The organism is Frankia torreyi, from assembly GCF_000948395.1.
GTDB lineage: Bacteria > Actinomycetota > Actinomycetes > Frankiales > Frankiaceae > Frankia > Frankia torreyi.
Genome location: NZ_JYFN01000044.1, coordinates 1 through 57,671 on the forward strand (window position 1 = coordinate 1; position 57,671 = coordinate 57,671).

Genomic DNA, 57,671 nt, shown 5'->3' on the forward strand with positions numbered 1-57,671 from the left:
GAACCCGGCGAACTCTGACGTCGGAACCGGTGGATGGACACGACGTCGACGCACCACCCGATCATGAATGATCGGTCGCCGAGATGGCGGACTTCGCCAACACAACAGTGCCGCCACTCCTATTCCGGTGATGCCGCCGCGGCGGCGCCGACCACCCGCGGTCCGAACATGTGGCGCGCCGCACAAAGCGCTCCTCCGGCGCGGCCGGGGACGGCACTAAGGTGCCATATCAGTCTTTACTGACGCCCGTACGCGCGGAGTCCGACTGGCGCGGTACTCCGGTCCGTAGTCGTCGGACCAGTGGTCACGGCCCAGGCGACCGGGGTCTCCTCGACGTCGGGTGTCGTAGGGAAAGAAGTGGGTCTCCGTCGATCGACGCATCTCACGCTGCGTGAAATGCCGAGGAGATGCCGCATCCGCTGTCTCCCCTGCCACGGCTCCAGTTGTTCTCGGCATTCACCATCTCCGGGACCGGCGGCCATGGCCGAGTCGCCGGTGAACCCACCTGATACGGTGCCGCANTGCTTTCGCCGACGTGCCGGCCCGCCAGATGGCGGCCTCCGGGAGTCGTATGACCGGCGATCGGCGGGTTGCTAAATCCTTCGTCGTGAGTGAATACTTTTGGACATGCTGCTGGTGCGCCGGTCCTGGTACTGCGATCGGAGGGGTGCCGGGTATGGTCCACATGGCGCACCCCGAGGCGCTGGCTGGGAAGCGGCCGGCGTGCTGACGGGTGATTGCGTCCTGTAGACATGTCGCGCCTGGGGGGAATAAGTCGGATCCACCGTGCCCCTGCGTTACCGCCGGGGCTCGGCCGCCAGGCAGCGGCTACGGGTATCGCCGGCTCCGGTCGGAGCGAAGGCGGTGGGGCCTGGGTATGCCCGCCGAAAGGGAGACGTCGGCGGTGGGTGTGCGGAAAGAATGATCCCGGCTCGGAGGTGGTTTCTCATGAGTCTTCACCAGTGTGATTGTCCGCCCTTCTTCGTGCTGGCGGGGATAGACTACGCAGGCAAGTCATCAGCTATGCTCGAGCTGCGGGGGATGGTGCCGGAGCTACGGCTCCTCTCGATCGACAGAAGTTTTCTGGAGCCTCGGCACGCGCTGATCACGAAGCTTCGCGAGCAGCTCGTGAACGACGCCGCGGCGCCAGGCGGCGCGTATTCGGTGGACTTCCTCGCCGCCATGATGCAGACCGGCGTCGTCTTCCTCCGCGACCGTCTTCTCGAGCTGCCCTCCAGACCGCCGGTTCTGATGGACTCCTATTACTACAAGATTCTGGCGAAGTGTCGGCTCGCCGGACTCTCGGACCATCCGATGTTCGGCTGGTGGCGGGCGTTCCCCCGACCCCGGGGGGTCATCCTCCTCGACACGCCCGTCGCGGAGGCCTGGCGGCGCAGCGCCGCGGACCGGGCCCCCAATCCGCTGGAGTACCACGGTGACCGGCCGGACCGGGCGGCCTTCGTCGCCTACCAGGAGGACCTGCGGCGACTGCTGCTGGAGGAGGTCGGCGGTCTGCCGCTGCGCATGGTGACCGAGCACGTCGACCCGCGCAGTACCGCCGAGGCGGTCAGGAAGGAGTTGCTGAGTCTTGACGACCGATGAGTCTGACCAGGCGGGACCGGTCGCATCGGCGGAACCGGTGGAACGGGGGGAATCAGCCGGGCGGGATCACGGGCGCGCCTACCGGACCAGGGTGCTCGCCGAGCGCGACCGCCTGCGCGCCGCGCTGCCCGCGGCGGCCGAGCACCAGCGGATGGTGCTCGACGATCTCGTCGACCGTAACGCCGGCACCGCTTTCGGCCGGCGCCACGGTCTGGCCGCCGTCCGCACGCTCGACGACCTGCGCGCCGCGGTGCCCGTCCAGACCTTCGCCGACCACGCGCCATGGATCGAGCGGATGGCCGCGGGGGAACGGCGGGTGCTGACCGCGCGGGACCCGGTCGTCTACTTCACCAGCAGCGGGAGCACCGGCGAGCGCAAGAAGATCCCGATCACGGCCGACTTCATGCGGACCTCGTTCTTTCCCTTCTTCTATGCGGCCTGGGCTCCGATCGTCGAGCACTTCCCGGACACCCTGGCCCGCCCGGAGTACTTCCTGAACCTCAAGCACGACGTGGTCGCGGCACCCACCGTGACGGCGTCCGGGCGGCCGCACCTCGGCGCGAGCCAGGTGGACTTCGGCGCGGCCTTCGGTGAGCCGCTGTCGGCCGAACCCGGCACCCGCGCCCCGTGGATGAGGCTCCCGGTCGCCGTCGACGACGCCGATCACGAGCGCAGGATGTATCTGCGGCTCAGAATGGCGGTCGAGGCGGACGTACGGGCCGTGATCGGCATCAACCCGGCGATGGTGGCCGTGCTGCCCCACCAGCTCGCCCGGTGGTGGCCGGACATCGTCCGGGAGGTACGCGACGGCACGCTCGGCGGTGTGCGTTGCCTGGAGCCGAACCCTCGCCGGGCCCGCGAGCTCGACGCGCTCGACACCTACGCCGGCACGATCCGCCCCGCCCAGGTCTGGCCCCGGATGCGGGTGTTGTTCTGCTGGACCACCGGCATCGCCTCCCTCTACCTGCCGGGGCTGCGTGCGGAGTTCGGCGCCGACGTGGCGGTGCTGCCGGCGCCGGTCGCGGCGTCGGAGGGGCCGGTGGCTGTCGCGCTGGACCGGCACGGTACCGCTGGCAGCCTGCTGGTGACGGCCGCCGTCCACGAGTTCCTCGACGCGGACGACGACGTCACGCCCGACTCCGACACCCTCCGATGGGAGGAACTGGAGGCGGGCCGCGAGTATCACGTGATCTTCACGCATGTGGGCGGCTTCTACCGCTACGCGGTGGGGGATGTGGTCCGGGTCGTCGACCGCGTCGCGGGGGTGCCCCGGGTGGAATACGCCGGCCGGGGCACCCGGTCGGACGCCGCCGGCGAGCGGCTGCGCGAGTCGCAGGTGACCAGAGCGGTGGCGGCCGCGGCCCGCGCTGGCGGTCTGGAGGTCCGCAACGTCGCCTGCCGGGTCCGCACCGCCGGGCCCGCGGCCTACGAGTTCGCGCTGGCGTCCACCTCCCCCTGGAGCCCGACGGAGATCGAGGCCGCGGCCGCGCGCCTCGACGAGGCACTGGGCGCCGAGTCCCCCGGGTACCGCACCGCCCGTGCCGCCGGCCACCTCGGTCCGCCGACGGTGCGCCAGCTCGGCACCGACGCGTTCGCCCGCGACTGGCAGGCCCGCGTGGCCGAGGGCGTGCGCCCGACACAGGTCAAGGACCGCATGTTCCGCCAGGACGCGGCCATGTGGGACCGGCTTGTCGCCGAGCCTTTCAGCGAGGCCCGCAGGGCACCCGACGCCACGGGCCAGCAGGAACCGGCCGCCGCAGCCGTCGCGGCCCTCGAGCCGTGACGTCTCGAGGGCGAAGCGGCCAGGAGCACCTCACGACGTGTGAAAGGACAGACCATGGCTGATCTTGCGGCGGTGGAACGGACCGCCCTTCTCACGGCGGCACTGCGGGCCGCCGAGACCCGCCGGCCCGACCGGCTCTACGAGGACCCCTACGCGGCCGCGTTCGCCGGCGAGGTGGGACCCGGTCTGCTCGCCGAGGTCCGCGCGGTGACCTTCCCGGCCGGCGCGCAGCGGACGGTGCCCAGCACGCCGGACTACAACGCGATCCGCACCCGCTTCTTCGACGAGTACCTGCTCGCGGCGGCGGCGCGCCCGGACATCGAGCAGATCGTGCTCGCTCCCGCGGGAATGGACTCCCGGGCCTTCCGGCTGCGCTGGCCGCGCGACCTGCCGGTGTACGAGATCGACCGTCCCGCCGTGCTCGCCGTCAAGGCCGAGGTCCTGGCCGGGCGCTCACCCGGCGTGGACCGGCGCCCCGTCGCCGTCGACCTGGAGACGGACACCTGGACCGACGACCTGCTCGCGGCCGGGTACGACCCCGCGCGGCGCTCCGCGTGGCTGCTGGAGGGACTGCTCTACTACATCCCCGAGCCCGCCGTGCACCGGGTGCTGGCCGCCGTGCGCGCGGTGACCGTACCCGGCAGCCTGGTCGCGGCCGACGTCGTCAACGCCGCCGCGCTGACCCTGCCGAACATGGCGCCGCTGCTGGGGGTCTTCGCCGGCTGGGGATGCCCGTGGGTCTTCGGCACCGACGAGCCGGAGGCGCTGCTCGCCGCGCACGGCATCGAGGCGACGGCGGTCCAGCCGGGGGAGGCCGGTGCCGACTTCGGACGCTGGCCCGACCCTGTGCCGCCGCGCGCCGAGACGGAGGTGAGGCGGGTCTTCTTCGTGCACGGACAGCGCCGCGAGGACCTGGCACGCGAGGACCTGGCACGCGAGGATCTGGCACGCGGGGACCTGGCAGCAGCCCCCGGGCAGGTCGCGCACCCCGACGGGCGCTCCTGTTGACCGGCGTCGAGGCGGCGCTCATGTCGGCCGCCGTGATCGTCGGTGCCAGCGTCGCGGGGCTCGCCACCGCCCTGGCGCTCGCCCAGCACGGGCGCCGGGTCCTCATCCTGGAGCGCGCATCTCCGCCACCGCTGGGCCCCGTCGCCGAGGCGGCCGGGCGGTGGCGGCGCGGCGCCGTCCCGCAGGCTGACCACTCCCACATCCTGACCTCGCGGGGCGTGGGCACGCTGCGCGACCGTGCCCCCGACCTTCTCGGCATGCTGGACAGCGCCGGCGGACGGCTGCTGGACCTCACCACGGCGCTGCCCCCGACGGCGGCGGGTCCCCGGCGGGAGCCGCCCGACGCCGAACTCGTGGCACTGGCCTGCCGCCGCTCGCTGCTGGAGCTGGTGCTCTACCGGTACGTCACGGGCCTCGCCGGGGTACGCGTCGAGCATGGCGTGACCGTCACCGGGGTGGAGCGGGGCGTCGGCGGGCGGCTGACGGGCGTCACCACCGCGTCCGGCCGGTTCGGCGCGCAGATCGTGGTGGACGCCTCGGGTCGTGCCGGCGCCGCCCGGGGCTGGATCACGACGGCCGGCCTGCCCGTGCCGCCCGACCAGGTCCGGCCCGCCGGACTGCGGACCTTCAGCCGCTTCTACCAACGCGGGGACGGCCAGCTCGGCCCGCTCAACCGCGGCAACGCGGCCGGGCTGGTGTCCGGTCACTACGCGGGCGTGCTGCACCCGGCGGACGGGAACATCTTCTCGATCGCGCTGGGCTCGCTGCCCGAGGACCGCGCGCTGCGCGCACTGCACGACCCGCCGTCCTTCACCGCCGTCGCCCGCAGCACCCCCTGGGTCCGCGACTGGCTGGCCGACGGGAGCGTGACCCCGCTCACCCCGATCCGGGCGGCGACCGGTCCCGACAACGTGCTGCGCGGTGTGGCAGTCGCGTCGCAGTCGCCACTGGCCGGCCTGTTCCCCGTCGGTGACGCCGCCTGCACCACGAACCCGCTGTACGGACGGGGGATGTCGCTGGCGCTGGCGCACGCGTTCGCGCTGGCCGACGTGCTGGCGGGTGCGCCGGGCGCGGACCTGCGCGGCGCGGGGGCCGCGGGCCTCGCCGACGCGCTCTACCGCCCGTGGTTCGAGCAGTCCGCCATCGACGACGCCGAGCGCGTCGCCGGTTGGCGGGCGGCCGCCGGGCTGCCCGCCACCCCGGCGGCACCGACGGTCCCGGCACGCCCGGCGGGGCGGCCCGCCCTGGCCGAGATCGGCGCGGCCGCAGCGTCCGACGCGGCCGTCTGGCGTGGGTTCACCCGGGTGATGATGGGGCTGCGGTCTCCCACCGACGTGTTCGACGACCCGGATTTTCGCCGGCGGGTCCGCGACGCACAGCCTGCCCCTGCCGCCCGGCCGCCGGGCCCGCGCCGTGGCGACCTGCTGGCGGCACTCGCGCAGGCCGCCGCGTGAGGAGTCCCGCCCCCGCCTCCGCCAGCGTCTCCACCCGCGCCCTCGCCGGTGCCGTCGCACCGGGTACCGACATCCGCGTCCCGCCGGCCGACATCCGCGTCCCGCTGGCCGACGCCCGCGCGCCGCTGGCCGTCGCCGTCCCGCCCAGGCGCCCTCGGGTCCTGCTCGCTCCGGTCACGGTCACCCCGACCAAACCGCTGACTCCCAGCCATCTCAAGGGACTGCTGTGGACGGACGTGATGTACCGCGCGACGACGGAGGTCGCCGACGTCACATTTCGGGCCAGCCCCACCGCCTACCACCTCACGGAGCAGGTGCTGGGCTTCTGGGAGTACCTGGACCGGGTCCACGGCGACATCGACTACGCCGAGCGCGACGACAGCGAGATCGGCCAGCTCTACGTCGATTTCCGTGCCGGCGGCGGCCCCGTCGCGGCGGACGCCGTACGCCCCTATGCGCAGGCGGCCGACGAGGTGGGCTGGGTCCACCCCGCGAGCGCGCGGCTGCTGGAGCTGTGGCGCGGCCAGTACGCGCGCATGGGCCTGCACGACCCGGGTCTGACCCGCCATCAGCCGCCCGGCTACCGGCTCGAGGAGGCGCTCGACCGGCTTGCCGCCCGCGGCCTGTGCCTGGACCTTCGCACCGACGGGGGTCCGGTGTACCTCGACGCGACCCGGTTCGGCATGCCGCTGCGGCCGATCGTCTCTCGCGACGGCCGCCCGAACTATCTCGCCTGCGCCCTGCGCGACCTGCTTCCGCTCGTCGGTTCCTTCGACGAGGTCGTCCTGCTGCACGATCCCGAACTCGACGCCGACTATCGCCTGCTGCAGCGGGTGCTGTCCGCGGCGGGCCGCGACGACGGCCCGGTCATCCGGCGGGTCGCGGTCGGGCGGGTACCGCTGGAGGGCCGGATCCGGTCGGCGCGCCACGGCGACTGGGCCGGGCGCAGCGGATCGGCGCTGCTGGACTCGTTCGCCGACGTGGACAGCGCCGCGCTGCGGCTGGGGCTGCGGCTCTACTTCATCGCCGTCCTCGGGCCGGGTGACCGCCAGTCGTTCCGGCCGGACCTGCTCGCCTCCACGGTCGCCCGGGCGGCCAGGCTGGGCTCCCCCGGGCCGCGACCGGCGCCGGCCTCGGCGGACCAGGCCGATCCGGCCTCCTCGGATGCCTCGGCGCGACGGGGGCCCGACGACGCCAGCGACATCGCGGAGTTCGTCGGGCACTTCCGCGGCATCGGCCACCTGCACGTCGATCCCTACCGGCTCACCACCCGCCTGCTGGCCCGACGCCGGCCGGCCGTGCCGGCCGGGCTGCTGCGGGCGGTGTTCCAGTGAGGCTCTCCCAGACGGTCCTGCGCGCCGAGTTGGAGCTGCGGGTCCGCGCGCTGCGTCCAGACCTGGCCCCGTCCCCGACGGCGCCGTGCCAGGCAGGGGAGGTGTGGTCGTCTGCGCTGGGCAGCCAGCCCCCGCCGGACGCGCGCACGTCGGCCGTCGTCGTCCTGCGCTCGTTCGACCTGCCCACGTGGATCCGCGAGACGTGCGTGTTCGCCGCCCGGGCCAGCCCCGAGCGGGCCGCGGACTGGCTGCGCTCGTTCACCCGAACCGTCTTCCTCGCCGGCAATCCCGACAACCTGCGTGGACGATTCCGTCTCGACCACGTGGCGCCCGACGGCAACGTGGCCTGGGTAGGCCCCGGGCCCGACGAGGAGACCGCGACGCTGCGGCGGCTGTTGCGGACCTTCGATGGCGAGCGGGTCCTGGGGGCCGGCCCCGCGTTGACGGTCGACCTGCCTCGCCTGGCACCCGGCCCGCCGCCGCCCGCGGGCGCCGCGGCGCACGGCGGCCCGACCGGCGCGCCCGGACACCGCCGCGATCTGTACCTGGCGGTCGCGGGGACGACGGTGGCCCGCGCCCTGGTCACGATCAACCATCTGCTGGTGGAGGCCGTGCTCCACGACGAGCTGACCGGCCCCTGCCGGTTGCGGATCCACCGGGTGCCCCGTCTCGTCGGCCTGCGGGCCGCGCCGGCCGCGCTGCGGGTCGGCGCGGACCAGTCCAATCCCGACCGCCTGCAGGCGCTCGCCTGCCTCACCACGGAGGTTCACGATGGCCAGTCCGCACCCACACGCTGACGGGCGGCGGCCCGCGATCCGGCTCGGCTATCACGGATCGACCCTCGTGGTGGATCGCGTCGTCGCGACGGTTGGCTGGGACCGCGCCGAGGTCGTCCTGACCGAGTACGACGTCGCGAACCCGTTCGCGCCGATCCGCGCGGGCGACGCCGACGTGATGATCACCAAGTTCGCGCTGGACGAGCCGGACCTCGTGCCGGGCAGGGTGCTGTTCAGCGAGCAGCGGGCGGTCGTGGTCGGTGCCGCCCACCCGCTGGCGGACCGCGCCGAGGTGTCCATCGAGGAGCTCGCCGCGTTCGAGGCGTTCGCGCCGCCAGGGCGGATGCCGGACTACCTCTGGGAGCACATCGTCCCGGGCCGGACGCCCGCGGGCCTGTCGATCCGGCGGGTCCACCGGGTCGCCACCGTTCCCGAGATGATGGAACGGGTCACCCGCACCGATGCCATCCACATCACGGTCGCGTCGCTGGCCGACCTCGCGCCGCCGTCGATCAGAATCATCCCCATCATCGATCTGGCCCCGGCCCCCGTGATGCTCACCTGGCGCCGTGGCCGCCACGTGGACCACGTCCAGGCGTTCATCAACGATGTCGAGCGGGCGGTGGCGCTCTGAACCCCGCCGCTCGCAGCACCGCCGCGGACGGACCGCGGTCCACGGCCCAGCGCGAACGGGGACGATCCAGCCAGGAGAGGCCGATCATGACTCGGCCGTCGCGCGGTGATCGGACCCTGGCCGCGGGCAGGGACGAGGTGGCGCGTGTGATCGCGTACTTCGACGCCCTGAGCGCCGCCGGAGCGGGCGTGAGTGCCCTGGTGCGGGCGACCGCGATCCTCGTCGGCTGCCCCGCCGGGCTTCGCGCACCCGGGATCGGTGAGGTGCTGTTCGATCCCGACGGGGCCCGCGCCGCGGCGCCCGCGGGAACCGGGCGCCCGCCGCGCGACGCGACGCGGACCGCGGCCTCGAGTCGACTGAACCTGGGCGAGGGAAGGGAGGTCTGGCTTGCGCGGCCTGGTCCGCCCGCTGTGCTCGACGAGCTCGTCCTCGAGCGGATGGCGGCGGTGGCGAAGACCGCACTGAACGTCCAGGGGCACCACCCGCCGGAGCCCACGGACCCGGCTCTCGTCGAACTGGCGCTGTCCGCCCGCGAGTCCCTGCAGGACCGGGCCCGCGCGCTGCGCCTGCTGGACCTGGTGCCCGAGGTGCCGGTGCGGGTGGCCGCGGTGCGGGTGGCCGCGGCGCGGACCGCGGCCGACGCCGGCCTCACCGCCTGGGCGCTTGCCCTGTTCGCCGGGAGCCGGGACCGTGAGGAGCGCCCGGTGCGGGTGGCCAGGGTTGGCCGGTTCGTCGCCGTGCTCTGTCAGCAGGAGACGGAACCGCGCGACATGGTGGATGAGCTTCGCGCGGCCATCGTCGCCCTCGGCGTACCTTCGGGGGCGCGCGAGCGTGGCGCCGAGGCCTCGCCGAGCGCCGTGCGGTCGCGAGGACGACGGGCGGCGGTGTCGCTGGCGGCTGTGGACACGGCGTCGGCCGCGTCGCGGCGGCGCGGCCGAACGATGGCGCCCGCGCCGGACCCGAGCGCGCAGCCCCTGGTGGGGCTCGGCGGCGTGGTCGACGGGCTTGACGCCGGACTGTCCTGGCGGCAGGCACAGCTGGCACTGCGCTTCGCGGTGACCGGCCCCGCGCAGGACCGTGTGGTCGACTACGACGGGCTCGGTTCGCTCACCCTCCTGGCGGCCGTGCCGCCCGATCGGCTGCGCGCCAACGCCGACGTGCGGGCGCTGGACGACCTCGCCGCCACCGCGACGGGCGAGTGCGCCATCGCCATACTCGACGCCTTCTGCCGGGCGGGCTCACACCGCCAGGCAGCCACCGAACTGCATCTGCACCACAGCTCGGTGTCGGCCCGCATCGCCCAACTCGACAGCGTGCTCGGCTGGGATCTCGACCGCCCGGAGGGGCGCTACCGGGCGTACCTGGCACTGCTGGCCCGCCGGCTGGCCCGGCGACCCGAGAGCCCTGCCGGCATCGAGACGGAGGAGTAGACCGGCGGACTCCCTCCGTCACCGACGACCTGGCGGCGAGGCCTGCTAGAGGGAAAATGAGGTGACCGGTCAGCGCGGGGTGCCCACGCGTGGCGCCCGCGCTGGAACCGCCGCCTGTGAGGGGGTGGCCACGCTGGAATGGCCAGGATCAGGTGGTGACCACGCTGGGACAGGGGCCGTCGCGTCGGGACCACGCCGCGTCACCCGCTGCCCGGGCCCGGGCAGCGGGTGACGCTCTGTCCAGGTTCTTGTCAGGCAGCCCTCGCGGGGCTGGTAGGCGGTGTCGGCCGTTTGGTGAAGACCACGTCGTAGCCGAGCGAGTTCATCTGGGCGGCCAGCCGCTGGGCGTGACGGTCGGGGTCCCGGCGGCGGGCGAAGTAGTCAGCGCCGAGGTCCTGGTAGGGCTCGCCGCGGCTGAGCATGTGCCAGACGGCGACGAGGATCGAGTGGTCGACGGCGACCCGGGCCTTGGAAGCGCCCCTGTTGGCCTTGATCCGCCTGTACTGGGCGCAGAGGTAGGTGCCCTTGGTCCTGGAGGCGGCGCGGGCGGCCTCGTGCAGGTGCAGCCGCAGCCACGTCGAGCCCTTGCGGGTCTTACCGCCCTTGGACCTGCCGGCGGACTCGTGCTGGCCGGGGCAGCGGCCGGCCCAGGAAGCCAGGTGCCCGGCGGTCGGGAAGACCGACATGTCCGGGCCGATCTCGGCGAGTAGGCATTCGGCGGTGCGGCGGTCAACCCCGGGGATCGTGTCCAACAGAGCGACCTTCGCCTCGAAAGGGGCGATCACCCGGTCGATCTCGGTCGAGAGCCGGTCGATCGCCTCGTCGAGGTAGTCCAGTTTCGCGAGGATCTCCCCGATGATCAGGCCGTGGTGGCCGGTGAAGAACCCGTTCAGCGCCTCCCGCAACGCCGGGATCTTGGCACGCAGCCGCCCGCGGGCGAGTTCCGAGAGCACCTCCGGGTCGGTCGTGCCTGCGATCATCGACTCGAGGATCGCCCGACCGGACACCGTCAGGATCGACGACGACACCGACGACAGCTTGATCCCCGCGTCCTGCAGGAACTTGTCCAGCCGCTGGACCTCGCGGGTCCGCTCCTCGATCTGCGCCTTGCGGTAGCGGGTCAGGTCCCGCAGCTCCCGGATCGGCTGCGGCGGCACGAACGAAGGGCGAACCAGGCCGTACTCGACGAGCTCGGCGATCCACTGGGCGTCGGCCGCGTCCGTCTTGCGGCCGGGGACGTTGTGCATGTGCCGGGCGTTGAGCAGCCAGCACTCGCCGATCACGTCCTCGAGGATATGGAAGACCGGCCGCCAGTACACGCCGGTCGACTCCATCCCGACCCGGGTCACCCCCAGGCCGGTCAGCCAGTCCCGCAGCGCCAGCAACTCCCGGGTCGTCGCCCCGAACGTGTGCAGCTGCACCTGGACCGGCCCACCCGGCGCCTCGGCCATCCGCACGCAGGCAACGATCTCGTCCTTGTGCACGTCCAAGCCCGCGCACCGCGCGACCTGCGCTTCCATACGACCCCCTCCAGGCCATCCCGACAGAAAAAGGTGGCACCCGGAGGGGATCCAGTAATCACAGAGTCTAGAGGTCGCGCTCAAGGCGGCAGTCCTACGTGCCTGCAGATCCCCACGTCACACTAGTAGACGGGCTTGCCCTTCGGCACCAAGGAGGCCCGACGTCGATCCGGGTGACCACGGACATTTTCCATCGCCCCATGTGGCCGGCCGACGCCGACCTGAACCACTATTGCGGCGTAAACAAATGCTCGTTCCAGTGCCACTGTTAGGCTAGAAAAAGTGTGGGTAAATTGGGCACATGATCCTAACTGATAGTCAACGCGATATTCTCGAGTCCTTGGTTGGAGGCGGTGGGTACGACAGGTCTGCGGCTGCCCGCGCCCGTATGGTGCTATGGCGGGACGAAGGATTCTCGGTGCGGGAAATAGCCGAGAAGGCGGGCGCGTCGAAGCCTACCGTGCGGCTGTGGCTGTCGCGCTATGACGAGGAGGGGCCGGACGGCTTGGTGAGCCGGGTGTCCCCGGGGCGGCCACGGGAGGTCCCGGGGCGGGTACGGGCGCGGATCCTGGCGTTGACCAGGACCACCCCTCCACCGGAGACCGGACTGAGCCACTGGACGAGCGCCGAGATGGCGCGGTACCTGAAACGCCGCGAGGGAGTGTCGGTCTCGCACACCTTCGTGGCCCGGCTGTGGCGGGAGAACAATCTCCAGCCGCACCGGCACCGAGTCTTCAAGCTCTCGGCGGACCCGGATTTCGAGGCCAAGGTGGAGGACGTCGTCGGCCTCTACCTCGATCCCCCCGAGGGCGCCGAGGTGCTGTCGATCGACGAAAAGCCTGGGGTGCAGGCACTCGACCGGACGCAGCCACCGCGGCCGGTCGCCTCCGGCCGGGTCGCCACCCGCACGCACGACTACCAGCGGAAGGGCACGACCGACCTGTTCGCCGCCCTCGACGTCGGGACAGGGCGGGTCACCGCCAGGTGCTTCCCCAGCCACACCAGGGCCGATTTCCTCACGTTCATGGACCAGGTCATCGCGGAATACGGCGGTGCGGAGCTCCACGTCGTGGTCGACAACCTGGCCACCCACTGCGGCCCCGGCGTCGACACATGGCTGCACAGGCACAAGAACGTCACGTTCCATTTTACCCCGTCCGGCAGTTCGTGGCTCAACCAGGTCGAGAACTGGTTCGGTATTCTCACCCGGCACGCACTCCAGCACGGGGCGTTCGTCTCGGTCCAGGACCTCGTCAACACCATCAACAACTATGTCGAGAACTGGAACTGGGACGCCCAGCCGTTCGAGTGGACAGCCACCGCAGAAGAGATCGTAGCCAAGGTGGAGGTACTCCACCGGGAATTCAGGAAACTGCTCGCCAACAACTTGTGACGACATTTGGTTATGTATCATCGGAAAGAATTTTGGTTTACAGTCTACTAGTAGGGCTTTGTTGTGCGCCAAGCGCCGCATAACACTCGACTTTCGCACTTTTCCTTGATCGCCGGTGGCTGCCGGTGAAGGTGTGCTGATTGCGTTCATCGAGCTGGGGTGGATGTTTCCGCCAGTGGCACGGCTCGGTGTGGCGTGCGGGGAAACAGGAAGCTCGGGAGGCTGGTGGCGGGAGCATCGGCGCTTCCTAATACCGGCTCGAAAGCTGGACGCCGATGCTCCCGGATGTCACGATACCCGTCTCGCTGGCGGTGCTGCTGGAGGGTTTCCGGCCGTGTTTCACCGCGCCGACGTTCCAGACCTTCCGCGCGCTGGTCGCCGGGATGCTGTCGGCGACGGGCCGCCGCACGGTGTGCGGGATGCTGGTCGGGGCGGGGCTGTCGAGGCTGTGGCCGCATGACCGGGCGCACCGGTTCTTCGCCGCCGCCCGCTGGGACCCGGCCCAGCTCGGCGCCGTCCTCGCCCGCCTCGTCGTGCGGCTGCTCATCGTGGACGGGGCGCCGGTGCTGGTGGCGGTCGACGACACCCTGTTCCACCGCGCCGGCAAGAAGGTGTGGGCCGCCGGCTGGTTCCACGACGGCTCCGCGCGCGACGCCCGCCAGGTCGGCTTCGGGAACAACTGGGTGATCGTAGGGATCGTCGTGACGCTGCCGATGCTGGACCGGCCGGTCTGCCTGCCGGTGCTCGCCCGCCTCGTGCGTAAGGACACCACCTCGGCCTCCCGGCTGTGGCTGGCCGCCCGCGCCGTCGAACAGCTGGCCACCGCCCTGCCCGGCCGCCGCTTGCACGTCGTCGCCGACGCCGCCTACGCCGGCGACGAGCTACGCACCCTGCCCGCCCAGGTCACCTGGACCACCCGGCTCCGCAAGGACGCGGCCCTGTTCGCACCGGCCCCACCACGGACCGGGAAACGCGGCCGGCCCCGGCTCAAAGGCGACCGGCTGGGATCGTTGGCCCAGCTCGCCACCGGCGCCGTGTTCACCCCGACCACGGTGACCCGCTACGGCCAGACCACCATCGTCCAGGCCACAGCCCCGCGCTGCCTGTGGTACGGCGTGTTCGGCGCCCGACCTGTCACCGTGATCCTCATCCGCGAGCAGACCGGCCGCGCCGGCACCTACGACCTGGCGCTGGTCACCACCGACACCCTGGCCAGGCCCGCCCAGATCATCGAACGGTACGCCGCGAGATGGTCCATGGAAGTCGCGGTCGAGGACGCCAAGCAGATCTTCCGGGTCGGTCAGGCCCACAACCGCGTCGCCCGCGCGGTCGAACGCACCGTCCCGTTCGGACTGGCCTGCCAGACACTGGCCACCTGCTGGTACGCCACCACCGGCCACCACCCCGACGACGTCACCGACCGCCGCGACCGCACCCCCTGGTACACCACCAAGACCCACCCCTCCACCGCCGACATGGCCGCCAAGCTCCGCCGCGTCCTGATCACCACCAAATATCAGCTCACACACCCCGAACAGCCGACACCAGCAGAAATCCACACCCTCCGGCTGGCGTGGGAGACCGACGCTGCATAACTACGAAAGTCGAGGTAACAGCGACATCCGGATAATGGGCACAGCACAGTTGTACGCCGGCGAGCGTGGGGTCATACTGGTGCCAGCCGGCGTAGTCGTCCCGGGTGAACAGGCCGTGCCAGCCGGTGAGGACGCCGGTGGCGTCGATCGCCTCGGACGACCGGGAGCTGATCGCCGCGTACCAGACCAGCCCGGGCGTCGGGGTGCGCACGACCAGCAGGTGCGGGGTGCCCGACAGGACAGCGCCGGTGGCCTCGTCACGATCCTTGCGTAGCACGTTGACCGGCGACTCGTCGCCGCACAGCACCGGCTCGCCGCGCAGCGCGGCCTTCATCGCCTCGTCGAACCCGGCGGCCTGAAGATCCCCAGCGAGGCGTTCGTTCGCGCGGGCGACGAACCCGGCCGAGACCGGCACTCCGAGGAGCGCGTCGATGACCGTCGCGGCCCGTTCGACCGGCACGTTCGCCTCCGAGGCGAGCAGTACCGCCGCGCCGTGCAGCCGGTGCCCATAGGCCACGCCGCCCGCCGCCGCGTGCCGCACCCCCGCAACAGCCGCGGTGGTGACCTTCCGGCAGCACGCGCAGCGCCGCCGCGGCAGCACCCACTCGACCTTCTCCAGCACCGGTTCGAGCAGGTCCCAGACCTGCGCCCACCCGTCCGCCAGCACCACCGCGTCGGACAGATCCGCCTGGCACGACGCACATTCCGACGGCGGGTCCGCCGATAACGACCGGTCCGGCTCCGCCTCCCGCGTAAGCCCCGAGCCCGGATGGCCCGGCTGCCCACCAGGCTTCTTCTCCTTCCACCGGACCCGCTCCGACGACGCCCGCCGCTTAGCCTTCCGCTTCTCCCTCGCGCTGATCGGCTCCTTCGACGGCGGCACAGAGGAGTTCGTGCTGTCCATCGACAACCGCCGCCGCAGCTCGGCGACCTCCAGCTCCAGCTCGGCGACCCGCCTGTTCGCCCGGTCCCGCTCAGCCCGCGCCGCGCCCAGCTCCACCTCATGCCGCTCAGCCCCGTCCGCGATAACCCGCCGCAGCCGCGTGTTCATCGCCACGACCTCGGCCTGACCCGCGGCGAGCTCCTCGATCCGCGCCTCGGCCGCCACCAGACGCGGCTCCCACGACCCGGACGGCTCAGACACAACCCCGATCATCCACACCCAACCACGCCGATCAAGCAACACCAGCGACGTGTCCAGCCAACACAAACCCCAAGGTCAGCGACCTACGGCCACCCACCCCTGAATGGACACCGGTCACGGTGTCGCGCCACAGATCCTGAGCGATCGGACGCAAGTCGAGGCCGGGGATTCCGGCGGAGGATCCGGCCGCCGGGGCGCCGCAGGTCGTGTGATCCGCTGGTGCAGACTTGGAGCGTAAAAGCCCAGGCAGTGGACTGATCGGAGCGCGTTAACCGCCCGAGCGGCGCCGCCGGATGAGACGTGCTGAACAAGAACATCGGCGGACCGTTGCGCAGGCATTTCCCGAAGGTGCCCGGGTTCGTCGTTGCGGCCCCAGGAGGGCCTTGGTATAGTGACCGCGTAACCAAACGGAAGGCCACGGCAGACTGCGGACTGACTGAAACCCGTCGAGGTCTTCGATGCCTTGCTGGTAGGCAGGGCTGGCACAGTAGGTGCCGTTTTAATCGCCGGATAATGGTATGCTTCTCGGGATCCTGTTTCTCCAGGGAGCCGCTCAACGCACGGTATATGCCGAAAACCTTCGACTGGGTAAGATTTCGCGGGACGCTTCAGCGCGGTCCTGCGCGGAGTCTATCGGAGGATGTGACAACCATGACCCGTAGTCGTCATTCCGCGCTCGCACTGGCGACGATCTCCGCCGCTCAGCTGATAATCGTCCTTGATGCCACCATCGTCTTCGTCGCGCTGCCGGCGATACACCGGGGGCTGCATTTCAGCACCGCCAATCTCGTCTGGGTCACCGTGGCATACGCGTTGACCTTCGGGGGCCTCCTGCCGCTGGGCGGCCGGGCCGGTGACCTCTTCGGCCGGCGGCGGATGTTCATGACCGGCACCGCTGTCTTCGCCCTGGCGTCCCTCGTCGGCGGCTTCGCCCAGAACGACGTCTGTCTCATCGTCACCCGCGCCGCGCAGGGGGCCGGGGGCGCGCTTACCTCGCCAGCCGCGCTCTCCCTCATCGCGACCAACTTCGCGGAGGGCCCCGCGCGCAACCGGGCGATGGGCGTCTACGCGGGGATCTCCGGCGCCGGAACCGCCATCGGACTGCTCGTGGGTGGGCTGCTGACCGAGCTGGTGTCCTGGCGCGCGGTGCTGTTCGTGAACGTGCCGATCGCCCTCGTCGTGCTGCTCCTGGCCCCACGCGTGCTGGCAGAGTCCGAGGGCCAGGCCGGCGGCCGGCTGGACGTGCCGGGAGCCGTCACCGTCACCTCGGGGATGGTCCTGCTCGTCTACGGCCTGACCAACGCCTCGAACCATGGCTGGACCAGCCCCGGCACGGTCGGCTGCCTCGTCGCTGCCGCCGCGTTGCTCGCCGTCTTCGTCGTCATCGAGACCCGCGCCCGCAGGCCGCTCATGCCGCTGGACATCTTCACCAGCCGGAACCGCTGCGCGGCCTATGGAATGATGCTCTGCTTCGGCGCGGCGATGTTCGCCTCGCTGTACTTCATGACCCAGTACCTGCAGGACGTCCTCGGCTACAGCTCGATCATGGCCGGGCTCGGTTTCCTGCCGATGTCCGCCACGATTGTGATCATGTCCCAGGTCGCCGCGCGGCTGGTGGGACGGATCGGAATCCGGGCCGCGCTGTTGATCGGTCCGGTCTGCGCGGCCGGTGGCCTGCTGTGGCTGTCGCGGCTCACCCCCGGCAGCGGGTATGGCGGCACGCTCCCGGCCCTGCTGTTGATGGCCGCCGGGCTCGGCTTCTCGTTCGTCCCGCTGACCCTCACCGCTGTGGCGGGGGTGCGCCCCGGAGAGTCGGGGTTGGCCGCGGCCCTGCTCAACACCTGCCAGCAGATCGGTGGCTCGACCGGGCTCGCCCTCCTGTCCACGGTGGCCGCGCACGTGTCGCACAGCCGCGCCCGGCAGCTCGCCGACGACCACCACGGCCAGCTCACCGTTGCGCTGCAACACGCCGCGGTCGTCCACGGCTATGACCGCTCATTCCTCATCGCCACCGGCCTGGTCGGACTGACCGTGCTCATCTCGGTCGCCGTCGTGCGCCCGCTGCGGGCGCAGGCCGCGGTCCCCGAGCCGTTGCGCGAGGTCGCCGCTTGAGCCAGACGCTCGCCGCCGCGGCCGGCGGCCTCGGGTCTGGTCCGCGTGTTCGACACCGTCAACCGGGTGGCCCGATCTGACCGCTCGGGAGATATCCGCGGGCCGCCGAGTCGATCTGGCGTCCACAACCCATAGGGAGGTTTCGCTGTGCCGGAGTTTGAGCTGCTGCCCGTCACCGCCGCCGGAACGCGGTTCGTGGAACTGGCCGAGAAGCACGCCGCCGACTTCGCGCCACGGGTGCCTGAGGCGGACCGCACCGCCACGTTCCAGACGCAGAACCTCGACGAGATGAAGGCAAGCGGTTTCACCAGCGCGCCGGTCCCCGTGGAGTTCGGCGGCCTCGGCGTTCGCTCGGTCCACGACCTGGCGCTGGGAATGAACCGGCTCGGCCGGACCGATCCGTCGACGGCCATCGCCATCAACATGCACCTCTCGATCGTCTGGGCCGCGGACTTCCTGCACCGCCTGGCAAAGGGGACCGACAACGCGGCCCAGACGGAGGCCATGGCAGGGCTCCTGCAGCAGATGGCCAGTGGTCTCATCGCCGCCGCGAGCAACACCGAGCCCGGGACGACCATGGGCTGGCCGATGACCGAGGCCACCAAGGTCGACGAGGGGTGGTCGCTCAGTGGTCGCAAGACCTTCGGCACTCTCTCCCCTGCGGCCGACCTGGTGCTGGTCTCGTGCCGCACGGCCCGCGGTGACGGCACCTACGAGTCGGGCTTCGCCATCGTGCCCGGCGGCGCTCCAGGAATGACGTTCCTCGACGACTGGGACACCCTCGGGATGCGCTCGTCGGGCAGCAACGGGGCCGTGTACGATGGCTGCCTGCTGCCGGAGTCGTCGATGATGTCCGGCGCCAGCTGGGGGGACAGCGGTGGCGTCATGGGCGTCTCGCTTGGCGCCGTCACCAACCTCGGGCTGATCGCGGCCTTCGTCGGCATCGCGGAGGCGGCCCGGGACCTGGCCATCGACCTGGCTAGGACGCGCACGAAGCAGCCGAGCGGCGCCCCCGTCGCCCACCGGTACGGCATCCAGCACGCGGTGGCGGAGATGGAGGCCGACTTGGCCACCTGCCGCGCGCACCTGTCCTGGGCCGGGCGGCTGCTGGACGAGCGGGTCGCGAACGTCGCGCCTCAGGATCTCAACATCCAGGACCTCTACGCGATCCAGGGCCAGTTCCAGTGCTCCAAGCTCGTGGTGAATCGCAAGGCCATCGATGTGGTGGACAAGGCGCTCCAGATCTCGGGCGGCAGCGGGTACTTCAGCTCCAGCCCGCTGTCTCGGATGTATCGCGATGTGCGCGCGGGGCCGTTCATGCAGCCGTACTCGCCGAACGAGGTCTACGAGTACATCGGCCAAGTCGCCCTCGGTCTGCCGCCCGCCATCCAGACCTGAGCCGGTCCGCGCCGCGGTCCCGCGCGCTCGGCTGACCGGCGGAGCCCCTGCTCGCAGGCTCGAAGGTGAACGACGTCATCCGGGGGCCGCTCAGAAGGGATGCTGCCGCCTGTGGAGATCCGAACCCGCGTGACCCCACCGGCCGGGGGGCAGGGCTCCGGCGCGCTGAAGTGGGAGGAGGCCGGGGCCGGCGCCATCGGGGCGGGCACCGCGGAGATGGACGTCGGCACGGCCCCGCCGGTCCTGGAGGCGCTGCGGCGGGCGGTCACGGACGGGCTGGTGGGATACCTGCCGGCGGCCCTCGACGCGCGGCTGCGGGAAGCCTGCGCCGGCTGGCTGTGGTCCAGCCAGGGCTGGGCGGTCGACCCGGCGCTCATCCAGCCGGTGCCCAGCGTGCTGCACGGCCTGCGGGTGACGATCGAGCGGTACACCCCACCCGGATCCGCCGTGATCGTGCCGGTCCCCGCGTACCCGCCGTTCCTGGCCGTGCCGGGCCTCCTCGGCCGCCAGGTGCTTCCCGTTCCACTCGTCGACGTGAACGGGCGTCCCGAGCTCGACCTCGACGGGATCGACGGCGCGTTCCGGCGGGGCGGCGGCCTAGTGGTGCTGTGCAATCCCCACAACCCGGTGGGCCGGGTGTTCACGCCGGCCGAGCTGCTGGCGCTGTCCGCCGTCGTCAACGCCCGCGGTGGCCGAGTCTTCGCCGACGAGATACATGCCCCATTCGTCTATCCGGGACGGCGGCATCAGCCCTACGCCGCCCTCTCGCCGCTGACCGCCAGCCACACCCTGACGGCCACCTCCGCGTCTAAGGGGTGGAACATCGCTGGGCTGCGCTGTGCCCTGCTCATCACCAGCCATGACGACGACCTGGCGCAGTGGCGAGGCCTCGGGCGGTTCGATCGGGAGACGCCCTCCGTGCTCGGCGCGATCGCCAGCACGGCCGCGTTCCGCGACGGCGTTCCCTGGCTGCGCCGCGTCCTGGCCGGCCTCGCGACCAACCGTCGGGCGTTCGGCGACCTGCTCGCCGAATTCCTGCCGGAGGTGACGTACCGGCCGCCGGAAGCGACCTACCTCGCCTGGCTCGACTGCCGCAGGCTCACGTTGGGCGGGACCGAGCCCGCCGCCTTCTTCTCCGCGCTGGCCGGGGTGTCGCTCCTCGAAGGGTCGGACTGCGGCTCCCCTGGACGCGGGTTCGCGCGCTTCAACTTCGCGACCGAGCCGTGGGTCCTCGTCGAGGCGCTCCGCCGCATGGCCACCGCCGTCGCCGACGCCGGATAGCGTCCCCGGCCCGGCGGCTCGCGGTCAGGCCGGCCGCGCGATTACCAGGCCGTGGGCGCTCGCGTACAGGTGCGCCGGCTGGCCGCAGTTCGCGAGGTGGTAGTCCCGGAAGGCGGCGAACTGCTCGCGGGTAAGCGTCTCGACGGACGGGGCAAAGAACCCGGCGACCCCGTCGGTTCCCACATGGTCGACCACCGTCAGGCCGCAGGACCGCAGCTCCGCCTCGACGGTGTCCGGGACGGCGAAGTGCGTTATGTTGAAAAACTCGTCCGGGTAGTCGGTCCGCATGTCGTCGGGATCGACGATCGACCGGTACTGCGCCGGCGACAGGGGCCGCCCGCTGCGCAGCAGGAAGTCGACCGCCAGCACCCGGTTGATGTACGACACCGCCACGAATCCCGCGGCGTCGGCCACCCGGCGGCACTCCTCCAGACAGTTGCGGCGCCGCTCCCAGGTGCGCAGGTGGTAATAGGGCCCGAGGCAGAGCACCGCCTGGTAGCTGGCCGTCGGAAAGCCGGCAAGGGAGCTGGCGTCGACCTGCTCGACGCGGATCGACGGACGGCCGTGGCGCTCGGCCTTTTCGGCCATGGCCCGCACGTTGTCCGCCAGCAGGTCGGTGGCCGTCACCCGATGGCCCATCCGGTCCAGGAGGAACGAGTACGCGCCGTGGCCGGCGCCCAGCTCCAGCACGGTGGCGGTCGGCGGCAGCCAGCGGTGCAGCGTCCGGACTGTGGTCTGGAACTCCAGCCGACGCAACCGCGACGCCCGCAGTCGGGGACCTTCGCTGAAGGTCTCGTAGTGCCGGCTCACGAGCGTGGCCTTGCTCATCCGTAACCTCCGACCTGGGAATCCTTAGGCGTCTCGGGATCATCACCCGCGGCTGAGCCGCGTTCGCGGCGCGCGCATCGTGAAGCGGCGCTGGCCGAACTCGCCGCCGTCGACGACTGAGCTGGGGCTGGGCACGGGTGGCTGGCACTCTACGACAACCACGCGGCGAGAGCGGCGGCGCCTCCCCGCCAGGGGCCCGACCCGAAGCAGAGATTCCATCAAACGGGCCCGGACCATCAGACGACCGTGGCGCCTGGTGCCAGGGCATCGGCCGCACCTACTGTCAACAACGGTCAAGCAACGACGATCCCGACGCCAATCATCGCCTCGTCGCGGGGGGCATGCAAGGGCCTTGGCTCACCGTTCGGAAAATTGGCCGGCATCGATGAGGCGAGGGTTGGCCACGGCGGTCGGCCAGGTCAGAGCGCGATGAGGCAGTCGCCTACCCATGGTCTGGCGCACTCCGATGATCTTTCGGGGCGCCACTGACCGCTGCGCGGACTCATCCGCACCTCATCCGGTTGACAGTGATCTGGGTAACACTCGGTTTCGCGGGGTAGGCGCGCGTTCGGATACTCACCGGAACCTTGCGGCATGAACGTTCTCCGCGCCGCGCCCGGATTTGGCTTCCCGGCGACCCCGGTCTCCCCAGCTCAGCAGCGCTCTGCTATCTATGACGCCCCGCTAACGATCTTCCATGGGAAAGGCGAACAAATCGCCGAAAGGTGACGCTAAGTAATCTGGGGGCGGTGTATGGTCGCGCGACCAGGGTCGATCGAATACCTTGACGGATGTCAGTCGATAACATAGTCTGCAGGTGCTTCGGTTTTCGGCCTAATGTTACAGCGGTGCTTCTCGCCGCATCAACGGCGACCTGCCGAAAGAGCGCCGAGCCGGACTGGCGATCAGTCAATAATTCCAGGTCGGCCCGCTGATACATAGGTTGATCGCGGCAGTCGCGACTGTGCTACTGAACGCGGAGGTGGGTGAACCATGCGAAAAACTGGCGAAGTCTTCGTGTCGCGCTCAACCCTGACGAGAAGAATCACGCGGTACTCTGCGCCGTGCCCTCAGCGAAACGCGGCGGGCGTTCACCCTCAGATCGCCGCCGAGACCGACTTCTTTCCTGTCATTTCTGTCGAGTGGCCGTCTTCGTGGCTGCGTTCTTTTGATACCCAACGCCGGGCCTATTCTACGTATCGGCGTCGCTCCACCGTGTTCAGGTTGGCGTCCGATCTGAGAACGCGGTCGATATGACGTGCCCCGGGTCGGTTCTCCTCGTCCCACGGCCCTCTCCGTGCCTGAGAGCCGTCTGGCACCGAGAGGCGGTCGCGGGGCGGCCCTCCCAGCCCGGACCACGAGGGCCCGGCGCGGTCGAGGCAGCGCGAGCCAGGGCCAGAAATAGTCCGAAACAATCCGAGACGAGCAACACGACCGGTCCGAGTAGCGGCGCGAGACTGATTGGTGATGAATGGTCCAGCAGAGCAGCCGACTGACGTATGACCCCGCCCTTATCCGCGAGCAGCTCGACGCGATCATGGTCGAGGCGGTGCCGATCCATCCCTTCGAGCGGCCCCTCGACCGCCAGGTTCTCGAGCGCCTGCTGCCGGAGTACCTGGCCATGTCGATCGCGTTTCCCTATCTCCAGGCGGCGGCCCAGCGCGACCTTGCCCTGCACCACATCCACGCGGGGATGGACTTCACCGAGGCGGAAGAGATCACCCTGGTCGTGGGATCCTTCCTGGTCGCCGACGAGACCGCGGTAAACAGCACCCTGATGGCGTCGGGGCCGCGGGGTCTGCCGGACATCCTCCAGACGCGGCGGCGGTTCCATTCGGCGCTGTTGCGCCAGGACATCCAGCGTCTACTCGGCGAGGCGACCGACCCGAGGTTCTCCGACGACACCAAGTTCTACCTGCACCGGCTGCTGGACGGCCTGTCGAGCATGGACATGGTGACGCGGGTGGCGACCATGGTGAGCTTCGAGGCACACGCGGAGCGCATGATCAACGGCCTCTGGGAGCGCCTCGCCGAGGTCTTCACGGTTGACCGGAGCGAGCTGGCCTACTTCCATGCCCACGTCGGCGGGGACGACCCCGCGGAGCAGTACCACGTGGCCATGACCGGCTCCATGATCACTCGGACGCTGGAGGTCACGGACCTTCCGGAGCTGTGCCGCGCAGTCGTCGATGCGTATCACCTGCACAGCGACTGGTGCGGAGCCATCGCCGGGATTCCTGCCCAGCAGGGCGCGAGCTCGCTCTAGGGGGTCCGTGGGCTCGTCAGACGGCGTGCCGCGCAACCCACGCGGGCGAGAAACGGCCGCGGACGGTCAGGTCGCGCGGTTCGCCGGCCCCGGGGATGAAGCCACACGTGCACCAACGCCCGGACCAACGGGCCCCGACCGATCTGACGGACGGGGCCCCGCCGACGGGATCAACCAGTCTCTCGCCGCCTACCGCCAGTGCATGAGCGGCTCAGGAAACGCGGAGCGGGCGGCGCGAATCGCCTCGCGATGGCGCTGACGGTAGAGGAGAACAGATGACGCAGAAAGTGCTGGTGCTGGGCGGCGGAACTGCGGGCCTCCTCTCCGGGATAGCTCTCCTCCAGCTGGCTCCCGGCGCCGAGGTGACCGTCGTCCGATCCAGCGCGCTCTCGCACATCATGGTCGGCGAGGGCACCTTCGCCGACACTCCCCGGATGCTGCACGGCCCGCTCGGAGTGCCTCGCGACGAGTTCCTGGCCTCGACCAACCCGACGGTGAAGCTGGGCATCCGCTTCGAGTGGGGGCCGCGGCCCTACTTTGACTATCCCTTCGAGGAGGATTTCGACAACCAGATCCTGCCGGGCCCGGACAAGCCCTGGGGCTACTACCACCTGACCGACGCGCGGGACGAGTCACCCTTCCCGGCCACCACGCGCCGGACTCGGGTGGGGTACCACGTCGAGAACCAGCGCTTCGTGGAGTACCTCGAGGGCTTCTTCGAGCAGCTCGGCGGTGACCTGGTCGAGGGGAAGGTGATCGGCGCCGAGCGCAGTGACGCCGGGCTCGACTGTGTGCTGATCGAGGGCGGCGCGCGCATGTCGGCCGACCTGTACGTGGACGCCTCCGGGTTCCGGGGGGAGCTCATCCACCGCACGCTGGGCGAACCCTACGTCTCCATGCGGGATCACCTGTTCTGCGACCGCGCTGTGGTCGGCGGCTGGCAGCGCGGCGACGAGCCGATCCAGCTCTACACGACCGTCGAGACCATGGACTCGGGCTGGGCCTGGCAAATCGAGCACGAGCACCTGGTCAACCGGGGGTACGTCTACTGCAGTGCCTTCGCGGACGACGAGGAGGCCTCCGCCGAGTTCCTGCGCAAGAACCCGCTGGTCGCCCCGGCCACCCTCCGGGTGATCCGATTCGAGACCCGGCGCATCCGTCGGTCGTGGGTGGGCAACGTCGTCGCCGTCGGCAACTCCTGCGGCTTCATCGAGCCGCTGGAGGCGACCAACCTGCAGCTCATCTGCCAGCAGGCCATGCGGCTGGCCGAGACGGTCGCCACCTCCGGCCCGTCGGGTGCCGAGGCGATCGACGCCTACAACGAGGCCGTCACGGAACAGTGGATCGACATCCAGGACTTCCTGGCCATGCACTACCGGTTCAACACCCGGCTGAACACGCCGTTCTGGAAGATGGCCCGCAACGACACGCCGCTCGGCAACCTCGAACCCTATATCGAGGAGTATAAGCGGAGCGGTCCGGTTCTGATGGGCCAGCGTAACTCTATGTTCGGCGTGGACGGCCATCTGGCCATCTTGCTCGGCATGCGCGTGCCGTGGCGGGAGACCGGTGTTCGTTAGCGGCTCGGCGTCGTACTCGGACGGCCCGGCCCATAGCGGCCGAGCGTTCATCGTCCGGCGGGATTAACCAGACCTGGTCGTACGGAAGGAGCAAAGTGAGCGGACCTCCAGATGATGTCGTCTTCATCGCTGTCCAGCGGGAGGTGGTCAAGCTCCTGGAAGGCAAAGGCGCGGAGCTACAGCTGANCCCCCCGGTCGGGCTCNCCCCCGCCACTCGGCTTTTCGACGAGGGGAGCGGCGGGGAGGGCACGGCGCTGGGGCTCGACTCGCTGGACACCGTGAGCCTGATCGCGGCCCTTGAGGAGGAGTTCGCCTGCGCTGTTCCCCCCGAGGTGGACATGGGGCGCATCAGGACCCTCCAGGACGTGGTCGACGCCATCGTCCTGGCGACCCGGCCGAAGGAGACAGCCAGCCTGGGCGAGAAACCCCGTGATGTCGACGTGGCCGCCCGCGACTAGGCGCCTGCGTGGTCCGCACGTGATCGAATCACCTCCTCGGTCCGGGGCCATCGACCCGGCTTTCCGCTGACGGCAGTGAGGGGAGATCAGCCTGACCGCGGAACCTGGCAACGCACAGCGACCCACAATCGAGGCTTCAGCGATGGTGAGCGGCGGCGCCCAGGCCGACCTCGGCCAAGCCCCGGACCCGCCGCGTCCGGCGGCGACGGCCGTGCCGTCGGTTCCCTTCGAGCTCAGGCAGCCGAAGGCCGGCCATGTGCCGCTGCGCGCGGTGGCAATCCTTGGCGGCTATGCGGCCTGTTGCGCGCTGACGCTGGTCGTCGGGAACTGGGGACTGACGCTGGTCGCGGTCTGCGCGCAGAGCTTCATTCTGGCCGGCTTCCTGAATGCCGCCCACGACTGCGTCCACCGCACACATGTCCGCTCGGCGCGCGGGAACCGGATCCTCGGCGCCGCCTGGTGCACACCGGTCCTCCTGAACTTCTCGGTCTATCGGTACCAGCATCTGCTGCATCACCGGTTCGCCGGCGTGAATGGCGATACCGAGTCTGGGTCGAGCTACGCGGGAGTACGCCAGTATCTGGCAGGCCTGCTGGCGGTCGGCTACTGGCGGTTCGTCCTGTCGATCTCGGTGGCGGGCGCGCTGCGGCGGCGCGACCGGCTCCCGCGGAGCGTCCAGCGCCCCGACCGGTGGTCCGCCACGGTCGCCGACAGCCAGGTGATCTGCGCGTGGCTGGCCGTCGTCATCGCCGCCACGGTGCTGGCCCCGATGCCGCTGCTGCTCTGCTATTGGCTCCCGCTGGTGGTGTCGGGGCCCGCGACGCTGCTGCTGAGCCTGCCCGAGCACTACGGGCTCCGGGGCAGCCCCGACTGGGCCAGCAACAGCCGGTCCGTGCGGTCGAACCCCCTCATCCGCTTCGTCATCTGGAATGCCAACTACCACGCGGAGCACCATGCTGTGCCCTGGGTGGCCGCCGTCAACCTGCCCCTTCTACACAAGGCCATGCGGGGCGTCGAGTACCGGCGGGAACGTTCCTACCTTGCGTTCCACCTCGGCCTCCTCAGGTCCCTGCGCGGAGCCGGGCACGCACGGGAGTAGCCAGCGAGGAAGGTCTGCCCACGTGGGGAACGAGGAGCTGAAATGGAACGCCTTTGGTACGATGGCCAGTGCCACTGCGGCCACCTGCGCTTTCGGGCCGCGGCCAGCCGGTCGCTGACCATCACGTTGTGCAACTGTCGGATCTGTTTCATGTCCGGCCACCAGGAGCTAATGGTCCCCAATGATCGTTTCGAGCTGCACGAGGGCCAGGAATTTCTGAAGCCCTACCGCTTCGGTAACCGGGTGGCCGACCACACGTTCTGTGCGGTGTGCGGCATCATGCCGTTCTACCGGCCGCGGTCGCATCCGGAGACACACATGAGTGTCAACGCCCGATGCCTCGACCTGTCGGCGGCCGCCTCCATCGACTACGTCGAGTTCGACGGGCAGAACTGGGAGGCCAGCATCGCGGCCGGAAAGCACGTCCTGACCGAATAACAATCGCTCCGCGCTGCCCGACGGGCGTCGACGGACGGCTCCAATGCGACGGAACGACCGGGTGGGCGATCCCTCGGGAGAAGACCGGGGCGAAAGGCCGAGGAGCCGAGATCAAGCGCGCTCCATCGCTCGGCGCGCACGGCTACTCGCCAAGGAATGAGGTATCTGGTGAAAACAGACCTTGCTGCACCGACAAGGGGTGCGGTGGCCAGTGGAGCCGGTGATCCGCACCACGAGGACCTCCCGCGCCGGGCTGCGGCGTCGACCACCTGGTTCATGGCTCCGCTGAAGCGGGTGGTGTGGGACGTCACCTACGCCTGTCCGCTGCGCTGCGCCCACTGCTACTCGGAGTCGGGGCGACGCCCGGCCCGGGTCCTCGACACCGCGGGCATGTGGGAGGTGGTCAGCGCCATCCTCGCCGCCGGCCCGGACCGGGTGTCGTTCGGCGGCGGTGAGCCGTTGCTGGTGCCGTGGTGGAGCGAGGCCGCCGCCGCCCTCGAACAGGCGGGGGNGCCCGTGACCGTCTTCACCAGCGGCTGGCTCATGGATGTCGAGACCGCGGTCAGGCTCGCCGACTGTTCCTCCGGAGTGGCGATCAGCATCGACGGGGCCTGGCCCGAGGTGCACGACCAGATCCGCGGCCGTCCCGGCTCGTTCGAGCGGGCGATGCGGTCCCTTGAGGTGCTTGACCGCGTCAAGCGGCAGCGACAGGCGGCCGGCGACCGAGCATTCCAGTTCGGGCTGGAATACACGGTGACCCGGACCGGCCGGAACGGGCTGGACCAGTTCGTCAGGGAGATGGCCGCGCGTTTCCCGACCCTCGACACCATCCGCTTCGGTGGCGTCATCCCCGAGGGCCTGGCGCAGGAGGAACGGTTCGAGGCGGCGGAACTGCTGGCCGAGCCGATGCTCCAGGAACTGCTCGACTCCGCGGATGCCCTGGCCGCCGCGGCCGTGAACGGGGTCTCGGTGTCAGTCTCCGATGCCCGGTCGTTCCTGCCGGGATCCGCGCTGGTCGAGGAAGACGGGGGTCTGGCCCATCTGGAGCCGGACGGCCAGCTGCGCGCCTGCACCAACTTCGAGGCCAAGGTCGGAAATGTCAGGGAAGAACCGCTTACCGCGCTTTGGGAACGCGCGCTGGCCTGGCGTAACGACCCCTTTGTGGTAGAGCAGATCCTCTCCATCCACACCCTGGAGGACTGGGCTCGGGTGACGAGAGTTCTGGACCGCCAGTATGGCTCGGCGGCCGACCAGCTGCGCATAGCCAGACGGAAGTAGTCCGCTACCTGACGGGTAGCCGCCGATTGGCTGTGTTCATTCATACAGAGAGGTAGCGCGTGTCAACCACGTCGCTCGACACCCGGGCACTGGATTCCTATGAACGGGACGGCTTCGCCATCTTCCCTGGCATCCTTGATACCGACCTGGTCGCCGAGGCCCGAGATCATGTGGACTGGCTCCTTCATCGATTCCCCAATTTTCGACCCGAGCACCTGCATCACCCGCTGATGCGCGACGACGCCTTCTGGGTTCGCCTGGTGACCGATGAGCGGCTGCTCGACCTGGCGGAGTCGTTTCTCGGCCCCGACATCGCCTGCTTCACGGCCCACTACATCTGCAAGCCGCCCGGAGACGGCCAGGCGGTGCTCTGGCACCAGGACGGGGCCTACTGGAACCTGCGGCCCATGGAGGCCCTGACTGTGTGGCTGGCCCTCGACGACTGCGACCCCGCGAACGGCTGTCTACGCATGATCCCCGGCACTCACCAGCTGGACCTGGCCGACATTGTGCTGCGCGACGACGTTCCCAACATGTTGTGTTCGTCGATCGATGCGCGGTATGTCCGAGACGAGGCTGCCGTGGACGTGATACTGCGGCCAGGGGACGTGTCCGTGCATCATCCCGCCATCATTCACGGCTCCGAGGGCAACGAATCGGGCCGCTGGCGCCGGGGCCTCGACATCGGTTACATCCGGACGACGACCCAGCTCGGGGACACCGGCCTCTACGTCGACCCGATCGTGGCCCGCGGGCGGCCCGTGCCCGGCGTCAACCGCTACCGGCCGTGGCCCGCCTACGACCCCAAGACCTCGATGGATTTCCGGGGCCGAGAAACGTGGGACGCCCGGTGCCAGGCCGTGAACAGCCAGGTCGGAGTGGCCAGGCCGACCGGGGACACCGACGTCGCCGAGATGACCGCACGCATGATGGACCGCCTCCAGGCGGGCACGACCAAGGCGGGGAGACCTTGACGTTCGTGGTCGGCGGTGACGGTCGCGAGCGGGTGCCGTCCGATGGCTCCGTCTGAGGGATTCGGCGACCGCGTGGGGCGGACCCGGTCGCTGCTTGAAACGCGGATTCACGAGGCGAGGCGCGTGGTCGGGCCCCGTCCGCCGTCCCAGCGGCCGGAATCGGCCTCGTCCGACGGCGCACCGGCGGCTGTGACCTTGGTGGAAAGTCAGAATGACCGTTTCGTTCAGGAGGCGGAACGGTTGCTCCAGGCGTGCCGGGAGTCCCATGGCACGACGACCGCTCACCCGTCCGGCCCGGCCGCGGCCCCCGAGCGCAAGCGGCTGGACAAGGCGTACAAACGCCTGCGCGAGGCCGTCGATGGCTTTCTGCCCCACTTCCATCAGGTCCGGGAGCGGGCGGCGCGGCTGGCGGACCACTATCCCGGTCTGACCACGGAGGAGTATCGAAGAGCCGCGGTGAGTCTGGCCATCCTCGGGGAATGGCACGCGGGTGACGCCGCCCCGGCACCGCGGGCGGCGGACGAGGCCATTGACCACCCAGCGGGTGTGGCCGCCGCGGTGCTCGCGAGCATCGCGCGGGACGGCTTTTTGCGGCTGGCCTTCTTTGTGTGTCCGCCGACCGACTACCGGAGGTTGGGTACGGCGGAGCCGGAGCGTTATCTGCTGACGCACCTGAACGGCAGTGTGCTGAGCCGGCAGGTGCGACGGCTGCGGGACCTGTTCCGGGGGCTCGAGGCGGCGGACATCCCGACGAGGGTCTGGGCCGTCGTCGCCGACACCGACGAGGACGACTACCTGTGGCGGTTCCTCCCACAGCCGCGCCCGCTGGACGAGGACGCGCTCACCGAACGACGGCGGCTCCTCTTGGCCGGTGCCCATCGCTATCTGACCGAGCAACGGGCCGCGCCCAAGGACGGGCGCCCGCAGCCACGGGTGCTGCCCGAGAACATGCTGCATGTCACGAATCTGTCCGCGGCGTCGTGGTCGCCGTTGTCAGCGGCCGTCCATCAGCGGGTCCTGCGGGAGCCGGACCGCTATTTCGACGCCGAGGACTGGCGGGCAGAGATCGAGACGATGCGGCGGCTGTGGCGGCCGGGCAGCTACTACGAGGCGCTGCCCGAGCCCGACGAGACCGTCATGCGCGAGATTTTGCGCCACAAGTTCGCCGCGTATGCGCAGCAGGGGGTTCTGCTGGCCGAACAGCAGCCGTGGCTCGTGCTCATTCAGACCGAACGCCCGCCTGAACTGCGCACCAAGATGTTGAACATCGGGTGGGCCGAACAGACCGATGGCAGCCTTCCGGCCGTGAACTTCTTCGGCCCAGGGGAGTGAGGCGATGAAGAATCGCGCGTCGTCCAGTGGCCGGAGCGGGTGCTGATGGCCAAGGTAATAATCCTGAACGTCGGAACGGAACATCGATTTCCCGGTGAGCGCGAGGTGGGCCGGGACGTCACCATGACCTGCCTGCGCCATGCCTGGTTCGCCCGCCCCGGCGACGTCATCGTCAGCCCGGTGCCGATGCCCCAGGAGCTGATGGACTACATTGGGTCCGTCCTCGGCTTCGATGCGTCGACCGTGTCGGTGGTGAGCCGACCGCGGCTGCTCGACGACGAGGTCCTCGTCTCGCCGGACCTGCTGGAGGAGATTCGGTCCCACCTCGCCGGAACGTCGTCCTGGCGCCTGTTGCCCTGTTTCGCCAGCATCGGGGTGACCGACCTGGCGGAGGAACTGGGCGTCGCGCTGGCCGGGGCCGCCTTCTTCCGCCAGCGCGGGATGGAGCTGTTCAACCGGAAGTCGCACTTCCGGCAGCTAGCCGCCGGCCTCGACCTGCCCATCGCCCCGGGCGCGGTGGTCGCGAGCGCGCCCCGGCTCGGGCCGTCGATAGAGCGCCTGCTCGCCGAGANGGGCACGGTGATTCTCAAGAGCGACGACGGCGCCGGTGGATTCGGCAATGTGGCCCTGAGCCTGAAGGAGGCCGACGTCCTGCCGGGCTGCCGGGAGACGATCCATGCCTCCGACATCGCCGGCCTGAGCGCCAGCCTATGGGACGACCTCAGCTCCGGCGGCCGGAAACCGGTCACCGTCGAGGCATATTATTCGACGACCCACCAGTGCTATTTCGAATACGAGGTCGGCCCCGACGGCTGGGCTCGTTTCGTGGACGGCGGAAACATCCGCCTGAGGCGTGACACCGATCCCCGGACCCGGTCGCTGGTGTGGGTCGGTCTGGACCTGCCGCTCGACCTTCCGCTGGCGGCGTTGACTGTGACGTCCGGCGCCGCGGGCCGGCTGGCGGATGCCGTCGCCCGACTCGGCTACCGCGGGTTCCTGAACGTAGATGCCGTGCGGGCCGACGGCGGCGAGGTGCTGCTGAACGAGATCAACGCGCGATGGGGCGGTGGCCTGGTCCTGCACTCGGTCGCGGCGGCGCTGCTCGGCGACGACTATGCGGACCGCGCCGCCGTCAGCTCCCTGCGGGACGTACCCGGAACGGGGCTCGATGCCGCCGTCTCGCGGCTACGCCAGTCCGGGCTCGCCTTCTCCCACGCCACCGGCGAGGGGGTCGTGGTGCTCGGGGCCGGCCCGGACGCGGGGCCGACGACGGAAATGCTGGTACTCGCCGGCACCCGCGCCAGAACCCGCGAGCTTGAGGCGACCACTCGTTCCGTGTTCGAAGCGGGGGTGACACCGCCATGATGCCCAGCCTGTTCGACCGCTCCCAACCTGATCCCATACGGACCTACGGCCCGCTGCTGGACTGCCTTCCCCATCTGGGCCGGGAGCGTGCCTGGGCCCTTCTCGCCGACCTGCAGAGCGCCTTCGGGCAGCGGACGAGGGCTCCGCTGGGCGACCAGGAGCGGCTGCGGCCGGAGGTCGCGCGGCGTTTCGAGGGCAGCGCCCTGAGCGCCGAGATCGAATTCGAGTCGTTCTTCGACCACCATCTTCGGTGGCGCCAGCGGGTCAGCCTCGACTGGATGTACGTCCTGGCCTTCGGCGGCGAGCTCGCCAGTCTGATCACCTTCGAGGGAACCGAACACGCCGACGCTGCCCTCGCCGAGGGGGCTGTTGTGTTCGTGCCCTTCCACATCGGCAGCTACATGACGGTCCTGCCAGCGCTGGCGTCGTTCGCTGCCGGCCGCGACCTCCCGTTGCACGCCCTGATGGCCCTGGTGCTCGAGGCGGGCTCGAAGCATCTCGACCAGATCCTGCCCGAGGTCGTGATGCTGTCGCCGACCGCGCTTCTGGAGCTGGTCCGCCACGCCCGCCGGGGCGGCGCGACAGTGTTCTTCCCCGACGTGTATTTCGGGACCGGCGCGGCCCGTACGCCCTTCACCCTGGCCGGCGCGGACTTCCTGACCTCGGACGGCTGCTCGATGCTGGCCTCGCGCACCCGGGCAACGTCGATTCCGGTCTGGGTCGAATCGAAGGGCTCCGACGGGTTCGTCTGTCATTTCGGTCCGGGAATTCGCCCGCCGGAAAGCCCTGGCGATCAGGCTCCGTATCTCGCGGCCGTCGCCCAAGGGTACGAGGAGGCGCTGACCGGAAACCCGTGGAACTGGGCCGGGTGGAGTCTTGCCACGCCCGGCCGCAGAGCCGCCGTCCTGTCGGGAGACCCGCATGCCAGCTGAAGAGGTGTCGCAGATGTTGACGTCCAACGGGCCGTCCCCGGTCTTCGATCCCGAGGCCTACGCAGCCAGCTTTCAGAGCGGCGTGGTGGTCGATGATCCGCACCACGACTTCGCCCGCCTGCGTTCCCAACGCCCCGTACATGAGGGAACCGTGGCGGCCTTGATCGGAGTCCCCGAGGGCCTTTCTCGCCGACCGCGGCTCCGGCACGAGGCCCCGCATTTCTCCGCGTTCAGCTACGAGACGGTCCACGCCGCCCTGCAGGATCACGAGACCTTTTCCAACTCCTACTACGAAGGCGTCACCACCGACGTCTTCGGGAGGTCGATCCTGGAGATGGTGGGCGACGAGCATCGGCGCCATCGCGCGCTGATCCAGCCCGCCTTTGGCCCCGGCCGGGTGCCGTGGTGGGTCGAGCGGTGGATCACGCCCGCCGTCGAGGAGGCCGTCGACAGGCTGGCGGCCGCCGGCGAAGGGGAGCTGAGCGGCGAGCTGTGTCACGCCGTGCCTCTGCGCACGATTACGTCCAGCCTTGGGCTGAGCGCCGCCGAGGCCAACGAGTTCAGCGGGCTGTACCAGCGCGCCAACCCGGATCCGGAGAGCGAGACGCGCCGCCGGGCCCGGTTGAAGGCGGTGATTCATCGCATCGCTGAGGATCGCCGCAACCAGGAGGGCGATGACCTCATGAGCGTCCTCGTCGCCAGCAGACTGGCGGGGGAGCACAATGACGACCGGTCCCTCAGCGCCGCCGAGATTGAAAGCCTTCTGTTGCTTCTCATGGTGGCCGGTCTGGGGACGGTCTGGCGCCAGCTCGGCATCCTGTTGGCTGTCGTGCTAAGCGAGCCGGAGATTGCCGTCCGGGTCCGAGAGGACCCGGAGGCCCTCTCCAGGGCCATCGAGGAAGTCATCCGTTGGGAACCCACCGACCCGGTATTGCGCCGACTGGTGACCCGGGATACTGTTCTCGGCGGAACCGCCCTGCCCACGGGTGCCGTGTTGGAGCTGAATCTGGCGGCGGCGAACCGGGATCCAGAGCGCTGGGACGCGCCCGATCTTTTCGACCTCGACCGAGTACAGCGGCGGCATGTGGGATTCAGCGCCGGACCACATACTTGTCTGGGCACCCATGTGGCCCGCGCCCAGCTGCAACTGGCGGCGACGATCCTCTTCGATCGGCTGCCCAAACTCCGCCTGAAGGATTCCGGCCCGCCGCCCCGGATCATCGGACTTGAACACCGCTGCCCGACGCGCATCCTCGTAACCTGCTGAAACGCCCCGCGCGGCGGCGCGGCTGACGCGATGGCTGACCGTCGAGTCGAGTTATGCGGCGGTCAGCTGTCAGGTCGGCGCGCTCATCGCGGATCGATTCGACTGAGCTGCCCGGCTTCCCACCAGTTAACCCGGCTCGCTGTTGTATCTACCGTCGCCGAGACGACGGGTGAGGTATTCACACCAGAGATTGGAGTCGGCGTGAAAGCGAATCTCGACCTCACGGTCCACGCATTCGGGGCGATGTTCGTCGTGCTCGCGGCCACGACACTGTGCGGCCGGCTGGCGCGGCTGATCAGGCAGCCCACCGTGGTCGGCGAGATGGTGGCCGGTGTGCTCCTGGGCCCTTCATTCTTCGGCGCCGTCGCGCCGGGTCTGCAGCACCACCTCTTCAACACGAACGTGAAGAGCGTGCTCTACGTGCTCAGCATGATCGGGCTCACGTTCTACATGTTCCTCGTCGGCACCGAGGTCGACCACGGAACCCTCGACCGGCGAACGACCCGGCGGGCCGGTGTCCTGGCTGTCTCGGGAATCGTGCCGAGCTTCGCCCTCGGCGCCGGCTCCGCGTTTATCTTCTACCACACGCTGTCCCGGCCGGACGTGAGCCGCTGGAATTTCATGCTGTTCCTGGGCGGCGCGCTGTCCATCACCGCTTTCCCGATGCTGGCGCGCATCCTCGAGGAACGGGGCATCACGCGCACGCCCCTGGGCGGGCTCACCCTCGTCGCCGCGGCAATCGATGACGCCGCGGCCTGGGGAGTCCTCGCCGTCGTCGTCGCGGTGGCATCGGCCGGCGGCCCGGCGGACGTGGCACTGACCATCGGCGGCGCGGCGGCATTCGCACTGGTGATGCTGACCGTCGGAACGCGGCTGCTGACGGTGTTCGCCAGAAGCGTCGAGCGTGACGGGACGCTGCGTCGGGAAAAGATGGCGATCGTGCTGCTGCTCGTGCTGGCGGCCGGCTACTTCACCGAGGAGATCGGGATCTTCACGGTGTTCGGAGGGTTCATCACGGGCCTCGCGATGCCCGACCGACCGATGCTGCGCAGGGAGCTGCGGACCCGGCTCACCGACGTCAACTCGATCCTGCTGCTGCCGGTCTTCTTCGCCTATTCCGGCCTGAACACAAGGCTCGGAGGGCTCGACAGCTGGACGATGGCGGCCATGCTCCTGTTGGTCGTCGCGGTCGCCGTGGTGGGCAAGTACGGCGGCTGCCTGCTCGGCGCCCGATCGCAGGGCACTTCGTGGCGCCAGGCCTCGGCGATCGGCGGGCTCATGAATGCCCGAGGGCTGATGATCCTGATCTTCATCAACATCAGCATGTCCTACGACCTCGTGTCCTCCGAGACGTTCTCCATTCTTGTCATCGCCGCGATCGTCACGACGGCGATGGCCTTGCCGGTCTACCGCGTCTCGATGCCCGACTGGCTGGAGGAGAACGAGCGCGCCGCGGCCCGGGCCCCAGCGGCCGACGTCGAGACCGTCCCGGCCGCCTCCCGCGGTGGCTCGCTCGTGGTCGGGAACGAGGTCTCTCCCACGTCGGCGTAGATATTCGGTCGGCCCGCACCGACCGGAGCCTTGGCGACATTGCCGGCCCTGCCCGCCCGGCGCGCTGACCAGGCGCGTCGGCCGGCGGGGGGCCGGCTCGGTCCCAGGCCGCTCGGCCGGTCGCCAGAGATGGCGACGTCGCATCGGCCGCCGCCCGACGTGGTGGCCCATCGCCGTCACGGTGCCCGGGAAGACGGCGCCGCGCTCGGGCGAGCCCGACATCGATGATCGGACTGCCCCGCTCACGAACGGCATAGGCGCACAGGCGCTGTCGGGCTCCATTGGGCCACGGCCCGCGACGCCGGGCCCGATCGTCGGCCAACTGGGCCTGGTCGTCGGCCAGTCGGGGGCACCGGCCGGGCAACGCGCGGCGCCGCTCTTGGCCCGGCTATGCTCCTGGGCACGCTGTATGATGAGACCGTTCTCGCCCAGGCATCTCAGCAAGCATTCGTAGTCATCGTCCGATGGAGACCGCCGTGTCTGACCTCAGTGTTCCTGCCTCCGCAAGTGGAAGTGCTCAGGGTCCTGGGGTCGGAACGACGACGGCAGCCAGCGTTGTGGGGCGCGGGAAAGGCGTGGTCGCGGCGCGGGTCAACGGCGTGCTGCGGGACCTGAGCCACCCGGTCGCCGAGTCGGACATCGTCGAGCCGGTTCTCGCTTCTTCCGACGACGGGCTCGCCATTATTCGGCATTCCTGCGCGCATGTGCTCGCGCAGGCCGTCCAGGACGCTTTCACCGAGGCCCATCTCGGTATCGGCCCGCCGATCAAGGACGGCTTTTATTACGACTTCCAGGTCGCCCGGCCGTTCCAGCCGGACGACTTGGCCCTCATCGAGACCAAGATGAAGGCCATCATCAAGTCGGACCAGGTGTTCGTCCGGCGCGTCGTCGCCGACGACGAGGCGTCTATCGAGCTGAAGGACGAGCCGTTCAAGCTGGAGCTGATCGGCCTGAAGGGCTCGGCGGTGGACAGCGCGGCCGACGCCGGCGTCGAGGTCGGTGCCGGCGAGCTGACGATCTACGACAACGTCACCCGCGATGGAAACCTGGTCTGGAAGGATCTCTGCCGCGGCCCGCACGTGCCGAGCACCCGCTACATTCCGGCCTTCAAGCTGATGCGGTCCGCCGCGGCGTACTGGCGGGGCTCGGAGAAGAACCCGCAGCTGCAGCGGATCTACGGGACCGCCTGGGACAGTAAGCAGCTCCTCGCCGAGTATCTGGAATTCCTCGCCGAGGCCGAGCGCCGCGACCACCGGCGTATCGGCAAGGACTTGGAGCTGTTCCACCTAGACCCGACCGCGCCCGGGATGCCGTACTGGCTGCCGAAGGGAATGCGGCTGCTGAACAACTTGCTCGCCTTCTGGCGGGACGAGCACGAGGCGCGAGGCTACGAGGAGATCTCCTCGCCGCTCATCAATAACAAGAAGCTCTGGGAGACCTCCGGGCACTGGGAGCACTTCCGGGAGGACATGTTCATCCTCGAGAGCGATGGTGAGAACACCTTCGCGGTCAAGCCGATGAACTGCCCGAACGCCATGGTGGTCTACAATCTGAAGACCCGCAGCTACCGGGACCTGCCGCTGCGGCTGAGCGACTGCGACCCGCTGCACCGCAGCGAGCGGTCCGGCACGCTGCACGGCCTGCTGCGTGTGCAACGCTTCCAGCAGGACGACGCCCATATCTTCGTCAGGCCGGAGCAGATCGCCGACGAGTACGAGCGGATCTTCGACATCTGTGAGCGCTTCTACTCGATCTTCGGCCTGGGCTACCGGTTCCGGCTCGGTACCCGGCCCGAGAAGTTCATCGGCGACGTGGCGACCTGGGACGAGGCTGAGGCGACGCTCCGCAGGATTCTCGACGCCCGCACCGGCGGCGACTACGAGCAGGAAGAGGGCGGCGGCGCCTTCTACGGTCCGAAGATCGACATTCTGATGTCGGACGTGCTTGGCCGGTCCTGGCAGATGGGCACGATCCAGCTCGACGTCCAGCTGCCCCGCCGCTTCGGCTGCGTCTATGTGGACGAGAACGGCGCCCGACAGACGCCTGTGGTCATCCACCGGGTCATCTATGGCTCGATGGAGCGTTTCCTCGGTATCTACATCGAGCACACCGGCGGCGCGTTCCCGCTGTGGATCTCGCCAGTTCAGGTCATCGCAATCCCGGTGGCGCAGGAGCACGCCGGGTACGCGGACCAGGTCGCCGCCGCGCTGCGCGCCGCGGGCGTGAAGGTCGAGGTCGACGCCCGCAACGAGACGCTCGGCAACCGGGTCCGGATGGCGCAGCAGCAGAAGGTGCCGATGATGCTCGTCCTGGGCGCGCGTGAGGCCGAGGACGGGACGGTCAGCGTCCGCCGCCGGGGCGAGCGCACGCTGACCTCGCTGGCGCTCGACGACTTCGTCGCCCAGGTGGCTCAGGCCGTCGCGGACCGGGTGGACCTGCCGGCCTTCGCGTCCTGAGTCAAGTCCGGCCCCGCCCGCATCACCGAGGCCGCCCCCAAGCGGTGCGGGCACACCGGTTGTCAAAGGCCGCGGCCGCTCTCGGTCGGGTGACAGCGCGCGATGCTCGACGGAAGGCCGCAGCGAAGGAGTGAGCCGGTGGCGACCATCACGTGGACCGACTTCGAGCGGGTCGAGCTGCGGGTCGGCACGGTCCTCACAGCCGAGCTGAACCCCAAGGCGCGCAAGCCCGCGTACGTGCTCACGATCGACCTCGGCGACGCGGGGATCCGCACCTCCAGCGCCCAGATCCTCGACCGCTACGCGCCCGAGGATCTGATCGGCCGCCAGGTGCTGTGCGTGTGCAACTTCGAGCCGAAGCGCGTCGCGGGGGTCAAGTCCGAGGTCCTGGTCACGGGCGCGCACGACAAGGACGGCGCGGTGGTTCTGGCCGGCTTTGAACACCCGGTCCCGGACGGCACCCGCCTCCTCTGACCGACCCTTCCACGCGGCGCCGGGACCCGCGACGAGGACGAAACGGGACCGGCGTCCATCCCGACGCGCGGCGGCGCCGCTCCGTCGAGCCGCTGGCCGGACGTAGCAAGATCGTTCGGGTGGCGGCCCCGACTTAACCTGCCGCCACATCTCGGATGGGATGCCTGCCTGCTCACCGCCCCACCCGTGGGCGTGCCGCTCAGCACACCCGACCTGGCAACGAAAGGAACCGGATGACCCACGCCACCAGCACCCGACCCGAGGACCTGCGTGAGGAGATGATCAGCCGTATTCGCGCTGCTGGTCACCTGTCCTNCGCACGCATCGAGCAGGCGTTCCGCGCCGTTCCCCGGCACCGGTTCGTACCTGCGGCGTCGGTCGAGGAGGCGTACCAGAACAGGGCGATCACCATCAAGCCCGGGAAGGACCGGCCCGCCAGCTGCATCTCCGTGCCCACCGTCGTGGCGATGATGCTCGGCCAGCTCGATCCGCAGCCCGGTGACCACGTCCTGGAGATCGGCGCCGGAACCGGATACAACGCGGCGCTTCTCGCGGAACTCGTCGGTGACACCGGAAGCGTCACTACCGTCGACATCCACCCCGACGTCACCGATCACGCCCGCCACGCCCTTGCCGAGACCGGCTACAGCGGGGTGCGCGTGGTCACCGCGGACGGCGCCCTCGGCGAGGCGGAGCACGCCCCCTACAACAAGATCATCGTGACCGAACTGTTGACCGGACTTTCCTGACCTCCCGCGGCGTGTCGTAGGGCGGGCTTGGTCGCGGCGGAAGAGTCTGCGCCTCTCTGATCTTGGAGGGGTGCTGAGGTGGTTGACGACAGCGATCATCGGGTGATCGAGGCGATCCGGCTTCCGGTGTGGGGAAGCGTGGTCGCATCCGGCGATGTGGTGCCGTGGAGGCTGGTCGACGGGCTCGGCGAGCCGGTCGGGCCGGTCGAGGTGTTCCTGCGGGACTTCGTTGCGCAGGGACGGTCGGCGAACTCGGTGCGCAGCTATGCGCTGGCGTTGCTGCGGTGGTGGAGGTTTCTGGTCGCGGTCGGGGTGGCCTGGGACCGGGTGACCTCGGCGGAGGTCCGGGACTTTGTGCTGTGGCTTGGGCAGGCGGCCAAGCCGGTGGCGGCGGCGCGGGTCGCGTCACGGGCGACTGTGGGCCAGGTCAATCCGGTGACCCGTAAACGCCATCTCGGAGACGGTTACGGGCCGGCGACGGTGCGGCATAGCAACGCCGTGCTGCGGACGTTCTACGAGTTCTGGCTGGAGCGCGGCGAGGGGCCGCTGGTGAACCCGGTTGTGCTGGCCCGGGCGGCGCGGGGCCGGGCGCATGCGCATCACAATCCGTTGGAGGTGTTCCGTCCGGAAGGGCGGCTGCGTTACAACCCCCGCCTGCCGAAGCGGAAGCCCCGGGCGATGCCGGACGAGCAGTGGGATGCGCTGTTCGCGGCGATGGGCCGCAACCGGGACCGGGCGATCCTGGCAGTGGCGGTGAGCACCGGGGCGCGCGCGGCCGAGCTGCTCGGTATGCGCGGCGCGGACCTGGACTGGGGTGAGCAGCTGGTCCAGGTGGTGCGCAAGGGGACGCGCGCGGAGCAGTGGCTGCCGGCCAGCCCGGAGGCGTTCGTGTGGTTGCGGCTCTACCTGGCCGACGTCGGTGGCGGTGTGCTGGGCTCGGGCGATCCGGTCTGGCGGACGGTCTATCGACGCGGCGGGGTCCACGAGCCGTTGAACTACGACGCGCTGCGGGCGGTGTTCCGCCGGGCGAACGGCAGGCTGGGCGCGAACTGGACGATGCACGACCTGCGACACACCTGCGCGATCCGGATGGTGCGCGACGGACGGTTGTCGCTGCGGGACGCGCAGACGATCCTCGGGCACGCGCACCTGTCCACGACCCAGCTCTACCTGGACCAGGACGACGAGGAGGTCTTCGCCCGGGTTCGGGAGCATCTGGCGGCACGAGAAAGGCCCCGCCCCGCGCCGCCGCCGGCGGCCCTCGGTTACGACCCGGCCGACCTCGCGGTCCTGTTCGGGAACCCGCGGTGACGCCCGCCACGGTCTCGGTCTCGGCTGCCGCGGAGCTGGCCTGCGCCGCCCCGGCTCCGGGCCGGGAGCCGGCCACGCGTCCGCCGGGTCCCTGGGACACGGTGTCGCTGGCCAGCGTGCTCGAGGCCCTGCCGGCGTTCCCGTGGTGGCCAGGGAAGCAGCAGCAGGCGTCGCGGTCGGCTGCCGGTGTCCGCCGGCTGCTGGACTGGCTGGGCCAGCTGCCTGGCGGCGGCTGGCAGGAGCGGTGGGAGCACGCCGAGGCGACACTCGGCTCCAGGTGGGCGACCTGGTCGGCTGCGGTTCCCGAACCGGTCACGTCCTGCGGGGAAAGCCATCGCGTGGTACTGACCCGGGGTCTGGCCTGCCTGCTGCGGATGAGGCTCGTCCGGCCGAGCTACCCGTTCCTGAGGAAATACGGCGCGACCACCACGTTCGCGGTGGTCCGCGCGTCGGTGAGCCCCGAGCTGTTCGTCCGCGCGGCTGACGTCGCGCGCCGCCGGGGCCAGTCCGACAACGCGATTACACACGCGTTGAACGTCCTGACCGCGATCGTCATCCACACCGGCGGTGGCCTTGAGGAGGTCACCACCGGCGACCTCGTGGCGTTCCAGCCGGCCACCGCGCGTCGCCGCAACCGAGCCACCGACGGCNCCCNCCCGGCCTGGCAGATGATGGTCGACCTGGGTGTCTTCCCGCCGCACTCGACGCTGCGCGCCGCGCTGCAGCCCGGCCCGCAGACCACCGCCGAACTCGTGGACCGCCACGGCATCACCGACCGGCAGATCCGCGCGCTGCTGGTCCGCTATCTCGACGAGCGACGCCCCGCGCTCGACCACAGCACCTTCCGTGGGCTCGCCGGCCGCCTCGCAGGGGCGTTCTGGGCCGACATCGAGCGTCACCACCCCGGCATCGGCACCCTCAACCTGCCGCGCGACGTGACGGACGCCTGGAAGGAACGGCTGCGCTTCCCCCAGGGCGGCGGCAGCCGCCCGACCCCGCAGCGACACATCGATATTCTGATCACCGTCCGTGCGTTCTACCTCGACATCGCCGAGTGGGCGCTGTCCGACCCTTCGTGGGCGCCGTGGGCGTTCCCCAGCCCGGTGCGCAAGACCGACACCGCGGGAGTCGTCAAACAGCGCCAGGCCACGACCGCGCGAATGCATCAGCGGACCCGGGAGCGCCTGCCGCGGCTACCGCGCCTCGTCGACACGGCCGAAAGCTGGAAGAACGACCAGGCCGCGCTGCTGCACGCCTCGAGCCGCACCGAACCCGGGACGGTCTTCGAGCACGCCGGAACCCGCTACCGGCGGGTCGGCACCGGCAGCCGCCCGGCCGCCCCCAACCACCGGCCGTCACACCTCGTCGTCGAGGACGCCGCGACCGGCGCCCGCACCGACGTCACGATCACCGAGGACGAGGCGTTCTGGGCCTGGGCGGTCATCGAGACCCTGCGCCACACCGGTGTCCGCATCGAGGAACTGCTGGAACTGACGCACTTCGCGCTCGTCTCACACCGGATGCCCGACACCGGGGAACTCGTCCCGCTCCTGCAGATCGTCCCGTCCAAGAGCGACGAGGAACGGCTCCTGCTCGTCACACCCGAGCTCGCCAGCGTCCTCGCGGCCGTCATCAGCCGGATCCGCACCCCCGACGGCACCATCCCGCTCGCCGGCCGTTACGACAGCCACGAACGCGTCACCAGCCCCGCGTTGCCGCACCTCTTCCAGCACCCCGACGGCTTCATGCACAAGAACGGCTGGCGCAACGACGTTCTCGGCACCAACACGGTCCGGCACCTGCTCAACCGGGCGATCACCCGAACCGGCCTGACCGACGCCGCCGGCCAGCCCCTCCACTACACCCCGCACGACTTCCGCCGCATGTTCGCGACCGAAGCCGTCACCGGCGGCCTGCCCGTCCACATCGCCGCGAAGATCCTCGGCCACGCCAGCGTCAACACCACCCAGGCCTACACCGCCGTCTTCCAGGACCAGCTCATCCGGACCTACCGCGCCTTCGTCGACGAACGCCGCGCCCTGCGACCCGGCGAGGAATACCGCGACCCCACCGACGACGAATGGGCCGAGTTCCAGCAGCACTTCCACCTGCGCAAACTCGAGCTCGGCGACTGCGGACGCCCCTACGGCACCCCCTGCATCCACGAGCACGTCCCGTTGACCGAACTAACTGGGAGGCTTCCTGCACTCCTGCCGAGGGCGACGGACAGGGGCTCTGTCGGCTGGTCTGGGCCTTGGCGTCGGTCCGCGGCTACTCCCTGTGATCGCGTCGATCTGCTGTCATCGCGTGTCGTCGACTATGGCGACTCGCGGAGGTACGGGTGTCGGAACGCAGCACGACGGTCCGAAATGTTGCATCGCTGGCGATTGCGAGGGTTGGCGGGGTTGAGGAGACCGCTGATCCACTGCTGCCGTTCCGCGTTGTGGATGGCAAGGGCATCGAGGTGCCCGCGGTCGCCGAGTTTCTGCGTCACATGCTCGCCGACGACGCCAGCCCGGCGTCGCTGCGGTCCTATGCCTACGAGCTGTTGACGTGGTTCCGGTTCTTGCAGGCGCTGGAAGTGCCGTGGGATCGTGCCGGCCGTGCCGAGGCGCGGGACTTCGCCCTGTGGCTGAAGACCGTCAAGAAGCCGCCGCGGCCGCGTCGCGGTGATGCGCCTGTTCCGGGCTGGGTGAACCCGGTGACCGGGAAGGCGACGCCCGGGGAGAACTACGCTGCCCGGACCAGGCGGCACGCGCGTGCGGTGATCCGGTCGTTCTACGAGTATCACCGGGAGATGCACGGCCGGCCGCTGGTCAACCCGTTCCCGCAGGCCGGGGGCGTGGAGGACGGACGGCTGGGCGCCCACCGCAATCCGATGGAGCCGTTCCCGCGGCCGTCGCGGCGAGCCGTCTACCAGCCCAAGGAGCCCAAACCGGCCCCGCGAAGCATCCCCGACCAGGCGTTCAACGACCTGTTCGCGGCCCTGTCGTGCAACCGGGACCGGGCTCTGGTCGCGTTCTACGTCTCCACCGGGGCCCGCGCCTCGGAGCTGCTCGGCGTCTGTCAGGGGCAGGTGACCCCGGAGGACCAGGTGATTGGCGTGGTCCGCAAGGGCAGTCGGGCACTGCAGCGGCTCCCAGCGTCGTCGGACGCGTTCGTGTGGTTGCGGCTCTACCAGCAACAGATGCGGAACATGGTCCCCTGGGGGCCGGACGAGCCGTTGTGGTGGACGCTGCGCCGCCCGTTCCGGCCGCTGGCCTACGACGCGGCCCGGATGCTGTTCACCCGAGCCAACCGTGTTCTCGGTGCGAACTGGACGTTGCACGACCTGCGGCACAGCGCCGCCAAGCGGATGGTCCGCGACCCGAACCTGACCTTGGCCGACGTCCAATGGGTCCTCGGGCACGCCCACATCTCCACCACTGAGATCTACATCGCGCCGACCCCTGACGAGGTCATCGCTCATGTCCTGGCCCATCACGAGCGGCAGCGCGCCCAGCGGGAGCGGCCACCGGCGCCCCCGGCGCCTGGCTACCGGCCCGAGGTGCTCGCGACGTTGTTCGGCACGACGGCCGCCGGCGGGGGAACCCGATGACCGTCGCGGCGCCTGCCGCCACGGCCGCGAAGACCAGCACCGTCGAGGTGGGACAGCCAGCTGAACTGGACCCGCGGCCCTGCGAGCAGAGCTGGTGGCAGACCCGCCAGAGCCGGGAGGCCCTGGTCGAGCGGCTGCTTGGCTTGTTCACCGAACCGAGCGCGGGCCGCACCCGCGACAAGACCCGGCGGCGTGGCCTGAACAAGATCTTGGATTGGCTCGAGGGCCAGCCCGGGGACAGTTGGCAGGAGCGGTGGCTGGCCAGCGGGGCGGACACCGCCGGTTCTAGCTGGGCTGACCTGCCGCTGAAGGGGCGCGCCCCGGCTCGACGCCATCATCGTGACGAACTGTGCTGCGGGGTGGCGCTCCTGGTCGCCGGGCAGATCGTCCGGCCCGGCTACCCGTGGTTGCTGCGGCAACGCCAGGCGCTGATGCTCGCCGAGGCTCGGGCGGCGATCGACCCCGACGGCTTCCAGCGCCTCGGTCTCCGCGCCGACCACGCGGCCGGCTGGGCCAGGTCGGACGCCCTGAACAAGATCACCTGGATCCTGGTCCGCAAGGGCGGCCTCGTCAGCGACATCACTCTCGGCGACTGCGTCGAGCTGACCAGAGCTCTGCAGGAGCACCATTTCCGTGGCAGCGCGGGAAGGCCGCTGTTCTACGCGTTGCTGAAAAAGACCGGCGTGCTTCCGGCCGCGGCACCGGAGCGGTTGCGAGTTCTGCGGCTGGACGGCCGTCGCAGCATAGAGCAGATCGTGGAGGCCTACGGCATCGAGTGCCGGCCCGTCCGCGACCTGTTGGTCGAGTACCTCACCGAGCGGGCACCCGAACTCGACCACACCTCGCTGCGCTCCATCGCCCGTAACCTTTGCCGACTGTTCTGGCGCGACCTGGAGATCCACAATCCGGGCATCGACTCGCTACGGCTGGCACCCGAGGTCGCGCAGGCATGGAAAGAACGGCTGGCCCACATCCGGGACGCCGACGGCCAGCCGGTGCGCCCCCGCGTGAACTACCGCAGCGAGCTGGTATTCGTCCGGGCCTTCTACGAGGACATCGCCCGATGGGCCGCCGACGACCCCGCCCGGTGGGCGACGTGGGTCGCGCCGTGCCCGATCAAAGCGGCCGAGGTGACGCAGAAGAAATTCAAGTCACGGGTCAAGTCGCGGATGGACCAGCGCACCAGGACCCAACTGCCCCTGCTGCCGGCGCTGCTACGGGCCGTCGAACAGCAACGGAGGGACGCCGAGCAGCGTGTGAACACGGCCAAGGCGACCGCCGCCGAGGGGCGGTTCAACGCGGGCGGCCAGCAGTTCCGACGTTGCCGCCAGGGCGAGTCCGGCCGGGTCTACGCCGTGGACCTGGCCACGGGCAGGCGGCGGGACCTCACCCACGAGGAGTCGGCGGCGTTCTGGTCGTGGGCGACGGTGGAAGTCTTGCGGCACACCGGGATCCGCATCGAGGAGATGCTCGAGCTCACCCACCACAGTTTCGTCGCCTACACGCTGCCCACCACCGGCGAGGTCGTGCCGATGCTGCAGGTCGCCCCGTCCAAGACCGATGCAGAGCGGCTGCTTCTGGTTTCGCCCGAGCTCGCCGACGTCCTGACCACGGTCATCTTCCGGGTCCGTGGCGGGAAAGCGGCTCTGCCGCTGGTCTGCGCCTACGACGTGTTCGAGCAGACCTGGAGCCCGCCGATGCCGTTCCTGTTCCAACGGCGGTACGGCACCGAAGACCGTCCTCTCACCCGCAGCTACATCCGAGAGTGCCTCGTCGCAACCTCGCAGGCCGCACAGATCACCGCAGGAGACCAGCCGTTGGAATGGCGGCCCCACGACTTCCGCAGGATCTTCGTCACCGACGCCATCCGCTCCGGACTGCCTCCGCACATCGCCGCCAAGGTCTGCGGCCACTCCACGGTGGACACGACGATGGGATACGCCGCGATCTACCCCGAGGACGTGATATCCCACCACCGGGCTTTCATCGCCCGCCGCCGCGCCGAGCGACCCAGCGAGGAATACCGCGACATCACCACCCAGNAATGGGACGAGTTCCTCGCCCATTTCGAACTACGGAAAGTCGCCCTCGGGACCTGCGGCCGTGACCACGGAACCCCCTGCGCGCACGAAAACGCGTGTGTCAGGTGTCCGCTGCTCCGGGTCGACCCCGACCAGATGCCGCGACTGGAAGGGATCCGCGCCAATCTCCTCGACCGGCTCCAAGAGGCCAAAGAACAGGGATGGTTCGGTGAGGTCGCCGCGATCCAGACCACCCTGGCAGCCGCAGAGCAGAAACTCGCGACCATGCGCGAGACTGCCCGCGGTGCCGCCGTCCATCTGGGCATGCCCGACCTGCGTTCGGCCGCCGGACGAGCGGAGCAGACAAGGGCCTGACCCCAGAGGCACCACCCATCAGATTATGATCTTGGGTGTGAACCCTCCGGTCGCGGGCCCGTCAGATGCCGTGCTGGCGGCATTCGGCGTCGCGGACGACCCGGTCGTACTGCCCGGCGGCCAAGGCGGGACGTGGCGAGCTGGCCAGCTCGTCCTCAAACCGGTGGAGCTCCTGACGGAAACGCTCTGGCGAGCCGAGGTGCTCACCGGCCTGCCGGACGCCACCGAGTTCCGCGTTGCCCGCCCCGTCCAGACGCTGGACGGGGCATGGGTGGCCCACGGCTGGGAGGCGTGCCAACTCGTCGCGGGCGAGCCAGACGTCAGCCGGCAAGACGACGTGCTCCGCGCCGGCACCGCCTTCCACGCGGCAATCGCGGACCTGCCCCGACCGGCGTTCCTGGACCTCCGCGACGACCCGTGGGCTTATGGGGACAGGGTCGCGTGGGAAGAACTCCCGGTCCGTGGCTGCCCGGCGGCCCTGGACCTGCTGGCACCACTGGCACGCAGCCGCCGTCCGGTCGACCTCACCCCGCAGGTGGTGCACGGCGATCTGCCGGGCAACGTACTGTTCGCCGCCGGACTGCCACCGGCGATCATCGACTGGCCCGCGTACTGGCGCCCCGCGTCCTGGGCGTCGGCCGTCGCGGTCGCCGACGCGTTGTGCTGGTACGGAGCCTCACCCGACCTCGCTGCCCGATGGGCGCACCTGCCAGCCTGGGGTCAGATGCTCGTCCGAGCCCTGATCTACCGGATCGCCACCCACGAGGCGGCCTTCGGACCCACCGGGTGGACACCGGACCAGGTCGAGGCCTGCCGACCCGCGGTCAACCTCGCGGTGACCTACGCCAACCACGATCCGAGCTCGGGCAACCGCCACGATCCATGAGCCGCTCCCGCGACACGCCCGAAGCCCCAGCGACCGCAAGCCGATGTGAGTACTCTCCGTGACCCCCCCTCCCAGGGAAGACGGGTTACGCGGATAGCAAGATCATTTCGGTTAAGCCTGCGTCCGCTGCCCCATGCTCCGCGTCGACCCCCGCCAACGCACTCGCCTCGAACAGATCATCCGAAACCTCGGTGAACGCACCGACGAAGCCAGAACCAACGGCTGGCAGGGCGAAGTCGAGGGCCTCAAAGTCAGCCTCCACGCCGCCCAGAACAAGCTCGCCACCCTCGACCGCGCCGCCCGCAACACCCCCAGACCAGCGCCACTCGGAATGCCGTCAATCCCACCCAAAACTCCATGATCAAAATCCGGATAAGTGGGGCCATGGGACCTGCCCCCAGCCTGGTTTGACCAACTCGCGCCTGGCGGAACGCTTGTCGTGCCCCTGCACTGGCGCGGCCAGGCCCGAAGCATCGCCTTCACCCGCCACGACACACATCTCCGCGCGGAGAACAGCCAACTCTGCGGATTCATCCCCATGATCGGCATCGTGCCGACCGGTGAACAGACCGGCACCGTCACAAAGGACGTCGCGCTGTACTGGGACGCCGACCAGAACATCGACGCCGCCGAGCTGCAGGACGTGTTCTCCGGGCCCGAGATCACCATCTGGTCCGGCGTGTTCGTGGTCGCCAACGAGCCCTTCGACCACATCTGGCTCTGGCTGACCGCCACAGAACCCGGCACCTGCCGCATCGACGCTGAAGACCAGGCCATCGAAGCCGGCGTCTGCCGGCCCGCCTTCGCCTACCGCACGCCCACGATCGTAGAAGGCGAATCCCTGGCCTACCTCACCAAGCCCCGTCCCGCCGACCAGCCAGGACCGCACGGCGAACGCCGCTACGAACTCGGCGCCACCGGCCATGGTCCCGCCGCCGCCCGCCTCGCCGAGCGGATAGTCAGCCAGATCCGCCGCTTTGACCGCGACCGCAGCGCCCAGCCCATCATCACCTCATACCCTGCGGACAGAGCTGAGGAAACTCGCCCCGCGGGCATAGTGATCGACAAGTCTCACGTGCGTCTCGTCATCACATCCTGACGGTCAAGCTCGGCGCTTTCCGGCAGGCCCGGCCGCGCCGGCGACTGACAGTGCGACAATGCGTTGACTGGGCGGGCTGTTGACGATTGGGGTGTCCGGGTGATCTCGATGACCTATATCCAGGCCCAGTCGGACCTCGGCGCCAGGCTCGCCAGGGCCCGGAAGCAGGCCGATTTGACTCAGCAGGAGCTGGCCCACCGCGTCTCATACAGTCGCAGCACCATCGCCAACACTGAGAGCGGGCGCCAGTGTCCACCTCGCTCGTTCTGGGCTGACGCAGACGCCGCTCTAGGAACCGGCGGCGCGCTCACAGCCGACTTCGACAGGATCACCTCCTCGTCCGAGCCATCGACGCCGCCGGCAACGGCGGACAACTCGACTGCCGCGGCGGTTCGGCCGGGCGGCCCGGGAGAGAGCGTGGCGCGCCTTCGCGATGTTCTTGATCACTACCGCCGGCTGGACGACCTTCTGGGCGCGTCCGGTCTGGTGGGTCCAGTGACGGCGCACCTTGGTCTGCTCGAGCAAGTCGGGCGGGCGGAGGTCGCGACCGCGACCGAGGTGGATCGGCTGGAAGCCGAGACCTGCCAGCTCCTGGCCTGGTTGTGGCTGGACCTGGACAAGCCCGCTCGTGCCCGCGACTTCTATGCGCGTGCGGTCCGCGCGGCGCGGCGTGCCGGGGACGATGCCCTGGCCAGCTACATGATCGGCTGGCTGTCATTCGCCGCGTGCGGCGACGATCCACGCGACGCCGTGGTCCTGGCCCGGATGGCCGTCGCGCGTGGTGCGGGTGGACCAGCCTCGCTGCGCGCCTGGCTGGCCGCGGTGGCGGGACGTGCCCACGCTCACGTCGGCGACCGCGAGCAGGCTCTGCATTCCCTCGGCGAAGCCGAACGGTTGCTGCCTGACGCCCCGGACCGGCGGGCGGCCTGGTACTTCTTCGGTAGCGCCGCCTACACCGGATACCGGGGCACGAGTCTGGTCCTGCTTGGCCAGGCCCGTGACGCGCAGCGGCTTCTTGAGGACACCCTCGCTGGGCTTGACGGAACGTTCGTGCGCAGCCGCGCCCTCTACGAGGCGCAGCTCGCCCACGCACTCGCCGACCTCGACGAACTCGAGCAGGCATGTCGACACGCCCACCAAGCAGCCGAAGTCGCCTCGGCTACTGGCACGGTTCGTGGCCTTCGTGCGGTCCGTGACGTCCGTCGACACCCCCTCCTCGCGGCTAACCCCAGCCATCGGGGTGTAATGGACCTTGATGAGTACCTCCTGTTCGCCAGCTGAGTATCAGCCCGCCGATGCCACCGCGGCCACCCGGGTGCGGGACGCGGTGAACACTTTCACTCAGGCCGGCGGACGGCGCGCGGTGGCCGTCGAGGCGCTGCGCGGCCCAGCGGTTCGCGTCGAGGTGAACGCACACACCCCTCAGCCCGGGGCGAGCACGCTGAAGCTGATCGTTGCGGCGGCGGTCCACGATGCTGCCGACGCCGGCCAGATTGACCTGTCAGAGCGCGTCAACTGCCGCGACCTGCACCCGACCATCTTCCCGACGGTCATGGCGGCGTTCGACGACGGCGATCAACTCGCTCTCCGACAGCTGTGCGCCCTCATGCTCATCACCAGCGACAATGCGGCCGCTGACGCACTCCTCGACCGCGTCGGGCACGACACAGTGAACGCCACCGCCCGGCGCCTTGGAGCGACGGCGACCACACTGGCTGTCGACTTCCGCGATGAGCAGCTCGGGGCTGCCGGCCGACGCAACACCACCACCGCCGGCGACCTGAACTTGATCTTGAGGGGACTTGCCGGGCACGAGCGCTATCGGCCGGTCTTGGCTTCCATGAGAAACAACCTGCGGAACACGCGGATACCCGCCAGGCTCCCTGACCGCACGCCGGTCGCGCACAAGACCGGCAGCCTCGACGGCGTCGTCTGCGACGCAGGGATCATTTATGGGCAGCACACCGACGTCGCGGTGGCATTCCTCGCCGACGGCGAATCCGATAGCGCCCGCACCAGCATCGCGATCGCGGACACCGTCGCCACGATCTGGTCCGCACTCACCGAACTTGCCGACTGACAGGCGCTTCGGACCGTCGTACGTCTCCGAGGCCAGCGCCTCCCGGCCAGTGTCGTCGGCCCGCTCGTAGCTCGGCCAGTCGTCAACAGCGCTCAAGCACTGGATGATGCGTGGCGTCTAGAGCGAGTGCACCGCGCTGTCGGTGAGCAGCACCAGGCTCTCGTCCTGGAAGCGCCTCACATCACTGGGAGCTGACTGTCAAAACAATCGTTCCGACAGTCGATCACGATTCTAGGTCCTGATCGTGCGCCAGACTGACACATTGTGGCATACAGGATCAGGCACAGACGTCGAAACCCCGCGCAGCACGGTGGATCTCGGTCCAAGCATGGTGGCTTGCTGTGACAGATCCGGGTACGGTGTTCTCCGTGTCCGGGGCGGTGTCCCCGACGGATCTGGCGGTCGATCAGGCGCACTCGGCGCGAATGTACGACTGTCTCCTGGGCGGCAAGGACAATTTTCCCGCGGATCGGGAGGCGGTCGAGGCGGCGGTGGCGGCGTTCCCGCACCTGCCGTCGGCGGCCCGGCAGAACCGGTCGTTTCTGCACCGGGCGGCGCGGCTGGTCGCGGAGTTCGGGGTGCGGCAGTTCTTGGATGTGGGGACGGGTATTCCGACGTCGCCGAATCTGCACGAGGTGGTCCAGGCCGCCGCGCCGGAGTCTCGGGTCGTTTATGTGGATAACGACCCGATCGTGTTGGTCCATGCGCGGGCGCTGCTGACGGGCAGCCCGCAGGGCCGCATCGCCTATCTGGACGCGGACCTGCGGGACGTCGACCGGATCCTGACCGCGCCGGAGCTCATTGACACGTTGGATCTCACCCAGCCGGTCGCTCTGTCGCTGATCGCGATCCTGCATTTCGTGGGGGACGACGACGATCCGTATGGCATTGTGCGGCGGCTGGTCGAGCGGTTGCCCTCGGGCAGTCATCTCACGATCAGTCATGTGGCGAGCGATCTGAATCCGGATGTGGAACGGGCGGCGGAGGTGTACCGGCAGCGCGGCGTTGATATCCACGCCCGGTCACACGCCGACATCAAGCGGTTCTTCGATGGGTTGGAGCTGGTCGGACCCGGACTGGTGCCCGTGCAGCGCTGGCTTCCGGACGATCCTGGTTTCGCGGCGGTGCCCGACGCGCAGGTCGGCACCTACGGCGCGGTCGCCGTCAAACCATGACCCGCGCACCTCGGGTGTTGATCGTGCTGCCGGACGGTGGCCTGTCGCTGGTCGCGGGCATCGTCGCCGGGATGGGCCAGGCCGCGCGGATCGTGGCGCTGGTGCCGTCGCTTGCCATCGGCGAGGCGGAGTGCGGTGGTGCCGGTCGGGTCGTGGCGGACCTGGCGTCGAGGCTACCGGTCGCGGACGGGGCGGTTGAGATGGTGGCTGGCTACGGCATAGCGCCGAAGGAGCCGGCACGGCTGCTCGACGAGGTGTGTCGGGTCCTCGCCCGGTCGGGGCAGGTCGTGTTTACCGTGGTGATGGCGCATCTGGGCCAACCCGTCTGCGCCCTGCCCGGTCTCACCGACGATGACGCGCACCGGATCGAGCGGGCCGTGGACGCGGCGGTGAGACCGGCTCCGCACCCGTGGGATGCGCTGGTGGAGGTGATGTCGACCGGCCGTCCGGGGTTGCATCCCGCCGATGTTGACGTGATGAGGCTGACCACCGAGCTTGACCATCGCGGTGTCGACGACTACCTGCACACGCCGACACCCGTGGCGCCAGCGCCGGTCACGGCGGTGCGGGCTGGCCTCGACGCGCGGGCGGCACGCCGGTACGCGGCGGCCTGCCATCGGGCCGTCGACGTGCACGGCGCGCTACGGCTACGCACCCCGGTGATGTGTCTGCGTACCGGGCGGGCCGCATGAGCAGCGGCGACGGCCGTCGAACGGTAGGGCCGGCGCGAAGGCCCTACAGCCGGATCGAGCTGCGTGCCGCGTTGGCGACGGCCGCGGTACGCGCGGCGACCTGGATCCGGACGGCCGTGGCGGTGGCGCGTGGCTGCGGCGCGACCTGGGTGGACGTCCACGATCTGGAGGACGGTGGGTTGTTCTGGGTGCCGGGCCGGAACCGGCCCGGCACCCGCCCACGGATCGCGGAAGCCGAGAGCGGCCGGGCGACCGCCATCACGCGGGAGAGCTTCCTTCGCTTTCGTGTGGACACGCCGACCGTCACCGGGGCGACACGGCACGATGATTGATCTTCACGCGTATACGACCGAGTCCGGCGGCGGCCTGATGCCGCACGAGCTGATCGGGCACGCCGCCATCGTCGGCGTGCGGGTTGTTGCGGTCACCGATCGGGACACGGTTGCGGGGATCGATGCGGCGGCGGCTGTGCTGCCGGCCGGGATGACGCTCGTGCCTGGCGCGGAGATCTCCTGCCGGGCGGTCGTCGGCGGGCGGCCGAGGTCTGTCCGTCTGCTCGCCTACCTGGTCGATCGCGACGATCGGGCGATGTCCGAGCTGCTCGGCCGGGCCCGTGACAGTGCGGAACTGCGGGCGCGGCGCGCTGTGCGGCTGCTGCGGGTCGAGGGCTACCCGGTCGACTGGCCGCAGGCGGCCGACGAGGCCCGGGGCGCGCCGGTCAGCCGCGGGCACATCGCGGCGGCCCTGGTCGCGGCGGGCGTCGTGCCCACCGTCGACGTCGCGCTCGGGCCGGCGTGGCTTGGTGTCGGTGGCCCGTTCCACATCGCGTCACGGCAGCCGGACGTCGCCGCGGCGCTGACCGTGGTGCGCGGCGCCGGGGGCGTCGCGGTACTCGGCCACCCCTGCGCTTCACTGCCCGTAGAACTTCTGAGGGACTTGGCGGCGCGCGGCCTGGCCGGTATCGAGGTCGATCACCCCGGGCACGACGCCGACACCCGCCTTCGCCTGCGCGACGTGGCTGCCGAGCTGCGTCTGCTGCCGATCGGCGGCAGCGGCTACGACGGCCCCCCAGGACAGCTCGGATCCGACACCACGCCATACGCCACCTACCAGCGGCTGATCGCCCAGGCCGCCGGCGCGACACCGATCCGAGCGTGAACCTCCCGTGGAGACGCCGAAGGCGGGTCGTCGACCTGGACGACGACGCGCGATGGGAGGTGATGGACCCGGCCGTACGCAGGGAGGTCGAGGAAGCGGGCCGAGCGGGGTGGGGGCTGGTCTGCGTGTCGGCTGGCCTGGGCGCCGCCCTACTCCTTTCCATGATCGTGTGCCGGTAGCGGGACCGCCGCTCTGCCTGTCGCCCCTGCGGGCAGAGCGGCTTCACGTCGGACAAGGGGCGGGGTGGTGACGGACATCGACACGCACGGGTGGACGCGGCTCGAGGGCCTGGACCGGGGCCATACCGCTGCCGACGTTCGCGGCGGCGCAGTCTGCGGGCCGGCCACCTCTACGAGAGGTACTGCGCGGCGCTCGCGACCACGGGAGACGAACGCCGCGTGGGGGAACGAGAGGAGGAACCGGGATGACGCTCACCGGTGCGGGAATCGTGATCGCCGTAGGTGTGGCGATGGGCCTGCTCCTCGCGTGGTACGCGGACCTGATCCGCCAGGCCATGCGGCAGGGGCACCACCACGAGATCCGCCTCGCCATGATCACGGGAACGAGAAACGCGCTGATCATATGGATGCTCGGGGTGGGTATCTGGACGCTGGTGGTCCGATGAAGGTCCACGCCTTCGACATCGGAGCGTCGACGATCAAACAGGGGATCGTCGACACCGGCCCGCCCAGCCAGCTCGTCACCAGGCTGCCCGTGCTGCGGCTCCCCCCAACCCCGACCTTTCACGTGGTGCAGGAACGGATCCTCGCGGCGCTGACCAGCGCGGCCGACGTCGAGCTGGTCGCGATCGCCACCGCCGGCGCCGTCGACACCGACGGGACGGTCGTGCGGGCCGGGGCGATCCAGGGGTACTCCCGCATCCACTGGCCCACCCTGCTCGCCGGCTTCTTCCCCGGCCTGCGGGGGCGGGTACGGGTAGTCAACGACGGCCTGGCCGCGACGTGGGCGGAATACGAGCGGCGCGGGCGCACCGGGACCCACGTCCACTTCGCCCTCGGCTCCGGGATCGGCGGCGGCATCGCGATCGGTGGACGGCTCGCCCACGGCACACCCCCCGGCCCGGCCGGCCTCGGGCACATCCTCGTCCACCCCACCAGCACGGTGCGCTGCTCCTGCACCCGCACCGGCTGCGTGGAGACCCTCGCGTCGGTGCGGGCGGTCCTCCGCGGCTACCAACCCCCACAACCCGCCGCCTCGCCGCGCACCTCCCCGCCTGTTCGGACCAGGGTCCCGACCCTGCTCGAACTCGTCCACAAGACGCGGAACGGGGACCCCGCGGCCCGACGGGCGTTCGAGGCCGCCGGCTACTGGCTCGGGATTGCCGCCGCGACCGTCCTGAACATCCTGGCGCCCGATGTGATCACCGTCGGTGGGGGGCTCGCACAGGCCGCCGAAAGCGCCGCCGGCCCCGACGGCGGCTACCTCGCCGCCGCGCAGCGCGCCATGCGGGAACGCGCGGTACCCCGCCTGGCCGACCGGGCCGTCCTCACACCCTCGCCCTACGGGGCGAACGGGCCCCTGATCGGCGCCGCCCTCCTCGCCGCCACCTCAGAAGGCGACGGGTGACAGGTGATCGACGAGTCACAGGCACGGGAGATCGCCAGAGCCCTGCTCCGGCGGCTGGACAATGATCAGGAGCGGCCCTGGAGCCTTGTCGAGTTCTCCCAGGGATGGATCATCAACGAGACCGGCTACCTCGACGCCGATTTCGTCGGTTCCCTCGGACGGGTGATCGAAAAAATGTCCGGAAAGGTGATGTGCTTCCCCGCCCGTGTCCCGACCGACCGGATCATGGCCAAATATGAATCCGTCGTCGGCATGGCGAAGGTCGTTCCGCTGCCTCAGCGTTGATGGCCGGTGGTGCTGATCGCGAGCAGCGGCATGCTGATGGTGATCAGCCAGAATTTGGCCGGGCCTGGGTTCCGTGCGGCTGTGGACTGCGCTCGCGGTATGAACCCGGTTCGTGCCGACCTCCCGCTGCTCGTCGTTCTCCGGCCGGACCTGCTACCGCTGCTGGTCATGGTGCCCAGCCTGCCCCGGCGTTTCTGTGCCGACCGGGTGGGATGACGCCAACCGCTGACCGTACATCGGTGGGGTCCGCCTCGCTTCCACGGCGCGGCGCGGGGTCAGCCTGGTGTCCGCTGCCTCGGGGCCGGCGGACCCACTCCCGGTCATCGACGAGGCTGGGAGCGACGACCCGAGATGGATCTGCCTCGGGCGTTTTTGTGCTGGCCAGCGAAGTCTGAGCGCGATCGGTGGCGATGGAGGCGGGCGGGAGAATTTTTCGTCTGTTGCGTCCAGTGACGTGGAGACCACGACGAGATCGTGGTCTCCACCTGATGCTCTCCGTGCACGGATCGCTGTCGCGGACGTCGGCCTTCCCGGCTCCGGGGGACGACGAGACCTGCCGTATCCCTTTGCGGCCACGCAACTACTCAGCCCGAGGCGCTGTGAACGATGTCGTCGCACCCGAGATCAAAAATTATCGCTTTCCGTGACCCTTTCACCGCGAATCGCGCATTGTAGAGACTGCGTATCTCGCTCGCCGCGAGATGTTTGTCTCACTTGCGACAGCCCCCCGTGATGGGGTTACAACACTGCGGTCGGAACAGGTCACGGACGGGCAGCGTGCCAGGTGAATCAATCGGCAGGACGGATGCGGCGAGTAGCGATCATTGCCGTGGCCGGCGTCGCCTTGGGTGGATGCGGCGGCGGTGCGCGTGATGCGCGGCGGCTGCCGTCGCCGCCTGCGAGCAGGACCTCGGCCACGGCCTCACCTGCGGCGACGCCGACCGAGGCGACGCCAGAGGCGGCGGCGCTCGCCGCGTATCGAGGTATGTGGGAGGACTGGGTCGCGATCGCGGCGACCTCGGACTACCAGAATCCCCGCTTGACGCGGCATGTCAGCGGCCGGGCCCTGTCCACGATCTATCGCGCCGTCGCCGCCGATCGGCATAGAGGTCTCGTCTCCCACGGTACGCCGACCTTCTCGCCCCGCGTATCGGCTTTCTCACCGAGCGATGATCCCACCCGGGTCACTATCGACGATTGCGCGGATGCCAGCACGTGGCTTCACTACGACAATGCCTCCGGAAAACTGGAGGATGATGTTCCCGGCGGCCGGCATCGCGTGCAGGCTCTCGCGCTGAGAACCGCGGGAGTATGGAAGGTTGATGAACTCGTCATTCAGCCGGTCGGCACATGCTGAAGGCCGGGGGTGCCGCCCTCAGCGTGATGATCCTTACCTGCGTCATGCTGGGACAAGGCGCCGCGTTCGCAGGCGACGCTTTCGGCGCGGCCGTCTGCTCCTCGGGTCAGGAGGGCTGTGATCTGTGGGCGGGAACGTCTGGCCATCCCGAGAAGCCCTCGGTGCTCTCGGGGGCCCGTCCGTCGACGTCGTCGGAGGCGGAGTCCGTGACCTGCCCGACCGTGGGCACAGGCGCGTTGCCCTGTTTGGACACGATGCGGGGCTGGTCGGGCAGTGATGGCTGCCGTTACCAGGCGGCGACGGATTTCGTCCCGTCCGCGGCGGTGGAGGCCGAGCGGGCGACGCCAGGCGAGAAAGGGTCCTGGTATTGGCGGTCGTGCGGCGGTGCCAGCTTCGAGGCGGTGTGGCTGCCGGACGCGGTGACGGCAGGGGCCGTGCTCTCACCTGCGACGTTGGCGCAGGTGGCGGTGAAGAAGCTGAGGTTGCCGGCGCCAAGCGTGATGATGTCGCCGGGGGTGGGGGTGCCGCAGCTGGTG

At 70.0% G+C, this 57,671-nt stretch carries 49 protein-coding genes and 3 pseudogenes (1 of these 52 running past the window's edge); 49 read left to right on the forward strand and 3 right to left on the reverse strand.

The window, feature by feature from the left end; all coding sequences use genetic code 11:
* The first annotated feature begins 1,023 nt into the window (after positions 1-1,023).
* From FF36_RS22315 to FF36_RS22350, 8 genes are all read left to right on the forward strand, one after another.
* A complete protein-coding gene (locus tag FF36_RS22315) occupies positions 1,024-1,602 on the forward strand; it encodes a hypothetical protein (protein ID WP_199865464.1) in 579 nt (192 codons plus the stop codon).
* Complete coding sequence (locus FF36_RS22320; protein ID WP_063925332.1) at positions 1,589-3,385, forward strand: GH3 family acyl-acid amido synthetase; 1,797 nt, start codon at positions 1,589-1,591, stop codon at positions 3,383-3,385. The genes FF36_RS22315 and FF36_RS22320 overlap by 14 nt, the downstream gene beginning before the upstream one ends.
* A 54-nt stretch (positions 3,386-3,439) precedes the next feature.
* Positions 3,440-4,393, forward strand: a complete 954-nt coding sequence (locus FF36_RS22325) for an SAM-dependent methyltransferase (protein ID WP_082122137.1) — start codon at positions 3,440-3,442, stop codon at positions 4,391-4,393.
* On the forward strand, positions 4,390-5,847 hold the full coding sequence (locus tag FF36_RS22330) for an NAD(P)/FAD-dependent oxidoreductase (protein WP_199865465.1): 1,458 nt from the start codon (positions 4,390-4,392) through the stop codon (positions 5,845-5,847). The genes FF36_RS22325 and FF36_RS22330 overlap by 4 nt, the downstream gene beginning before the upstream one ends.
* Positions 5,844-7,181, forward strand: a complete 1,338-nt coding sequence (locus FF36_RS22335) for a hypothetical protein (RefSeq protein ID WP_199865466.1) — start codon at positions 5,844-5,846, stop codon at positions 7,179-7,181. The genes FF36_RS22330 and FF36_RS22335 overlap by 4 nt, the downstream gene beginning before the upstream one ends.
* Entirely contained in the window at positions 7,178-7,978 is an 801-nt protein-coding gene (locus FF36_RS22340; protein ID WP_044887100.1) for a DUF6182 family protein, read from the forward strand. Before FF36_RS22335 ends, FF36_RS22340 begins: the two co-directional genes overlap by 4 nt.
* A complete protein-coding gene (locus FF36_RS22345; protein WP_044887101.1) occupies positions 7,953-8,591 on the forward strand; it encodes a LysR substrate-binding domain-containing protein in 639 nt (212 codons plus the stop codon). Before FF36_RS22340 ends, FF36_RS22345 begins: the two co-directional genes overlap by 26 nt.
* Before the next feature lie 86 nt (positions 8,592-8,677).
* Positions 8,678-10,021 (forward strand): helix-turn-helix domain-containing protein, encoded by a 1,344-nt coding sequence (locus tag FF36_RS22350; protein ID WP_044887102.1) that lies wholly within the window; start codon positions 8,678-8,680, stop codon positions 10,019-10,021.
* A gap of 251 nt (positions 10,022-10,272) precedes the next feature.
* Here the strand turns inward: FF36_RS22350 and FF36_RS22355 are convergent, their stop codons facing one another.
* Complete coding sequence (locus FF36_RS22355) at positions 10,273-11,541, reverse strand: IS110 family RNA-guided transposase (RefSeq protein WP_044887103.1); 1,269 nt, start codon at positions 11,539-11,541, stop codon at positions 10,273-10,275.
* Positions 11,542-11,842: 301 nt separating this feature from the next.
* On the opposite strand from FF36_RS22355, the gene FF36_RS22360 reads away from it, so the two are divergent.
* The gene (locus tag FF36_RS22360) at positions 11,843-12,934 is read left to right on the forward strand and encodes an IS630 family transposase (protein WP_044887104.1); all 1,092 of its coding nucleotides are present in this window, start codon (positions 11,843-11,845) and stop codon (positions 12,932-12,934) included.
* Positions 12,935-13,209: 275 nt separating this feature from the next.
* Complete coding sequence (locus FF36_RS22365; protein WP_044887105.1) at positions 13,210-14,529, forward strand: IS701 family transposase; 1,320 nt, start codon at positions 13,210-13,212, stop codon at positions 14,527-14,529.
* A gap of 34 nt (positions 14,530-14,563) precedes the next feature.
* Here FF36_RS22365 and FF36_RS22370 read toward each other — a convergent pair.
* Positions 14,564-15,685: pseudogene (locus tag FF36_RS22370) on the reverse strand (IS66 family transposase); the annotation flags it as partial.
* 639 nt (positions 15,686-16,324) lie between these two features.
* On the opposite strand from FF36_RS22370, the gene FF36_RS22375 reads away from it, so the two are divergent.
* From FF36_RS22375 to FF36_RS22385, 3 genes are all read left to right on the forward strand, one after another.
* Positions 16,325-17,785: an MFS transporter gene (locus FF36_RS22375; protein ID WP_044887107.1), complete on the forward strand. Its 1,461-nt coding sequence runs from the start codon at positions 16,325-16,327 to the stop codon at positions 17,783-17,785.
* Positions 17,786-17,980: 195 nt separating this feature from the next.
* A complete protein-coding gene (locus FF36_RS22380) occupies positions 17,981-19,183 on the forward strand; it encodes an acyl-CoA dehydrogenase family protein (protein ID WP_199865467.1) in 1,203 nt (400 codons plus the stop codon).
* Positions 19,184-19,294: 111 nt separating this feature from the next.
* Positions 19,295-20,464 carry a MalY/PatB family protein gene (locus FF36_RS22385; protein WP_206778472.1) on the forward strand — a complete coding sequence of 390 codons (1,170 nt, stop codon included), beginning with the start codon at positions 19,295-19,297 and terminating at the stop codon, positions 20,462-20,464.
* A 24-nt stretch (positions 20,465-20,488) separates the two neighbouring features.
* Here FF36_RS22385 and FF36_RS22390 read toward each other — a convergent pair whose 3' ends face one another.
* Positions 20,489-21,292: a class I SAM-dependent methyltransferase gene (locus FF36_RS22390; protein ID WP_044887110.1), complete on the reverse strand. Its 804-nt coding sequence runs from the start codon at positions 21,290-21,292 to the stop codon at positions 20,489-20,491.
* Positions 21,293-22,763: 1,471 nt separating this feature from the next.
* On the opposite strand from FF36_RS22390, the gene FF36_RS22395 reads away from it, so the two are divergent.
* From FF36_RS22395 to FF36_RS22560, 36 genes and pseudogenes are all read left to right on the forward strand, one after another.
* Entirely contained in the window at positions 22,764-23,558 is a 795-nt protein-coding gene (locus FF36_RS22395; protein ID WP_052681317.1) for a hypothetical protein, read from the forward strand.
* Positions 23,559-23,833: 275 nt separating this feature from the next.
* Complete coding sequence (locus FF36_RS22400) at positions 23,834-25,138, forward strand: tryptophan 7-halogenase (protein ID WP_044887111.1); 1,305 nt, start codon at positions 23,834-23,836, stop codon at positions 25,136-25,138.
* Between the two features lie 254 nt (positions 25,139-25,392).
* Positions 25,393-25,596 (forward strand): phosphopantetheine-binding protein, encoded by a 204-nt coding sequence (locus FF36_RS41075; RefSeq protein WP_422615108.1) that lies wholly within the window; start codon positions 25,393-25,395, stop codon positions 25,594-25,596.
* A gap of 142 nt (positions 25,597-25,738) precedes the next feature.
* Positions 25,739-26,695: a fatty acid desaturase family protein gene (locus FF36_RS22410; protein WP_052681320.1), complete on the forward strand. Its 957-nt coding sequence runs from the start codon at positions 25,739-25,741 to the stop codon at positions 26,693-26,695.
* Between the two features lie 42 nt (positions 26,696-26,737).
* Complete coding sequence (locus tag FF36_RS22415; protein ID WP_044887113.1) at positions 26,738-27,133, forward strand: GFA family protein; 396 nt, start codon at positions 26,738-26,740, stop codon at positions 27,131-27,133.
* A 276-nt stretch (positions 27,134-27,409) separates the two neighbouring features.
* Positions 27,410-27,644, forward strand: a 235-nt coding sequence (locus tag FF36_RS41080; RefSeq protein WP_422615109.1) for a radical SAM protein, incomplete at its 3' end; no start/stop codon positions are given.
* A gap of 1 nt (position 27,645) precedes the next feature.
* Positions 27,646-28,411: pseudogene (locus FF36_RS22420) on the forward strand (radical SAM protein); the annotation flags it as partial.
* A gap of 59 nt (positions 28,412-28,470) precedes the next feature.
* On the forward strand, positions 28,471-29,385 hold the full coding sequence (locus FF36_RS22425) for a phytanoyl-CoA dioxygenase family protein (protein ID WP_044887114.1): 915 nt from the start codon (positions 28,471-28,473) through the stop codon (positions 29,383-29,385).
* A gap of 189 nt (positions 29,386-29,574) precedes the next feature.
* Entirely contained in the window at positions 29,575-30,717 is a 1,143-nt protein-coding gene (locus FF36_RS22430; protein ID WP_128423363.1) for a hypothetical protein, read from the forward strand.
* 123 nt (positions 30,718-30,840) lie between these two features.
* Positions 30,841-31,288 (forward strand): preATP grasp domain-containing protein (locus tag FF36_RS41085; RefSeq protein ID WP_479686795.1); only part of this gene is annotated, 448 nt, incomplete at its 3' end.
* Between the two features lie 461 nt (positions 31,289-31,749).
* Positions 31,750-32,082, forward strand: a complete 333-nt coding sequence (locus tag FF36_RS41090; protein ID WP_422615110.1) for a peptide ligase PGM1-related protein — start codon at positions 31,750-31,752, stop codon at positions 32,080-32,082.
* Complete coding sequence (locus FF36_RS22440; protein ID WP_128423365.1) at positions 32,079-33,014, forward strand: lysophospholipid acyltransferase family protein; 936 nt, start codon at positions 32,079-32,081, stop codon at positions 33,012-33,014. Before FF36_RS41090 ends, FF36_RS22440 begins: the two co-directional genes overlap by 4 nt.
* On the forward strand, positions 33,004-34,281 hold the full coding sequence (locus tag FF36_RS22445) for a cytochrome P450 (protein ID WP_110431499.1): 1,278 nt from the start codon (positions 33,004-33,006) through the stop codon (positions 34,279-34,281). The genes FF36_RS22440 and FF36_RS22445 overlap by 11 nt, the downstream gene beginning before the upstream one ends.
* A gap of 30 nt (positions 34,282-34,311) precedes the next feature.
* On the forward strand, positions 34,312-35,832 hold the full coding sequence (locus FF36_RS22450) for a cation:proton antiporter (protein WP_082122139.1): 1,521 nt from the start codon (positions 34,312-34,314) through the stop codon (positions 35,830-35,832).
* Between the two features lie 575 nt (positions 35,833-36,407).
* The gene (gene thrS, locus FF36_RS22455) at positions 36,408-38,288 is read left to right on the forward strand and encodes a threonine--tRNA ligase (RefSeq protein WP_242422754.1); all 1,881 of its coding nucleotides are present in this window, start codon (positions 36,408-36,410) and stop codon (positions 38,286-38,288) included.
* Between the two features lie 138 nt (positions 38,289-38,426).
* Complete coding sequence (locus FF36_RS22460) at positions 38,427-38,762, forward strand: tRNA-binding protein (RefSeq protein WP_110431500.1); 336 nt, start codon at positions 38,427-38,429, stop codon at positions 38,760-38,762.
* Positions 38,763-39,078: 316 nt separating this feature from the next.
* Positions 39,079-39,511 (forward strand): annotated as a pseudogene (locus tag FF36_RS41095) (protein-L-isoaspartate O-methyltransferase family protein); the annotation flags it as partial.
* A gap of 78 nt (positions 39,512-39,589) precedes the next feature.
* A complete protein-coding gene (locus tag FF36_RS22470) occupies positions 39,590-40,822 on the forward strand; it encodes a tyrosine-type recombinase/integrase (protein ID WP_044887119.1) in 1,233 nt (410 codons plus the stop codon).
* Positions 40,819-41,472 (forward strand): hypothetical protein (locus FF36_RS36455; RefSeq protein WP_206778473.1); only part of this gene is annotated, 654 nt, incomplete at its 3' end. The genes FF36_RS22470 and FF36_RS36455, both read left to right, overlap by 4 nt.
* A 510-nt stretch (positions 41,473-41,982) precedes the next feature.
* Complete coding sequence (locus tag FF36_RS33180; protein WP_199865474.1) at positions 41,983-43,374, forward strand: tyrosine-type recombinase/integrase; 1,392 nt, start codon at positions 41,983-41,985, stop codon at positions 43,372-43,374.
* Positions 43,266-44,420 (forward strand): tyrosine-type recombinase/integrase, encoded by a 1,155-nt coding sequence (locus FF36_RS22480; RefSeq protein ID WP_206778474.1) that lies wholly within the window; start codon positions 43,266-43,268, stop codon positions 44,418-44,420. The genes FF36_RS33180 and FF36_RS22480 overlap by 109 nt, the downstream gene beginning before the upstream one ends.
* The coding region (locus FF36_RS36110) for a site-specific integrase (protein WP_206778475.1) at positions 44,417-46,462 on the forward strand (2,046 nt) is incomplete at its 3' end. The genes FF36_RS22480 and FF36_RS36110, both read left to right, overlap by 4 nt.
* 391 nt (positions 46,463-46,853) lie before the next feature.
* On the forward strand, positions 46,854-47,702 hold the full coding sequence (locus FF36_RS22490; RefSeq protein ID WP_199865473.1) for a TIGR02569 family protein: 849 nt from the start codon (positions 46,854-46,856) through the stop codon (positions 47,700-47,702).
* Between the two features lie 376 nt (positions 47,703-48,078).
* Complete coding sequence (locus tag FF36_RS22495) at positions 48,079-48,801, forward strand: class I SAM-dependent methyltransferase (RefSeq protein ID WP_110431501.1); 723 nt, start codon at positions 48,079-48,081, stop codon at positions 48,799-48,801.
* Positions 48,802-48,909: 108 nt separating this feature from the next.
* A complete protein-coding gene (locus FF36_RS22500) occupies positions 48,910-50,082 on the forward strand; it encodes a helix-turn-helix domain-containing protein (protein ID WP_242422755.1) in 1,173 nt (390 codons plus the stop codon).
* Entirely contained in the window at positions 50,057-50,881 is an 825-nt protein-coding gene (locus FF36_RS22505; protein ID WP_082122141.1) for a serine hydrolase, read from the forward strand. Before FF36_RS22500 ends, FF36_RS22505 begins: the two co-directional genes overlap by 26 nt.
* A gap of 425 nt (positions 50,882-51,306) precedes the next feature.
* On the forward strand, positions 51,307-52,056 hold the full coding sequence (locus tag FF36_RS22510; protein WP_082122144.1) for an SAM-dependent methyltransferase: 750 nt from the start codon (positions 51,307-51,309) through the stop codon (positions 52,054-52,056).
* On the forward strand, positions 52,053-52,748 hold the full coding sequence (locus tag FF36_RS31695; protein WP_128423366.1) for a hypothetical protein: 696 nt from the start codon (positions 52,053-52,055) through the stop codon (positions 52,746-52,748). Before FF36_RS22510 ends, FF36_RS31695 begins: the two co-directional genes overlap by 4 nt.
* Positions 52,745-53,080 (forward strand): hypothetical protein, encoded by a 336-nt coding sequence (locus FF36_RS22525; protein ID WP_055869456.1) that lies wholly within the window; start codon positions 52,745-52,747, stop codon positions 53,078-53,080. The genes FF36_RS31695 and FF36_RS22525 overlap by 4 nt, the downstream gene beginning before the upstream one ends.
* Entirely contained in the window at positions 53,073-53,906 is an 834-nt protein-coding gene (locus FF36_RS22530) for a PHP domain-containing protein (RefSeq protein WP_052681335.1), read from the forward strand. The genes FF36_RS22525 and FF36_RS22530 overlap by 8 nt, the downstream gene beginning before the upstream one ends.
* A 424-nt stretch (positions 53,907-54,330) precedes the next feature.
* Positions 54,331-54,531: a hypothetical protein gene (locus tag FF36_RS22540; RefSeq protein WP_044887130.1), complete on the forward strand. Its 201-nt coding sequence runs from the start codon at positions 54,331-54,333 to the stop codon at positions 54,529-54,531.
* Positions 54,528-55,493: an ROK family protein gene (locus FF36_RS22545; protein WP_044887131.1), complete on the forward strand. Its 966-nt coding sequence runs from the start codon at positions 54,528-54,530 to the stop codon at positions 55,491-55,493. The genes FF36_RS22540 and FF36_RS22545 overlap by 4 nt, the downstream gene beginning before the upstream one ends.
* A gap of 3 nt (positions 55,494-55,496) precedes the next feature.
* Positions 55,497-55,778: a hypothetical protein gene (locus FF36_RS22550; RefSeq protein WP_044887132.1), complete on the forward strand. Its 282-nt coding sequence runs from the start codon at positions 55,497-55,499 to the stop codon at positions 55,776-55,778.
* Between the two features lie 6 nt (positions 55,779-55,784).
* Positions 55,785-55,994, forward strand: a complete 210-nt coding sequence (locus FF36_RS22555) for a hypothetical protein (protein ID WP_044887133.1) — start codon at positions 55,785-55,787, stop codon at positions 55,992-55,994.
* A gap of 613 nt (positions 55,995-56,607) precedes the next feature.
* A complete protein-coding gene (locus tag FF36_RS33185) occupies positions 56,608-57,135 on the forward strand; it encodes a hypothetical protein (protein WP_242419252.1) in 528 nt (175 codons plus the stop codon).
* A 44-nt stretch (positions 57,136-57,179) separates the two neighbouring features.
* On the forward strand, positions 57,180-57,671 hold part of the coding region annotated (locus tag FF36_RS22560; RefSeq protein WP_206778477.1) for a hypothetical protein (this coding region is incomplete at its 3' end). Its footprint extends 302 nt past the window's final position; 492 of 794 annotated nt are visible.

What these genes read in the sequence shown, in the direction of transcription:
- FF36_RS22365 (WP_044887105.1), top strand. Translation starts at nt 13,210, where the DNA reads ATGCTCCCGGATGTCACGATACCCGTCTCGCTGGCGGTGCTGCTGGAG.
- FF36_RS22360 (WP_044887104.1), top strand. Translation starts at nt 11,843, where the DNA reads ATGATCCTAACTGATAGTCAACGCGATATTCTCGAGTCCTTGGTTGGA.
- FF36_RS22390 (WP_044887110.1), bottom strand. Translation starts at nt 21,292, where the DNA reads ATGAGCAAGGCCACGCTCGTGAGCCGGCACTACGAGACCTTCAGCGAA.
- FF36_RS22395 (WP_052681317.1), top strand. Translation starts at nt 22,764, where the DNA reads ATGGTCCAGCAGAGCAGCCGACTGACGTATGACCCCGCCCTTATCCGC.
- FF36_RS22355 (WP_044887103.1), bottom strand. Translation starts at nt 11,541, where the DNA reads ATGGAAGCGCAGGTCGCGCGGTGCGCGGGCTTGGACGTGCACAAGGAC.
- FF36_RS22415 (WP_044887113.1), top strand. Translation starts at nt 26,738, where the DNA reads ATGGAACGCCTTTGGTACGATGGCCAGTGCCACTGCGGCCACCTGCGC.
- FF36_RS22315 (WP_199865464.1), top strand. Translation starts at nt 1,024, where the DNA reads ATGCTCGAGCTGCGGGGGATGGTGCCGGAGCTACGGCTCCTCTCGATC.
- FF36_RS22350 (WP_044887102.1), top strand. Translation starts at nt 8,678, where the DNA reads ATGACTCGGCCGTCGCGCGGTGATCGGACCCTGGCCGCGGGCAGGGAC.
- FF36_RS22545 (WP_044887131.1), top strand. Translation starts at nt 54,528, where the DNA reads ATGAAGGTCCACGCCTTCGACATCGGAGCGTCGACGATCAAACAGGGG.
- FF36_RS22530 (WP_052681335.1), top strand. Translation starts at nt 53,073, where the DNA reads ATGATTGATCTTCACGCGTATACGACCGAGTCCGGCGGCGGCCTGATG.
- FF36_RS22325 (WP_082122137.1), top strand. Translation starts at nt 3,440, where the DNA reads ATGGCTGATCTTGCGGCGGTGGAACGGACCGCCCTTCTCACGGCGGCA.
- FF36_RS22410 (WP_052681320.1), top strand. Translation starts at nt 25,739, where the DNA reads ATGGTGAGCGGCGGCGCCCAGGCCGACCTCGGCCAAGCCCCGGACCCG.
- FF36_RS22500 (WP_242422755.1), top strand. Translation starts at nt 48,910, where the DNA reads ATGACCTATATCCAGGCCCAGTCGGACCTCGGCGCCAGGCTCGCCAGG.
- FF36_RS22400 (WP_044887111.1), top strand. Translation starts at nt 23,834, where the DNA reads ATGACGCAGAAAGTGCTGGTGCTGGGCGGCGGAACTGCGGGCCTCCTC.
- FF36_RS22345 (WP_044887101.1), top strand. Translation starts at nt 7,953, where the DNA reads ATGGCCAGTCCGCACCCACACGCTGACGGGCGGCGGCCCGCGATCCGG.
- FF36_RS22505 (WP_082122141.1), top strand. Translation starts at nt 50,057, where the DNA reads ATGAGTACCTCCTGTTCGCCAGCTGAGTATCAGCCCGCCGATGCCACC.
- FF36_RS22540 (WP_044887130.1), top strand. Translation starts at nt 54,331, where the DNA reads ATGACGCTCACCGGTGCGGGAATCGTGATCGCCGTAGGTGTGGCGATG.
- FF36_RS22525 (WP_055869456.1), top strand. Translation starts at nt 52,745, where the DNA reads ATGAGCAGCGGCGACGGCCGTCGAACGGTAGGGCCGGCGCGAAGGCCC.
- FF36_RS22440 (WP_128423365.1), top strand. Translation starts at nt 32,079, where the DNA reads ATGATGCCCAGCCTGTTCGACCGCTCCCAACCTGATCCCATACGGACC.
- FF36_RS31695 (WP_128423366.1), top strand. Translation starts at nt 52,053, where the DNA reads ATGACCCGCGCACCTCGGGTGTTGATCGTGCTGCCGGACGGTGGCCTG.
- FF36_RS33180 (WP_199865474.1), top strand. Translation starts at nt 41,983, where the DNA reads ATGCATCAGCGGACCCGGGAGCGCCTGCCGCGGCTACCGCGCCTCGTC.
- FF36_RS22450 (WP_082122139.1), top strand. Translation starts at nt 34,312, where the DNA reads ATGGCTGACCGTCGAGTCGAGTTATGCGGCGGTCAGCTGTCAGGTCGG.
- FF36_RS22375 (WP_044887107.1), top strand. Translation starts at nt 16,325, where the DNA reads ATGACCCGTAGTCGTCATTCCGCGCTCGCACTGGCGACGATCTCCGCC.
- FF36_RS22445 (WP_110431499.1), top strand. Translation starts at nt 33,004, where the DNA reads ATGCCAGCTGAAGAGGTGTCGCAGATGTTGACGTCCAACGGGCCGTCC.
- FF36_RS22510 (WP_082122144.1), top strand. Translation starts at nt 51,307, where the DNA reads ATGTACGACTGTCTCCTGGGCGGCAAGGACAATTTTCCCGCGGATCGG.